The organism is Delftia sp. WSY_22 (assembly GCF_043104185.1).
Classification (GTDB): Bacteria; Pseudomonadota; Gammaproteobacteria; order Burkholderiales; family Burkholderiaceae_C; genus Comamonas; species Comamonas tsuruhatensis.
Genome location: NZ_JBICKN010000056.1, coordinates 55092 through 112762, shown reverse-complemented (window position 1 = coordinate 112762; position 57671 = coordinate 55092). Strand labels below are relative to the sequence as shown.

Here is a 57671-nt window from a genome sequence, read left to right as displayed (position 1 = left end):
TCCTGGCGATCAGGCATGATCGAAAGCGTTTCCGGCCTTCCACACGACACGACACCGCCCTATGCCGCCATCCCTTGCCAGCGCTGCCCCGGACCCCACCCCTGCACGGCAGGACGAAGCGAACTCGGTCTCCGATCGCTCCCTGGCCGTGCTCGATTTCGTCACCCAGGCCGAGGCCCCGCCGGGCCTCATGGACATCGCAGCCGCGCTCAACCTGCCCAAGGCCACGGCCTCGCGCCTGTGCTCCCACCTGGAGGCGCGGCAATGGCTGCTGCGCCACGAGGGTGACCGCAGCTTCTCGCCAGGCCCCAAGCTGCTGAGCCTGGCCGTGCGCGCCCTGCAAGCCGACCCGCGCCAGGCCCTGCGCCATGAGCTGCTGTCCCAACTGGTGGCCCGTCTGGGCGAGACCTGCAACCTCACCGTGCTGGACGGCACGCGCGTGCGCTACCTGGACCGTGTCGAGACCCACTGGCCGCTGCGCATCCAGCTGGAGGCCGGATCGATGGTGCCCATCCACGCAACGGCCAGCGGCAAGCTGTTCCTGGCCCATATGCCTGCGGCCCGGCGCGCCGCCATCCTGGACAGCGTGGAACTCACCGCCTGCACGGCCAACACGCTGACCACGCCCGAGGCGCTGTCACATGAGTGCGCGCGCATCGTGCGCGAAGGCCACTCCTGCGACCGCGAGGAATTCATGCGCGGCATGATCGCCGTGGCCGTGCCCGTGCGTGATGCCAAGGGCCAGTGCCGCGCCACGCTGGCCGTGCATGCGCCGGAGGTGCGCATGCCGCTGGCGCAGGCGCTGGAGGGCCTGCCGCACCTGAAGGAAACGGCCCAGCGCATGGCCGGCCTGCTCTTCTGAGGCGCTGGGCACCCCGGAAAAAAGGCCCCCACGCTGCCCTTGCTGCGCAAGGTCCGCTGCCCACCAGGGGGGCGCTTTATGCCTTGGGGCGGCCAGGCGGCAAAAAAAGGGCCTCACTCGGAGGCCCTTGTCGTCACTGGAAGCCCAGCGTATGCGGCAACCAGGTGGACAGCGCGGGGATGAAGGTCAGCAGGCACAGCACCACGAAGTGGGCCAGCAGGAACAGCGGCATCTCACGCGTGAGATCGGTGATGGACACGCGCGTGGCCACCGAGGTCACGAACAGCAGCCCGCCCACGGGCGGCGTGATCATGCCCAGCGTCAGGTTCACGATCACCACCATGGCGAAGTGCGTGGGATCGATACCCAGGCTGAACGCAATGGGCGCCAGGATGGGCACCAGGATCATCACGCCGGGCAGCGGCTCCATGAAGATGCCGAACACCAGCAGCAGGATGTTCACCGCGATCAGGAACAGGGTGGGCGACAGCTGCCAGCTCACGATCAGCTCGGACAGGTACTGCGGAATGCCCTCCACCGTCAGCACCCAGGCAAAGGCCGCCGAAGTCGCCATCACCAGCAGCACCGAGGCCGTCAGCATGGCCGAGCGCGCCGCAATGCCCGGCAGCGCCGACCACTGCAGCGTGCGGTACACCCACTTGCCGCAGACCAGGGCGTAGAACACGGCCACCACCGAAGCCTCGGTGGGCGTGAAGATGCCGAAGCGGATGCCCACCACGATGAGCACGATCAGCATCAGCGCGGGAATCGCCTTGAAGCTGTTGATCCACATCGTGCGGCCGTCAGGGCGCGGCTCGGTGGAGCGGTAGTCGCGCTTCTTGCACACCCACCAGTTCACGGCGGCCATGGCCAGCGCGATCAGGATGCCGGGGATGAAGCCGGCCATGAACAGCCCCCCCACCGACACGTTCTCATCCTGCAGCGCGTAGATGATCATGCTCACCGACGGCGGAATGATGGGCCCCACGATGGCCGTGCTGGCCGTCAGCGCCGCCGCGTAGGAGCGCGCGTAGCCGGCCTTGTCCATCATCTTGACCATCATCGAGCCGGGGCCGGCCGCATCGGCCAGGGCCGAGCCCGAAATGCCCGAGAACAGCGTCAGCGACAGCACATTGGCATAGCCCAGGCCGCCGCGCAGATGGCCCACGAACTGCGCTGCAAAGCGCAGCAGCACATGCGTGAGCGCGCCGCCCGACATCAGCTCGGCCGCCAGGATGAAGAAGGGCACGGCCATCAGCGGAAAGCTGTCTATGCCCGTGAACATCTCCTTGAACACGATGAGCTGCGGATAGCGGCCGCCCACGAAGACGGCCAGTGCGGCGGAGATCGCCAGCGCGAAAGCCACCGGAAAGCCCAGCGTGAGCAGGACGATGATGGCGATGAAAAGCGTGATACCCATGATGTGCGTTCGAATCAGTTATTCATGGCAGAGCGATGGAACTGACACGCTCCAAAGCAGGAGACACCAAGCAAGGGCCTGGGCCGGCCGCGCCGCCCCGCAGCGAGGGTGTCGTCCCCTGGGGGAAGGCGCGCAGCGACTCAGGGGGGTCATATGGATGCGGCCGCGTCGGCATCCATCTCGTCCGACTCCGCGAACGAGCCGTCTGCGATATACCCGCGCGCAATGAACAGCAGATGCACCAGCATCAGCACGAAGCCCACGGGCATGGCCGCGTAGACGAAGGAGATGGGAATGTCCGTGGCCGCCGTGGTCTGGAAGCGCGTGGCCCAGACATACTGCGACGAGGCCACCGCCATCACCGCGCAGAACAGGCCCACGCCCAGCACCACGAGGCGGCGTAGCCACTGCGCCTTGCGCGTGCCCACCGAGCGGTGCAGGTTGTCGATGGCCACATGGCCACCGAAGCGCAGCACCAGGCCCGCGCCCAGGAAGGTGACCCAGATCATCATGTGCCGGGCCACTTCCTCGGCCCAGACAATGGAGTCGCCCGTGGTGTAGCGCAGCACCACATTGGCAAACACGATGCAGGCCATGGCCAGCAGCAGCACGATCAGCAGCCAGCGGTTGCAGGCCACAAGGGCGCGTTCGATTCGGTTGAGCATAGGAGTGGGCGAGGGCAGGAGGGGAGTGGCGCAAGGGCCGGGCTGCCGCCGGAGGTCAGATCATCGGCGCGGGCGCCGTGCGGGGCCACAGGTGTTGCCCGCAGCGGGTCGCCCTGCATTGCGGGCCGCAGCCCGCAATGCCTCAGGGGATTACTTGGCGTTGGCGATGGTGTCCAGCGTCTTCTGGCCGAACTTCTTCGCGTATTCCTTATAGGCCGGCTCCAGCGCGGTGCGGAAGGCGGCCTGGTCCACCTTCTCCACCACCTGCATGCCGTGGCTCTTGGCTTCTTCCACGCCCTTCTTCTCCACCGTGTCCACGAACACGCGCGAAGCGATGGCGCCCGACTTGGCGCCCTGCGTGAAGGCCGCCTTCTGGCTGTCGTTCAGCGTGCCCCAGAACGAGGGCGACACCAGCAGGGCCATGGGCGCGTACACGTGGGCCGTCAGCGTCAGGTGCTTTTGCACCTGCCACAGCTTGGCCGAGGCCAGCACCGAGATCGGGTTCTCCTGGCCGTCGATCGTGCCCTGCTGCAGCGCACCGATCACTTCGGGCCAGGACATGGGCGTGGGCGATGCGCCCAGCGTGCGGAAGGCCGTGATGTGCACGGGGTTCTCGGTCACGCGGATCTTCAGGCCCTTGAGATCGGCCACGCCGTTGACGGCGTGCTTGTTGTTGGACAGGTGGCGAAAGCCCTGCTCGCCCCAGGCCAGCGCGACCAGGCCGCGCTTGCTGAACTTGGCCAGCAGCTCCTGGCCGAAGGCGCCGTCCAGCACGGCGCGCGCATGCTGCGTGTCGCGGAACAGGAAGGGAATGTCCACCACGCCCACATCGGGCACGAAGTTGCTGATGGCGCCCGTGGAGACGATGGCCGCCTCCACCGTGCCCAGCTGCAGGCCCTCGATCAGCTCGCGTTCGCCGCCCAGGGCGGACGCGGGGAACTGCTTGAACTTGTAGGCGCCGTTCGTGCCCTTTTCCACCGCATCGGCCCAGGCCTGGGCAGCCGCGCCGTAGTGCGAATTCACGGCCAGGGCGTAGCCCACCTTGACCTCCTTGGTCTGGGCCAGTACGGCGCCAGCCGAGGCAGCCGCCATGGCGGCCACGCAGGTCGAAAGAAGGGTGCGGCGGATCATTTGCATAGCGGCAGTCTCACTTGTTGTGTGTTGAAAAATGGCCCCCACGCTCCCCTTGCAGGGCAAGGTCAGTGGCTGTCCCGCAGGGAGCCGTTTTTCATCCTGGGGCGGCCCGGCGATGAAAAAAAGAGCCCATGGATTGTAGTGACCACTCCCCTTGTGGCGACCACGTACAAAGCGCTCGTCATGTGCGTTGAGGTACATCTGATTTGGCGATGTCGTGGGCAGCGACCGGCATATCAACCAATGGACAGACGCACCGGCTTTCCCACGCGGCTCAACATTTCAACCAGGGCGTCAATGGTGAACTTTGCAGTCTTTCTGTTCACCACATCCGAGATGCGCGGGCGGGACACCATCAGGATCTCTGCCGCGTCTGACTGCTTCAGGTGATGCTGTGCAATCCATTGCGCCAGCTCCGCCATCAGCTGCTCCTTGAGAAGATGGGTGTCGTTGATCTGCTGGCGCGATGCAGCTTGCAGCTTCAATGCCTCGTCTTCAGGAAAGCCCAGCTCCAGAAAGAGGTTTGCCTTCGCCTTGGTCACATGGCGGATTTCTGTATCGATCTTCATTTGTTGGCCTTTCTCATGTGGACCACGGCACGGTAGCGCGCCGATGCGATGTCCTTGTCGTGCCGGCTTGTCACCTGTGATTTCTTCTGGAAGCAGTGCAATACATAGACCGCTTCCTCGAACTTGGCCACATACATCACCCGGAACGCTCCGCTGGCGTCCCTCACGCGGATCTCCCGTGTCCCGGCGCCCACGTCGTCGAAGGGTTTCCAGTCCTCCGGTTCCTGGCCTGCCTGAACCTTGCTCAACTGAAAGCCCGCATCTCGCCTGGGGCCTGCGGGAAAGTCCCGCAGATCGTCGTATGAGGATCCGACCCAGCGGATGTCTTTGTCCTGCTCCATGGAAGATCCTTGTATAAAATTTTATACAGGCATGCCGAAGGCGTAAAGCGGCTGTATGGCCTTTCGAGTGCGTGCATCAAAGCAAAAACGCCCGAGGCGCAGGCATCGGGCGTTTTGCGTCATGGCAGGGGTGCCGTCTTCGTGCGCACGGCTCAGCGTGCCCCGATCCGCTCGAACTCGCTCTCCACCGCCGCATGCGCCTTCAGGATGCTTTGCGAAGGCGCAGGGCCCATGCGGCTGACGACCACCGTGGCCAGCCAGGCCAGGATGAAGCCGGGGATGATCTCGTACAGGCCCAGCCAGCCGAACTGCTTCCACACCAGCACCGTCACGGCGCCGGTGATGATGCCGGCCAGCGCGCCGCCGCGCGTCATGCGGCTCCAGAACAGCGACAGGATGATCACCGGGCCGAAGGCGGCGCCGAAGCCGGCCCAGGCGTAGCTGACCATGCCCAGCACCTTGGAGTCGGGGTTGCTGGCGATGGCGATGGCGATCAAGGCCACCAGCAGCACCATGGCGCGGCCGACCCAGACCAGTTCGATCTGGCTGGCGTTCTTGCGCAGGAAGGTGCGGTAGATGTCTTCGGTCAGCGCGCTGGAGCACACCAGCAGCTGGCACGACAGCGTGCTCATCACGGCTGCCAGGATGGCCGCCAGCAGTGCGCCCGAGATCCAGGGGTTGAACAGCTGCTTGGTGATTTCCATGAACACCGTCTCGGCATTGGCGTTCACGGCGGCAGCGCCAGCGGGGTTGGCCGCGAAGTAGGGAATGCCGATGAAGCCCACGGCCACGGCGCCGGCCAGGCACAGGATCATCCAGGTCATGCTGATGCGGCGGGCCGAGGGAATGGTCTGCACCGACGATGCCGCCATGAAGCGCACCAGGATGTGCGGCTGGCCGAAGTAGCCCAGGCCCCAGGCCAGCAGCGAGACCACGCCCACGAAGCTGGCGCCACGGAACAGGTCGAACTTCTCTGCCGCCACGATGGCGTGCAGGTCCTGGCCCGGCTGCAGATGGCCCTGCACGGCCAGCCAGGCGATCACGGGCGCCAGGATCAGCGCCGTGATCATCATCGAGGCCTGGATGGTGTCCGTCCAGCTCACGGCCAGGAAGCCGCCGATGAACACATAGGCGATGGTGCACAGCGCGCCCACCCACAGGGCCGTGCTGTAGGGCATGCCGAACATGTTCTCGAACAGGCGCGCGCCCGCCACCACGCCCGAGGCGCAGTACAGCGTGAAGAACACCAGAATCACCACGGCCGTCACGATGCGCAGCACGTTGGAGTGGTCCTCGAAACGGTTGGCCAGGTAGTCGGGCAGCGTCAGCGCATTGCCGGCACGCTCGGTGTACAGGCGCAGCCGCGCCGCCACCAGGCGCCAGTTCAGGTAGGCGCCCAGGATCAGGCCGATGGCGATCCAGGCTTCCGACAGGCCGGACAGGTAGATGGCGCCGGGCAGGCCCATCAGCAGCCAGCCGCTCATGTCCGAGGCACCGGCCGACAGCGCTGTCACGAAGCTGCCCAGGCTGCGGCCGCCCAGGATGTAGTCGGAAAGATTCTTGGTGCTGAAGTAGCCGATGGCGCCGATGCCGAGCATGGCGACCAGGTAGATGGCGAACATGATCGCCGTCGGGTCGTTCCAGTTGAATTGCATTGAAGTGTCCTGCGTTGGTCGTGTTTTTTCGGGTGGTGCGGGGCGCTTGCCAGGGGCCGGTTGTGCCGGCCCCGGCGGTTCAAGCCATGGTCATCAGTTGAGCGTTTCCGCCTGCGGCAGCGGTATTGGTGCTGATGGATTGCTCGTGGAACAGCGCGGCCAGGTCATAGCCGCGGCCCGCGTGCAGCTCGTCGCTGTTGCGGCTTTCCACGCGCACCAGGGCGCCGTCGCGCGCGGCGACCTGGGCGCAGACCTGCAGCAGGGCGTCGCCATCGCCCTCGAACAGCAAGGCCGCCATGGGCGCTGCCGAATCGCCCAGGGAGTCGGCGCTGGCGCTGTGCAGCCATGGCACACCGGCATCGCCCGCAGCGGCGCGCAGCGCCTGCCAGGTGGCGGCGCAGCCGCTGTCGGCGCCTGTTCCGTTGTCGGGCAGCACCGCATGGCAGGCATTGCCGCTGGCCAGGGCCGCTGCCACCTGGGCCACCAGGCCCAGCGGCGTGCGCGGCAGTGCCCAGACGGGTCCGCGCGGCAGCAGGCGGTAGCGGTTGGATTCGCCCGTGGGGCCGGGCAGCGGCATGGCCGCGTCCAGGCGCGATGCGGAGGCTGCCGCGTCGCAAGCGGCCAGGGCCTGCACCTGCTCGTCGGCGGACATGGCATCCGGCGGCGCCTTGGACAGCGTCTCGCGCAGCAGGCCCAGCAGCTGCAGCGGCGCCTGGACGGGCGACTCCGCCCGTGCGAAGACCGACAGCGCCGCGCTGGCAGGCCCCTGCACCAAGCGGTGCAGATACAGCGGGCCGCCGGCCTTGGGGCCCGTGCCCGACAGGCCCATGCCGCCAAAGGGCTGCACGCCCACCATGGCGCCGATCACATTGCGGTTCACATAGATGTTGCCCGCATGCACGCGCTGGGTGAGGTGGGCAATGGTCTCGTCGATGCGGCTGTGCACGCCGAAGGTCAGGCCGTAGCCGGTGGCGTTGATGCCATCGACCAGCGCGTCCAGCTGCTCACGCCTGAAGCGGATCACGTGCAGCACGGGGCCGAAGACCTCGCGCTGCAGGCGCTCCGTGCTGTCGATCTCGATGAGGGCGGGTGCCACATAGTGGCCGTTGAGCACGCCGTCCTTGCGCTCCACGCGGGTGACCTTCTGGCCCGCTGCGGTCATCTGCTCTATGTGCTCCTCGATCTGGCGGCGTGCCGCGTCGTCGATCACGGGGCCCACATCGGTGCTCAGGCGGTCGGGGTTGCCCAGCGTCCACTCCTGCAGCGCATCGCGCAGCATGGTCAGCGTGCGGTCGGCCACCTCTTCCTGCAGGCACAGCAGACGCAGGGCAGAGCAGCGCTGGCCGGCCGAATCGAAGGCCGAGGCCAGCACATCGGCCACCACCTGCTCGGCCAGGGCCGAGGAGTCCACCACCATGGCGTTCTGGCCGCCGGTCTCGGCAACCAGCGCAATGGGGCGGCCTGCGGGCGACAGGCGGCGCGACAGCTGGCGCGCAATCAGGCGTGACACCTCGGTGGAGCCCGTGAACATCACGCCGGCCACCAGCGGATGCGCCACCAGGGCGGCGCCCACGGTCTCGCCCGCACCGGGCACCAGCTGCAGCGCATCGCGCGGCACGCCGGCCTCGTGCAGCAGGGCCACCATGGCGGCGGCCGTCAGCGGGGTCTGCTCGGCGGGCTTGGCCAGCACGGTATTGCCGGCAGCCAGGGCTGCGGCCACCTGTCCGCAGAAGATGGCCAGCGGAAAATTCCAGGGGCTGATGGCCAGCACCACGCCCAGCGGGCGCTGCGTGGCGTTGTCGAAATGCGCAGCCACCTGGGCGCCGTAATAGCGCAGGAAGTCCACCGCCTCGCGGATCTCGGCCACCGCGTTGGGCAGGGTCTTGCCGGCCTCTCGCATGATCAGGCCCATCAGCGGCTGGCTGCGCTGCTCCAGCAGATCGGCGGCGCGGGCCAGCGCATCGGCGCGGGCGGCAGCAGGCGTGCCGGCCCAGATCGGCGCGGCCTGGGCGGCGCGGGTGGCGCAGGCCTCGGCCTCCGCAGCGGTGGCCTCGCGCACCCAGCCCACGATGTCGGACAGCTCGGCCGGATTGCGCATGGCCTGCCAGCCCTCGGCACGCGCCGGGTCGGCAGGCAGGTCGGCCTCTGCGGGCGCGGCCAGATAAGTCTGGCGCGTGCTGTGTAGCAGTGCGGCGGCCAATGAGGCCAGCTGCTGCTCGTGCGCCAGATTCAGGCCCTGGGAATTGGCGCGGGCCTGCGCGTCTTTCTCGCCCTGCCGTGCAAACAGGTCGGCCGGCAGTGCAATGCGCGGGTGCGGCGCACCCAGCCGGCCTTCAACACGGGCGATCTTCATCACCTCGTCCACCGGGTCGGCCACCAGCTCGGAGACCGGCACGGAGGCGTCGCCGATGCGGTTCACGAACGAGGTGTTGGCACCGTTTTCCAGCAGGCGGCGCACCAGATAGGCCAGCAGCGTCTCATGGCTGCCCACGGGCGCATAGATGCGGCAGGGGCGGGCCAGCTTGCCTTCGGAGGCCGGGCCCGTCACCTGTGCGTACAGCGGCTCGCCCATGCCGTGCAGGCACTGGAACTCGTACTGGCCGCTGTAGTAGCTGCCGCCCACAGCCTGGGCCATGTGGTAGATGCTGGCCAGCGTCTGCGCGTTGTGCGTGGCGAACTGGGGGTAGACGGCGTCGGGCGCATCCAGCAGCTTGCGCGCGCAGGCCAGGTAGCTCACGTCCGTATAGACCTTGCGCGTATAGACGGGGTAACCGGCCTGGCCGCCTTCCTGGGCGCGCTTGATCTCGCTGTCCCAATAGGCGCCCTTGACCAGCCGCACCATCAGGCGGCGGCGGCTGCGGCGGGCCAGGTCCACCAGGTGGTCCAGCACCTGCGGGCAGCGCTTTTGATAGGCCTGCACCACGAAGCCTATGCCGTTCCAGCCCTTGAGCGAGGGCGCCGCGCACAGCGACTCCAGCAGGTCCAGCGACAGCTCCAGCCGGTCGGCCTCTTCGGCGTCGATGTTCATGCCAATGTCGTACTGCTTGGCCATCTCGGCCAGCCGCAGCACGCGCGGCAGCAACTCGGCCATCACACGCTCGTACTGCGCTCGGCTGTAGCGCGGGTGCAGGGCCGACAGCTTGATAGAGATGCCCGGCCCCTCGAAGATGCCGCGCCCGTTGGACGCCGCGCCGATCGCGTGGATGGCCTGCTCGTAGGCCTGCAGGTAGCGCTGCGCATCCGCCTCGGTGGCGGCCGCCTCGCCCAGCATGTCGTAGCTGTAGCGAAAGCCCTGCTTTTCATAGGCGCGGCTGTTGGCCAGCGCCTCGGCGATGTCCTGGCCCGTCACGAACTGCTCGCCCATCAGCTTCATGGCGCGGTGCACGCCCTGGCGGATCAGGGGCTCGCCGCCCTTGCCGATCACGCGCGTCAGCGCCGAAGACAGGTTCTTCTCGCTGCTGGTGGATGTGAGCTTGCCCGTCAGCACCAGGCCCCAGGCCGCCGCGTTCACGAACAGCGAGGGCGAGCGGCCCACATGGGCGCGCCAGTCGCCCTTGCTGATCTTGTCGCGGATCAGCGCATCGCGCGTGGCACGGTCGGGAATGCGCAGCAGCGCCTCGGCCAGGCACATCAGCGCCACGCCTTCCTGGCTGGACAGGGAAAACTCCTGCACCAGCGCCGCCACGCCGCTGCCGGCCGGCGCATCGCGCAGGCCCTGTACCAGCCGGGTCGCCAGCTCGCGCACCCTGTCGGCCTGCTGGGCATCCTGGGCGCGTGCCAGCGGCAGCAGCACGGGCAGGCACTCGGGCTCGGGCCGGTGCCAGGCGGCCGTGATCGCGGCGCGCAGCGGCGTCTGCGGCAGGATGGATTGGGCGAATTCCAGAAAGGGTTGCACCTCTTGGCTGGCGTTGGGTTGCGCCTCTTCGATCGCGACATCGCCAGGGCTGTCGCCTGCGCCTGCAAGCCGGATGGTGGTTGCGCCGCGCTCCAGCGCATCGACGTACTGGACGACGGCCTGTTTGATCAGCCAGTGCGGTGTGCGACCCATCTGCTGGGCTGCGACGCGGATGCGCTCGCGCAAGGCGTCGTCGACTTTGATGCCTACGGTGGTGGACATAATGGATTGGAAAGGGAAAGTGGTTTTTCGATGACTGGGGTGCAACCGGATTCGGCGTGATTTCACATGGGTTGCACCTTTTTTGATAGGGGGTAAACCCTTTGTGTTTGCCCAGGTAAGCTGGGTCCCATGGAGCCCATCCAGGCGGGCCGCTCTCACGGCCTCTCGGGTCTTCCCCCGGATGGCTCCAGCGCCTGCGCTTACTGATAGTGGATGGTGAACTCTGCGGAAGCATTGGCGCTGCCGGGTACAACCCGTTCTTCCGTTTGAACGTAGCGCCCCTGCAGCGGAATCGAGAATGCCGTCTGCCCTTGCGGAACGTCGCCAGCCAACCATCGGCTGGTGTCGTCCGCCTCTGAGCCGAACCGCACCGGCTTGCCGTTGCTGAGGATTTGCGCGGCAATGCCGCGTGCCGTGGAGGCCCTGTTCAGCGTGAGATTGGAGGACATGTTGTTGCGGTCGGTCACATCGGTCAGTGTCACGTACACCTGCGTTGCGGTTCCTGTATCGCCACCCGAGCAGTCCAGCTGAATGCTCTGTTCTTCGCTGCTGGCGCTGGTGGCTCCCACGCCACCGGACGACCTCATGAGCACGGCGCCCATGTCGAACCTTATTTCTTTCATCCTGACCTTGCAGGTAGGAACGCGGGGACGAATGACGACCGGGCCCGCGAAACGAAAATCGACCAGCAATTGTCCGGTCGCATCATTGGCACGGGATTGAGCGAATGAGCCAGATAATGTGCCCCCACTGGAGATGGGGCCCGTTTTGATTAATTCGATGTCATAATAAAAACTCGCTTCATTCCAATTGCCGCTTGTCTTTGGAACTGTTGAGTAGACCAAAAAAGGGAACGGAATTGTGAAGGCGCTTAATTTTAACTTGATGTTCTTGATGGTTCCAGGGGCTGCATAGAGACCATTTTCATGAGGGCCGATGCCTGTGAGGTAGTCTTCTATTCCAGGAGCACATTCAAACTGTGGTTTCTTGGATTCTGGGATTTTATTGGTAAGTTTCAACGGACCGCTGTATTTGTAGATGGTGCTTCCAATGTTGTAGTCACCAGGCGCGAATTCGGGAACTGTCATGCCGGAGAGTTCGGCCGTAAAGTACGGCAAGCCGTCGCTGGTGTTCAATTTGCACAAGGCCCATGTTGAAGGGGTAGTCAAGGCCCAAGTCAATGGAATAAATGAACTTTTGAGGATGCGAAGTGCATTTTTCACGGAGTTTCCTTTCGAGCATCAGGTAAGGGCTGCCCAATGCACGCATGAACGTTGGTTCCCCAAAAGCTCAGAAGTACCAGACCGTGCTACTGATAGCTCATCGTGAATGTGGCAGCACCATTGGCCTTGCCCGGCGTCACCTGGGCGGCGGTCTTCAGATAGCGGGCCTTCAAGGGAATATCCAGTTTGCCTTGCCCAAATACGGCGCTGCCTGCAAACCACTGGTTGGTATTGCCCGCGGCTGCGGAGTTCTGGCCGAATTTCAATGGAGTATCGAGCCTGGTGATCTGGATGGCTACGCCTGTTGCGTTGGATGCCTGGGTCGCCGTTGCGCTGTTGCCTCCAGCGCGATTCAGCGAAATGTTGAAGACTTGTTCGTTGGCTGTGGTGCCCATGGGCGTGGAAAACGGAAAGAACACATTCCCCAAAGGAAGATTTATGGTGGAGGCGGATACGCGGCAGGTGGGCACCTGAGGGATGATTTGTACTGGTGTGATTGTTTGAAAATCGACCAAGAGTTGGCCAGAATTGCTGCCGGCACGGTATTGCAATATTGAACCGTTCAATTTTTCAATCTGCTGCGTGCCGCTGGCGCGTAAATGGGCGCTATCGAAAAGCTTGTCGGTTGCCGCACCATGTGGTGTTTCCTGGGCGAGCGCGAACCCTCTTTGGGGAAGAGGGCTCACCTCAGGTTCAGGTCTTGTCCGCCGCCTTCAAGGCGCTGATCTTCAAGCTGGGCTGCAGGATGGCCAGCGGACGGTCAGCCCGCAGGGTTTGCTGCGGCGGCTTGTGCTTGCCGGTGCCTGCGTCGTGCCCTGCCGCTACGGGAGTTCTGCCCGCGTTGCCGATGACTGGTGCAGTGGTGGGCAAGGCGCTGATCTTGACGCTCATGCGCAGGCCGTCCAGGTCGCGCTCCAGCTTCAGTGCCTGCTGGCTGCCGCTCGGCTGTGTGGCACGAGCGGGCAGCACTGCCGCCGCAGTGACTGCCGGGGCGCTGGCGACTGCCGTGGCCGGTGCCGTTGCTGCCATGCGTTCCTGGGTGATGCCGGCCAGAGCCACAGCGGACGCAGCGTTGGAGGCCGGGGCGCCTGCCACGGCTGTCTTGGCATTGGTGGTTGCGGTTGAGGTTGCCGCGGTCTTGCCCGGCTTGGCAGATGCCACGTCGGTGGCCGCAGGCAGCAGCTTGTTGCTGGCCACGCAGGGAAGTTCCAGGCTTTGCGGCGGCTGGTGGGTGGTGCTGCGCTTTCTTTCAGGCAGGGTATAGGAGAGGTTGCAGCCCACCATGCCGGTGTCGGTCTTCCACTGCACCTGCAGTTCGCCCTGGTCTGATAGCCCGCGCGCCAGCAGCTTGCCGGCCTGGCCGATCACGCCCAACTCCTTGCCGTCCATGTCCAGCACGCTGGCGCCAAAGGGCACAGGCATGTTGCCGGCCTGCCGCGCGCGGATCACGGCCGAGCGGCCGTAGGCCGTCTTGAAGACCAACAGCGGCACGGCACCGGCCAGCGGCGCGACGTGCTGGCTGGTTTCCTTGAGCTCAACGTCGGTGGAAAGGCCCTTGGGATCAATGGAGACCTCGTTCATCGAGAACGGTGTGAGGTAGGGCACGACGGCATAGCCCCGGCTGTCCACCTTCACTCCGGGCGCGTTGTTGATGCGCGCGCCTTCCGCGTTCTTGGCCTCCACGATGGCAAAGGTGTCAGACACCGATTGCGACAGCGTCACCCCGCCCGGGTGGGCCACGATGGCGCCACGCGCGCCTACCGAGAACTGCTGGTAGCCGCTGCTGGCGCTGACGCTGCCGCTGAGTTCGGTCTGCGATGCGCGGTAGGTGGCGTTGGCGCTGGCACTGGTGCTGCTGCCATTCATGCCACCGGTGTTGTGGTTGGCGCTGAGGCCGTAGGAGATGGCGTTGTCGTCGCCCAGCAGACCGGACAGGTTGGCCTGGGCCTGCACGCGGCCGCGCGAGTCGCGGTTGGTATTGGTGGAGAGCATCATGCCGCGCTCCATGCTGAGCGGAATCGACAGGCCCACGTGCAGGAATGTGTTGGACTGTCCCCAGGCATCACGCTGGCGCGCCGCAGAGAGGTTGTAGGAGATGTTGCGGAACGAGTTGCTGTAGCCAATGGCGTAGTCGACGTTGGAGCCCTGTCGGTTCCAGTACTTGGCAGTGGACGCCGTGAGGCTGAGGTTGCCTCCCCCAGGCCCGAACTGCTGGCCCATGACCAGGGAGGCACGGTTGCGCGGCCGGTACAGGTCCGTGGAGGGCCGTAGCAGATTGGCCTGATCCCGTGCGCGCATGGCGTCGTTGAGGCCGAAGAATCCGTTGGTGGAGTAGCGATAGGCGGCAATGGCCACGTGGGTGCCGGTCTGGGCAAAGGATTTTGCGTAGCTGGCCCGCAGGCTCTGCCCGGAAAAGGAACCGTCGTGGGGGATGCTGGTGGAGGCGTGCGTGATGTCTGCACCGAAGGCGCCCCAGGGCGTGGTGAGCGCTGCGCCAATCATGGGCGAGATATGGCCCTTGGCCAGGGACACGCCGCCGTAGCCTGTCAGCATATTGGTGAAGCCGTGCTGCCACGTGGCCTGGGAGAACATGGGCGAGGTGTTGGGCAGGTGGCGCACCACGCCCGCAGTGAGGCTGTATCGGTTCTGCCCTTCACGCAACGACAGCGGCACGGCCGCGTAGGGAACGGAGAAGCTGCGCACGGCACCATTGGCCTCGGTGATGCTGACTTGCAGGTCGCCACCGTAGCCCGTGGGGTAGAGGTCGTTGATGACGAAGGCGCCGGGCGCCACCGTGGTTTCGTAGAGCTTGATGCCGTTCTGCGTGATGGTGACTCGGGCATTGGTGTTGGCCACGCCGCGCACCACGGGCGCGTAGCCGCGCTGGGAGTCGGGCAGCATGCGGTCATCACTGTTCAAGCGTATGCCGCGAAACGAGGTGGAGTCCATCAGGTCGCCACCCGTGTAGGTGTCGCCCAGTATGAGCTGGGAAGACCAGTCGGCAATGTCGCGCTGTGCGTAGGTGGAGATGTTCTGGTAGTTGCCCCGTCCAGTGTCCGCCCAGCTGAAGGAGCCGTTGTGCCGGAAATGCCAGCGGTCGATGTTGACGCCGCCGTTCAGGCCCAGGTAGCTCTGCGTGGTGTTTTCTGCGTTGCTGGAGCGCCCGTGGTAGGTGTTGAACTGGTAGCCGAGCAGGCCGACAGGCACGCCGGCGCTCCATTGGTCGGGACTGACATAGCCGCGCACCGAACGGCGTAGCGAGGCCTGGGGCACGCTCAGGTCCAGTCGCTGCTTGCCGAAGTCGAAACTGGTCAAGGCGCCCGCAACGATCTGGTCCAGACGGTTGCAGCCACCGTCGGCCGCCAGCTTCAAGGCGGCCTCGGGCGGCAGGCGTGAGAGGTCGATGCCCACCTTCTCCAGCAGGGCCTTGTCCAGGCAGGGCAGCGCGTCCTGTGAGCCGGACTGGGCCTTGAACTGCACTTCGCGGCGGCCAACCCAGTTGCCGTTGATGTAGATGTCGGGGCTGTAGTTGCCGGGCGTGACCACGTTGGCGCGCGAGTAGCGCGAGACGTCAATGGTCTGCTTGCCGGTGTTCAGAAAGCTGGGGTCGAAGTCGACGGCAGCCGGCGTGGGCTGCCACTGGCCGGTGGACGTGGAGGTCGTGACTTCCTTGACCTGCTGCCCCTGCTGGGCCTCGGACTGCCAGCACACCAGCACGGAGAGCAGCAGCGCATGGCCGGGCTTCAGTTGGAAATATCCGGCAGGGCCTTGGCCTGGCCCCGGCATTGTTCCTTTTCCTTGCCTTGTATGCCGGCTTTTGATTCCCTTTTCTGAATCTGGAAAGACTGGCCTGATCATTTGCTTATCTCCTAATGCTGTGCGCCCGATGCAAAGCGAACGGCCAAGGCCGATGTGCCAGTCCCGGTAAAGAGACCGATGCCGTTTCGCCGGGTATTAACGCTGGGTATCGGTGTGCTGGCCGGGCTGAAAATGCAGTGGCATTAGATAATCAGGCCGGAAAGGACGGGGGATTCGCGTGGCTGTGCTCGCATTGCCCTGTTTATTGGGCGGAATTTCCGATTCTGGCTTCGTGGTTGAGACTGGCGCCCCAATCATTGATGCTGCTGAACATCACCGTGGCACCTGCCGCGCCAGCCATGTTGACACCCGCAGGTTCCTTGATTGGGAAGGTGGCCACCTGGCCGGGAAGAACGGGCCCGACGCCTGCCTCGAAGGATTTGCCGCCGAGTTGCACTTCAACGCCAGCCACATTGACCACAAAGGCGCTGGAATTGCGTGCTTTCAATACAGGCTGGTTTTTGGCGTCAACGTCTACCGACCATTGAAGCTGGGCAGGAGCTTCCTGGGCATTGCCGGGCAGGTTGCTGGGTCGGTACATGAGCTTGACACGGGTGCGAAAGGCGAACTGGAGATTGTTGGAGTCGCCTTCCATTTCCGCCTTGGGCGGGACGTCCAGCACGTTGAGCCAGAACAGGGATTCCTTGTCGGCAGGCAGTGCTTCGCCCGAATAGATGATGCGCAACGTCTGGCTCTTGCCCGCCTCGATGCGCATGATGGTGGGCGTGATGACGAAGGGAACGTCGATGTTCTCAGGCGATTCCTGGTTGTTGCCCTTGTCCAGCCAGGTCTGCACCAGGGCAGGTTTGCTGCCTTCGTTGGTGAGCTGGATGGTGGCTTCCTTCTCGCCACTGGGGAAGATGATGCGCGTGCCCGTCAATGTCACGCTGGCCTGTGCCGCCGTTCCAAGAAGAAGGGACAACAGGATGGCAGCAAGCCCATATGAACGTTTGATCGTCAGCATCGGAGAACTCTCTGGGTTTTGAGCGAAAGAATGGGGCCAGGCCCATGTCGGGAAAGCAGAAGACACGGCATATCGACCACCGCAAGGCGGCCGATATGCCTGAAAGTCAGTGATTACTGATAGACCAGCGAGTAGGTCACCGAGGTGTCGGTACGGCCTGCGGTCACGGGGCCGGTGGCCACGTATTCGGAGGCGAAACGCATGATGGCCCGGCCATTGCCACCGACCTTGTTGTCGATGTCCACAAAGCGCGATTGGGCGGAACCGATCTTCAGGCGCTCGTTGTTGCTGGGATCCACGATGGCGATCTGGACACCGGAGGCCACGGCGGGCGCACCAGTACCGCTGGCCGCTGCGGGCTTGAGCATGCCGGTGACCAGGTCCACGTTGGGGCCGGCTTCGAAGAACACGGCGACCTTGGAGACGGGCGCTGTGGAGGTGGCGGTGGCCAGCTCACAGCCGCTGAGTTCCAGCGAGAACGCCTGGCGGCCGACCGTGGCACCCACGGTGGCCAGCTGGTTGTTCGCCACGTTGGGCAGCTTCACGCCGTCCTTGGCGGCGCCGGCGACCGTGGTGTCCACCTTGCAGGTGGTGGTGACCACCTCGCCCGTGAAGTTGATGGTGCCGTCTGCTGCTTGAGCGGTGTTCATGGCCATCATGACCAGGCCGGCAACCGATGTCAGCAATGCGATCTTTTTCATGGGTATTCCCTCGAGTTGAAGAGATAAATGAAATTCCAGCAGCGATGAATGCGCTGATGGAATATGAGAGTGTGTGAATGGTTGAGTGGTTAATAAATCATCAGTGTTCCATGTTCACCTCATCAATCCAATGGTTGGTAGCTGTCAGCATGGTCAATGATTTGCAGGGGTTGCGATCATGCTGGAATAGGTGGTGGCGCTGACATGGAGAAATTGTTCGGGCGAGGGAGCGTTGGCGAGGTTTGTTTCTCTGGCATGTTTGAAATTGAATTGCTCAAAGACACCAGTGCCCAATGGCGCGGACGGGGTTCAGGAGAGAATATGTCAAAGAAAAAGGCGAAAAAGCCTGTTCTTTGGGTATGTGATGGATTCTAGGTGTGCGCCGCCGTTATATGAAATAGGGCGCATTCTGATTATTTGAGCCTGAATCTAGGAATAGTCCTAGATTTGCTCTGTCGAATGGGGGAAAGAGGGTGCGCAGCCCGCCTGCGCCGGGCGGTTGCCTGTGCTGAGGGTGATGGTGTCTGCGGAGGGGGCGCGGGTCCCGCAGATCAGGAGGGGTGGTCGAGGGCGAAGGCCTGCAAGGGCAGCACCGGCTCTCGGTCCTGTGGATCAGGGGCGCGGGGACAGCAAATACTGCGCCATTTCGGCAAAGCCGTCGCCGCGCTCGGCCTGCGTGACATGGCGAGGCAGGTGCTTTAGCTGGGGCACGAAGCGCGCGATGTTGGCCACGCCCAGGCTGTGGGGCATGTGCTCGAACATCAGCTGGTCGTTGGTGGAGTCGCCGATGTAGATCCAGCGGTCCAGCGTGGCGTCGAGGTCGATGTCGAACAGGGTGCGCAGGATCCATCGCGCGCCTTCGAGCTTGTTGTGCGCGCCAAACCAGCCGTTGATGTGGATGGAGCTGACGGTGGCGTTCATGCCCGCCCCCTTCATGATGGCCACGCAGCGGTCAATGTCCTGCTGGGGCATCTGGGTGAATTCGCTGTGGTCCACGGCAATATCGCATTCGCGGCCCGCCGAGTCGGTGGCGCGCAGCGCCCCGGGCACGGTGGCCTCGATCTCGGCCAGCACCTGCTGCATGCGCGCGTAGTTGGCGGTGCGCGTGGCCTCGTCCTGCTGGTAGAGCTTGTCCAGCCCGCCCTGCGCATTGCGCCGCAGTGCCACGGCGCCGTTCTCGGCCACGATGGCATCCACAGGCCAGGCCTGGGCAAACGGCTCGCTCCAGCCCACGGGCCTGCCCGTGATCGGCACCACGCGCAGGCCGGACTGCTTGAGCCGGGCGATGGCATCGACGACATGGTCCGGCACCACGCCCTCGGTGGTCAGGGTGTCGTCGATGTCGGTGAGGATGCCGAGCGGCGATGCGGGAGGTGTCCAGAGGGACAGCGGCTGGAGGGTTGTAGGCACGGTCGTCAAAATGCAAAAAGCCGCCCGGGGCGGCTTGTAAAAGGGCAGCGTTTGCGCGCACGGACCGTGCGCGCAAGGGCTCCATCCTACTGCCTGGCGAACTCGACGATGGCCTTGTAGAACTTGTCGGAGCCGTCCTTGGGGTTGTCGGGGGACAGTTCCATGCGGTTGACGCCGTGTTCGGCCGCGCTCAGGCGGGCGGGAATCAGCGAGAAGTAGTAGGGACTGATGAAGGTTGCGCCGTTGTCATAGTGCGACTGCATGGCTTTCAGGTGCGCTCCTTCGCGCTTCCACTGCTGCGGGTTGAACTCTGGGACGCCGTAACTGGTGATGCCAATTTGCCTCATGTAGTTGCGCATCCACTCGCTGTTGGTGGTGCCGCCATACATGTTCACGCCGGTTCGCCAGGGTGTATCGCCACCGATCGTCTTGTCGGAGGCAAGCAATTGCGGGTTCCAGGACGAGTTCACATTCGCCACGATCTGATGCGAGTAGATTTTTTCGGCCGGCAGCCCTGCATCTACGGCCTTTTGGTGGAAGGCTTTCAGAAGACCGTACACCTGCGATTCACGGTAGGTGTTCCAGTCCTGCGCCAACGGGTTGTAGTAGAGGTCTTGCGGTCCGGCCGGCATGTCCAGCCAGGTGCGCACTCCGCGCAGCGTTGAGATCCGCTGCATCCATCCCAGTCGCTTGGGCGGCTGTGCCGATACCTTGCTCTGGTCGCGCGGAACGACCATGAACTCCACATTGGCCAGCAGGTACCGTCGTTCATGGGTTGCGGCAACGACCTGTGCTATGTGCTTTCCTGGCGGCAGGTCTCGGTAGTCCAAGTCATGCCGAAAGCCTGTGTTGGGGTCGGTGATCGCATCCACGGCACGGTAGACATCCAGCCTGCCCAGCCCGCGGGCAACAGGTGCGACGAATTTGCCATCCACGTACAGATCCAGCTTTTTCACGGCCTGCTCAGGGTCCCACAGCCAGCCTGCAATCGGCAGCGTGCCACCTGCGAAGGCGTCATAGTGCTCGCCAAAGGAGCTCAGGCGCTCCTTGCGAATGTCCTTGGATGGGGCTGGGACGGCATCAAACGAAGGATAGTCCAGTCCGGTCTGCTTTTTCAGCTGTCCCACATCCTTGTACTTGGACTGCAACCAGCGCCGAAAGCCTGCAACGGAATCCGGACTGTAGTCTGTGACCTGGATGGATTGGTAGGCGCCCATGCCGTTCTCGAAGTCAGGGAACATGTGGTGCAGTTCGCCCGGCAGCGTATAGGCCACGATGCGCTTTTGCACCGCCTCGGGCAGTTCCAGGATTTTCCTGGCAACGTACTCCAATGCCTTGAACCGGTACTGGTTGACGGGAATGGCGGGATCGGCCGACAGCGTGTACGGCATGATCCGATAGCCGAAATAGCCAAGCTCCAATCGTTTGCCATCACGCAACTGCATCAGGTTGCGAGGATCTTGGGCAAGGTCGACGACGATGGGGCCCGTGGAGTCGAAGTGATCTGCCATGAGATAGACCACAACCGGTCGCTCCACCTTGCGGATGACATTCAAAAAGCTTTCCACACGGGATGCGTCGATCTCCCAGCCTTGAGCGGTGTGCCGATACAGCGGCAGCAGGGGCAGGGTGATGGTATAGCCCACTTGGACGGAGCCTTGGGGCCCGCCCGGCTCCAGCTTGTCCAGCAATTGCTCGATGGCTGAAGCGCCATCAAGGCCTCTCGTGCGGCAGAAATTGAACAATTCCTCGAGCGTTCTCAACTTCGCATTGCCAGCAGCCTCATCGCAGATGAGCCATCCTTCGATGCTGGGGGCCAGGATGAGCGGTGGACGAGAAACAGGAGCCGCATCTGACCCGCTGGCAAGGGTCAGGTATCCAAATGACAGCGCCGCAGCGGAAAGGCGGAGAAGTTGATGCATATGGATATCCGACGAGTAGGTTTGCCAGATGCGTTCACCAGGCGCTGATCAATCGCCGGCCAGGTCTTCCAGAGACAGGCTGACTGGCTCGGTGGGAACACTGCTGACGTCGTAATGCAAAAATGCGATCAGGCACTGGATGCCAATGATGACGGGCAAGGCGGCAAGCATGACGGTGCCGCTGGTAGCGGGGTGATTGCTGCCGCCAATCCAATGCCAAAGGCCAAAGAGAGTGCCCAGCAGAACCAGCAGAGTGCCGCTCAGGCTGTACAGCGTGCCTATATTGAAGTCACGTACCAGATAGTTATAGACATAGCGTCGCCAGAGGCGAGAAGCATGTTTGCGCAGGAACTCAGGTAGCACCTTGCCGATCTTGAGATTGGACTCCTCATCCGCGTAGACGGAATCCATGGGCACATCCTTGACCACGGCGCGCACGGTGTTCAGCCGGAACAGCATGTCGGTTTCGAAGAAATAGCGGTTCTCCAGCTTGTCCAGAGGCAGTTCGGCCAACACGCAGGTGCGCACGGCGGTATAGCCGTTGGTGGGGTCCATTACGTTCCAGTAGCCGCAGCTGAGCTTGGTCATGAAGGACAGAACCGCATTGCCGAACAGGCGCACAGGTGGCATGTCCTGCACGGACTCCGGCCGGTAGAAACGGTTGCCCTTGGTGTAGTCGGCCTGGCGGCGCAGCAGGGGCCGCACGAACAGCGGCAGCAGCGAGGGGTCCATCTGGCCGTCACCGTCTATCTTGACAACGATGTCCATGCCGTCGGCAATGGCTGCCTTGTAGGCCGTGACGATGGCGCCACCCACGCCCCGGTTCTCGGGGTTGTAGAGCACGCGCACCCGTGGGTCCGTGTTGTTCTCCTCGATGAAGCGTCCACTGCCGGCGGGGCAGGCATCGTCCACGGCATAGATGGCCTCTACCTCGGGACCGATGGCATTGATGACACCGAGCACGTGCTGGGTGACTTTGTAACAGGGGATGGCGACGGAAATTTTCATGGTCGATGATCCCGGCTCGTTGTTTCCAGGGAGCGCTTTGTATGTAGAAAGCCTTTGTCCTCTTGCATAGTCCCATAAAACAGACTGGCTATACCTTTCTGGCTGCAGTGAAGTATATGCAATTTGGAGTTCTTTTTGATCCACAGATGTTTTACACGCTGACTCCGATGGATGCCCTCGATTTTTTGGAATGATCCTCGGCTGGAAAGACTGTTTTCATTATCGGATTTTCTACCCAGCGATACCATATTAGACTGATTAGGACAATAACGACTGGAAGCGCAAGCATGAAAACCAACATCCAGCGTGAAGAGTCTATTTGCATATTCATGCGAAGCCTCCCACTGGCATCCAGCAAAAAGGTATGCAACAGGTAAAGGCTATAGGAAGCGTCGCCCACCTTGACCAGCCAAGACGGTGGTGAAAAGCGCGTTTGCTCCAGTGACAATACCAAAACCAGTGCGGAGATACCAAGGATGCCGAAACTGGCAACGCGCATAATCTCAACACGGTCAAAATAAGGCGAACTCATGCCAAGGGTGAGTCCCGCGCTTGCCAGAACGATACAAACAGGAATTGCTATAAAATGTCGACGCAGGAAGGAGTAACCTTGTAAGTAAGCATGGGCAAGCAATGCGCCAGACAGAAATTCCAACCCCAGGCCGGTAAGCAAATAACGCAGAGGCTGCTGTCCGTTGAAAACGCTAGGTCTTTCCGTCACAAACCAGAAAATATTCCAGACCGCCAGAAATAGCATGGCGAAGATAATGGCTTTCACTTGGTGACGCTGTGGTAGAAGAGCGATCAGCGCAATCCATACATAAAAATATATTTCCATAGTTAGCGACCATGCTGGCGGCAGCCAATTATCCCAGATGTTGGGATAAAGCAATAGAGCACTGAACACCATTTTCTCCAGATGTGGCAGATCTTCCTGGTAAAGAAAAACGGTAGAAAAGGCGATGAGTAGTAAAACAGGCCAATAGCCCAAATAGATGCGCAGAAGCCTTTTTTTAATGAATGGCCAAAGGCCATGGGTAGATACCGTGTGGCAAGCGGAACGGTAGATGACAAATCCGCTGAGAACGAAGAATATGTCTACGCCTGAAAAAAACCATTTCATTAGACCTGTAAAGGATGCAAGTGTGGGTACGAGATCCCAGTGTGGATGCATATGGAAAAACAGCACCATCAGCGCAGCGATTCCGCGCAATGCTTGTATCCAGTTCAGGTTTTTTTTCATTCGTCGTGCTAGCCTTGCATAATTGATTATGGCTCGAATTGATGGCGTATTTTCTGCCAGTAGTACGCCCCCATGCTTGCAATGTATAGAGCGATTCCGTCGAAGTGTGCCTCTGCTCCTGCGGGGCAGGTAAATACGAGACGTAAATCACCAATCGGAGTTGTTCCTACTGGAATCAAGCTTGCCACTCCTTGGGTGATATCGTCTTCTGTATTTCTTCCTCGAAGATCTAAACGATAGTTTGAAATTGGAATATTCTCCCTTTCAAATGAAATGTCCAATGCTGTACATCGTTTGTCAAGCGATTTTACTTGTAGTCGTAGTATGGCCAGAGCATTCCATTCGAGATCGATGTCCTTCCAGATGATGCTGGGTGTAGTGCTTTTGGCGTAGGCCACTTCGCTCCAAGGGTTCCTGGACCAGTGATGATATTCCAGTTGATTTGTTTTTGCTGCCAGCAATAATGAATGAGGTCCCTGGCTGAGATCTGGCATCAGTGGTGAAGTATAACGTTGATGGTAAGAGCCTATTAATGTTCCAGCAGCGATGATAAAAATTGTCCAAATCAAATATTTGAATTGGCTGTTTCTGCATTTTTTTGCCAATGCTCCAATGCCTGAGGCTGCAAGTAGTGTTATTAATATTTCGAGCGCACTAATACTATAGCGATCGTTGTACAGTACAGGGATATGCACGGCTGTTTGATAGACCAATGCCCCTGTGAGAAAAATAACAATTGCCTGTTTTCGCATGAACCAGGCACCAACCACGCTGAGTGTCAATAAAAGAATTCGCCAGAATCTATGATTAATTAGAGTCCTTGAGATGTTGATTTTGCTGAAAAATAGAACTGCGCCTAGCTTCTGAAAATACATTCTTGCCAGAATAGGCAACGGCGTATCGCGCAGCATTTCCTTGGTAACCGCCATCAACCGTTCATCACCAGCAAGTGACAAGTGGCTTATATCGGTTCTTAGTACTGATGCATTATCGTGCATCAAGTTGAAATAAGGAGGTTCATAGCCATCGAGGACAGGATTGTTGCCGAAGTAGAGCGCGGCTCCGGCCCCGGTTGCAATCAAAGAACGGCCAAAGCTCACATTATTGTGAGCCATGAAGACGGCTACCAGTGCAAAGGCCAGGATGTGTGATGCCAATATTCTATTGGCAAGAATTTTCCATGCATAAGGACCTCTCCATGAAATAAATAACGCTACCAATATGACTGCAGGTATCCAGTAGATATAAGTGCCGCGAGTAAGTGTGGCTGCTGCTAACGCTACCCCTGCAACAAAAACTATGAGGATAAGCGTTATTTTTCTGTTGATTCCCACCGCCATTCTGGCCGTTGCCCAAAACCATAGGGTGCAAAGAAAGATAAATAGCGGTTCGCTCTGAGGAGAAATAGCATATGCAGTGAGTAGCGGAGAGCACGCATAAATCCAGGCGGCAGCTGCACCAGATATGCTTCCTCCAATTCTTCGCCCTGCATCAAATACTAAAAAAAGTATACTGATGGCCATCAGTAAATTGAAATACTCAAGCTTTGCTACATCTGCACCAAACAACGCCATGTATACATAGATACCTGGTGCTGAGCTTGTTGATAGTTCGCTGGAAAAGAATGAGCCGGGATCGGAAAGTAGTTGTTTGGCCAGAGGGAAATACGTAACCTGAGTGTCCATAGGTATACGCAGCGAGCCTAGTTGAGGTGATATTTTCCAGATTAAAATAATAAGTGGGAATATCCAGGAAAATAAGCTTTTGAGTATGCGGTAGAAGAAATCTTTACTGCACTTGAATTTTTCTAAAGCAATCATTTTCTTGGAGTTGATATTTTCAGTGGATTTTTAAAGATTGTTAGAGAGAGGTCAGAACGACGCCTGCGATAATCAGAAGGCCGCCGGCAAAAGTGCGCCAATGAATGGGTTCATTGAGCAGCAACCAAGCCAGGATGGGGACAATGAGAAATGCCAAACCCATGAATGGATATGCAAGATGTAGTGGCGCATTTCTCAATATCCATACCCATCCTAATGTTGTAATTCCATAGAGCGCCAAGGATGCAATGAGCCACCCATTGAATATCACTGACTGCCATGTTATTGCGTCGGGGAAAGAGGACGCTGCTTTTTTGAAAAGAATTTGTCCAAGACTTATGCATAGCACACAAAGCAGTGTAAGCAAAATGGTAATTTTAGACATTTTCTAAATTATTTGAATTGAGAATGGGTAGCAGCACCAGCGGTGCTGTGAAGAATGCTAATAAATAGCGATACTCTCCGGCTATTGAGAATATGAATACGGCCGCCAGTTGCAGGCTGTAAGTAACTGCGGCGATGCCGAGAGGAATATCGCGCTCATTAATAGAGCGTCGAAGCCCGATAAAGATGAGAATATAACCAAGCCATGGTGCCCAAAGTATAGCTCGATGGCGCATTGAGAATTCGTGCCAGCTTACCAGGTAGGGGCTTGTAGACCATTGGAAGATATTCGTGCTCGAGATGGACTTGGTTCTGGGAAGGATTTGGTCATTCGCCTTTATGTCCGGTATTCCTCCGTTTGCCAATGACGAATAGAGAAATATGTTGACTCGACTGGACAAGAAGGCGGGGAGATTGTGCCATAAATTATATTTGAAAAATTCGCGCACAATAATCCGCTTGTTTTCTTTGGTGATTGACAAAAGGTTGGGTCCCGGAATAACAAAAATAAGGGGGTCCCAGTAATAATGATCGTGAAACTTCTGTATATATTCAACGGATTTCCCCGTTGAGGTGAGTGCTTCAATGGTTTTTGGACTAACCCGTGGCTCATTTCTCTCCCATAGTCCCATGGGGCGATGCTCCAAAAATCCCACAGTCTCGTACAGAGCCATTGGGAATATACTTCCAATCGTTTGGTTGTATTTGAAGGTTGCGTGCCCATAAATGGCCACTATACACCATGGTATTATTATGGTGGCAAGCTTGATGCGTTCATGGCTGCTTAAGATACATGCTAGAGCCACGAGTGGAAACAGGTTGATGATTCCGTTGGGTCTTGCGAACAATGCAAAAGGAATGGTTGTCAGCAATATCAGGGTTGAAGATTTGTCTATTTTCCGCCGCTTGCTGCATCTCCATATCTCAAAGAGCATGCCGCTTAGACATATTGCATATATTCCGTCTGAATAAAGGCTGCCCATATAGTAAATGACGCTGGGGCCGAGCGCGACGAAGAAAAAGCTGTAGAAGAAAATTTTCCACATCTTGTTTTCTATCGTCCAGGATAGAATCCGCGAGCAGATAATTGCGCACAGCAAAAGTTGAATTCCAATCGGAACTTCGGTTCTTCCTGTGGTGCCATAGGTGAGCTGGTTGTACATATACCAGAACACCGGTTTGCCTGCCTGGAAATCACGGTTGGTATCTACCTCGAGCATGATGGCCAGACTATCTTGGCCAAGAATACCAGGCCAGCACGCCACCAGCCAAGCCGTATAAATAAGAATAATTGTTGGCAGTAATATAGAAAAACTCAGTAGTGAGTGATTCTTGTGGCTGGAAATCTTCATGAGCTTCGAGGTTTGAGCTTGAGAGCCTGCTTTTCTATCAAATGCCAGCTGGCATACGCCATTGCGACTGTCATCACCAAGGATAAAGCCATTGTGCCCAGGAAGCCTGCGGCAGGCCAGGTGCAAAGAATTACTGTCTGCTGTATGGGGAATGCGAAAAGGTATATACCGTAGGATGGATCACCCCAGCGACCGGCTTGAGAGATGACGGGGGTGGCAATATTACCAAAGAAGATGACGAGAAAAGGCAGCCCCAGCAACATTGCCGTGTGCTTCCAACCCATATGCCAAAATGCGATGAATACAATTCCAATCAGGGTGAACCAGGTTAGGGGATGTCGTTGCCAGTGCGGTTGAAGCACGCACAATGCCACGCCGGCGAGAAAGAAAGCGCTGAGCTCTCTTCCATAGTTCACGGCACCAGTGATATCGGCATTGTTTTTTTTGAAATACCAAGCCATGAAAATGGCAATGATTGCCAAGAGAATGGTTTTTCTCTTGAGCAAGCCTAGAGCACCAGCGGTGCCCAGGACGATGTAGCAGCGCACTTCATAAGGAATTGTCCATAGAGACCCGTTCACGCCAAAAGCGTAGGGATTGTGCTCGAAGACCCCCGGCAGCACGTAGTGAATTTTCATCCACAGGGTAGCAAGGTAGGCTGACGTGGCACCATGCTGCAGATACTCCCGGGCGGGAAGCGTCGTCACCCATGTACCAAGCCCATAGGCCACGAAAATTACCACGAAAGTCAGTGCTGGCCATATACGCAAGAAACGCCGCAGTCCAAAGCGGAACACATTGGGGTCTCTTTGCCAACTGGTCATGACCAGATAGCCGCTGATGATGAAAAAGATGGTGACCGCCAACCCGCCAAGGCTGTACAGGCCAAAAAACGACGGCTCCATCTGCCCGGTCAGCGCATAGTGATGGCTGACCAGGACCATGGAGGCTGCAACGATACGGATGAAGTCGAAGTTGTTGCCCGGGTGCGTGGCGGATGTGGATGCCATGGTGTTGTCGTTATGTGTTGGCCTGCAAAGCCAACCCCGCATGCTCGCGCAGCGGATGGAAATGGATCTTCGGAAACCGCTCCTGCGCCAATCGCACGTCATAGGGTGACGTGCACAGATAGGCCAGCGTGTCGGCCGCATCGCGCGCCATGCGCAGCGGGTAGGCGTTCTCGAATTCGCGCAGTTCGCCCGGCGTGTCGGCCGTGATCCAGCGGGCGGCCGTGTACTGGCAGCCTTCCAGACGGATGTCGCAGTCGTATTCGGTGTTCAGGCGGTGCTGCACCACTTCGAACTGCAGCTGGCCCACGGCGCCCAGCAGCATGTTGCCGCCGGCTTCGGGTTTGAAGACCTGGATGGCGCCTTCCTCGCCCAGCTGCATCAGGCCCTGCTGCAGCTGTTTGGTGCGCAGCGGGTTCTTGAGCACCACGGTCATGAACATTTCAGGGGCGAAGAAGGGCAGGCCCGTGAATTGCAGGCTCGCGCCGTCGGTGATGGTGTCGCCCAACTGCACGCCACCATGCGTGGTGAAGCCGATGATGTCGCCCGCATAGGCTTCTTCGACGGCTTCGCGGCGCTGGCTCATGAAGGTCACGACCGAGGTGGGGCGCAGTTCCTTGGCGGTGCGCTGCACCTTCATCTTCATGCCGGGCGTGTACTTGCCCGAGGCTACGCGCACGAAGGCGATGCGGTCGCGGTGGTTGGCATCCATGTTGGCCTGGACCTTGAAGACCACGCCGGAGAAGCCTTCGTCCTCGGGGTGGATGATCTTTTCCACAGGCTGCTTGTTGACCAGCAGCGAGCTTTTTCGGGGGCCGGGCGGGGGCGACATGTCGACCACGGCATCCAGCACTTCCATGACACCGAAGTTGTTCACGCCGGAGCCGAAGAAGACCGGCGTGAGCTTGCCTGCCAGGAAGGCCTCGTGGTCCCAGGGGGCCGAGGCGCCCTGGGCCAGTTCCATGCTGTCGAGCGCGTCGTCAAAGGCCTGCCCGAAGCGCGCACGCAGCTTGTCGGCCTCGGCCAGGGGAATGGCCTCGAAGTCCTGGGGGCGGCGTTCGCTGCCAGGCTGGAACACCGTCATGGTCTGGGTGAGCAGGTTGATGATGCCGCCGAACTGCTTGCCCTGGCCCACGGGCCAGGTGACGGGGCAGCAGGGCATGCCCAGCTCGCGCTCCACTTCGTCAAGAATGTCCAGCGGATCGCGCACTTCGCGGTCCATCTTGTTGACGAAAGTGATGATGGGGGTGTCGCGCTGGCGGCAGACCTCGATCAGGCGGCGGGTCTGCGATTCCACGCCGTTGGCGGCGTCGATGACCATCAGCGCCGAGTCCACGGCCGTGAGCACGCGGTAGGTGTCTTCCGAGAAGTCCTTGTGTCCAGGGGTGTCGAGCAGATTGACCACATGGTCGCGGTAGCTCATCTGCATGACCGAGCTGGCCACCGAGATGCCGCGCTGCTTTTCGATTTCCATCCAGTCGGAGGTGGCATGGCGGCTGGCCTTGCGGCCCTTGACGGCGCCCGCGATCTGGATCGCGCCCGAGAACAGCAGCAGCTTCTCGGTCAGCGTGGTCTTGCCCGCGTCGGGGTGGGAAATGATGGCAAAAGTCCGGCGGCGCCGGGTTTCCAGGGCGTAAGTCAAGGGGGAGTCCAGGAGATGGGTAAATAGCAGGGCGCGCGTACCGGCTGGCGGCCGCGGCGAACCGGCGCATTTTACAGAGCGTGTGTCGCAAGCGGGTTGTCGGAGGAATCCGCCAATGCCTTCGGCGAAACGGTCGTTACAGCATTTGCTCCGGAGATGCTGGGACGAGATATGAGTACAGCCAAAAGAGCTGGCGTGAGAGCGAAGAATGGCAGCAGGTATCTATATTCGCCTGCAGTAGCGAAGACCGCAATGGCGATCAGGTGAATGGCTGCTGGCACGCTGATCAGCAAGGCTGGCAGGTTCTTTTGGCGCACGCCATGCCACAGGACCATGGCCAGCAGCGCGAAGCCCAGCCAGGGCGTCCACAGCAGCCAGCGCCAGGCATGACTTTGGCGAAGCACGCCGCGCAGCGCGGTTTCTGCGGAATCCAGCCTGAAAATCCGCATTTGCGATTGCGCCTGGGTGCGCTTGATCACATAGCGGGCATAGTCGAGCGCCGGAAACCCGCCCTGGGCCAGCGCGGCCGACAGAAGCACATTGACGCGGCTGGCCGTCACATCGGGCAGGTTGTGCCAAAGGTTGTAGCGCAGGAACTCCTGCGCCAGCTCCTTGCGCTGTTCTTCGGTCAGGCTGAAGAGCTGAGGGCCCTGCGGATGGAACACCAACATATCCCAGTAGGCCGGGTCCGAGTAGGCGAGCATGAGCTGGCGCGGAGCATGGCCTTCCAGGATTTCCAAAGTGCGTGCCGACAGCTTGGGCGACTGCAGTACCCAGGGGTCGTTCATGAGGGGTTGCTTTTGCCAGAGGTCGTTCATGGCCCTGGGCTGCAGCAGCTTGACTGTTTCGAAGAGCACAAGTGAATCCGTGGCGCTTTGCGCAGCGGGCCTGTGCATCTGCGTGCCCGCATAGGCCAGAGCACACCACAGGCCGATGATGGCGCACAGCGGCAAGCGGCTTTTGCGGTGGACCAGAAAGATCGCAACCACGGCCGGTGCCAGAAAGAGGATGCCGTTGGCACGCACAAAAACCGAAAACGGCAGTGCCAGCGCGATGAGGGCCAGGCTGGCCCGGCTGTGCCGTTTCTGGCTGCAAATCCACCAAAGCTCAAACAGCAGGGCGCAGGAGGCCACGGCGAAGATGGCGTCTGGATACAGCGTGGCCATGAAATAGACCATGTGAGGGGCCGCGCAGACGAAGACCAGCAGCACGGCGTACAGCAGGCGGTGCCCGCGTGCCCAGTACCAGGCCAACATGCGCGCAAAGAAGAGGGCGCACAGCAATAGGAGGATGGCCACTGGCACTTCCACCCGGTGGGTGACGCCATATGTCCAGCGCACGAAGTAGTACCAGCCCACGCTCTTGCCCGAGCGAAAGTGTTCGGGCCTGTCCACTTCCTGAAGGATGGCCGAACTGTCCTCGCCCAGTACGCCGGGCCAGAAGACCAGCAGCCATACCAGATAGATCAGCACGAGCAGGCCGGCGCTGGCCAGGAAGGCGCGGCGCTCGGTGGAGCCTTCAAGACGGGCCTGCGCTGGCACGGATGCGGAAGTCGGTGGGCCGGTGGCGGGGGTGTATCTGCTGTTCATGGGCCGTTGACGATGCGCTCAGGTCATTGGGTAGTGGCAGTGCGGTCAGCGGTGAGCCGCTCATCTTCTTGATGCCGTCTTGATACGGCCCCTGCCAATCTCAACCCATCCTTGACAGCCCCGGCCCTAGAGTTTTCCCCATCGCAACAACAGGTGCCGCCATGCGGCGCCGATGCGGGAGAAATCCCTATGACCCTGACCGAAATCACCGGATGGCTGGGCGCCCTGGGCGCCCTGGCTGTGTTTGTCTACCTCGGATACGCATTGCTGCGGCCCGAACAGTTCTGAGGTGGCGCAGATGCAAGACCTGATCTTTATCGCCCTGAGCCTGGGCTGCTTCGGGGGCCTGCTGGCCTTCGTGGCGGCGCTGGGCCGGATTTGACTGCCTGAAAGGAGACCGCCATGTGGTTGACCTGGATGGAATATGCACTGGTGCTGCTGCTGATGACGGCGCTGGCCGTGCCCATGGGGCAGTGGCTGGCACGCTGCTTCACGAGTGAGCACCATGCCTGGATCGAGCGGCTGAGCTTTCGCGCCCTGGGCGTGAACCCGGCCGAGCGCATGGGCTGGCAGCGCTACGGGCTGGCGCTGCTGCTGTCCAACGGCGCCATGCTGCTGCTGGGCTATGCGCTGCTGCGCCTGCAGGGCTGGATGCCGCTCAATGCGCTGAGCAATGCGGCGCAGACACCGGACCTGGCCTTCAACACGGCCGTGTCCTTTGTGACCAATACCAACTGGCAGGCGTATTCGGGCGAGAGCAGCCTGTCCAACGCCACGCAGATGGTGGCCATCACCTTCATGATGTTCGCTGGCGCGACCACGGGCGTGGTCGCCGCGGCGGGTGTCATCCGCGGCCTGGCGCGCTCCAGTGCCTCGGACCTGGGCAACTACTGGGTGGACTATGTGCGCATGCTCTGGCGCGTGATGCTGCCGCTGAGCTTTGTGGTGGCCCTGGTCTATGTGTGGCAGGGTGTGCCTCAGACGCTGGATGGCCAGGTCTGGGCGACGACGCTGGAGGGCGCTCGCCAGCAGATTCTTCTCGGCCCCGTGGCCAGCCTGGAGAGCATCAAGCACATCGGCACCAACGGTGGCGGCTTCTTCGGCATGAATGCTGCCCATCCGTTCGAGAACCCCACGCCGCTGACCAACGCATTCCACATCCTGGGCATGCTGCTGATCCCGTCGGCGCTGACCTATGCGCTTGGCTCCATGCTGCTGCGCCGTCGCCAGGGCTGGGTGCTGTTCGGCGCCTGCCTGGTGATGTTCGTTGGCTTTCTGGCGCTGGTGTTCACGGCCGAGCAGGCCGGCAATCCGCTGCTCACGGCCGCAGGTGCCGACCAGCAGATCAGCGCCACCCAGCCGGGCGGCAACATGGAGGGCAAGGAGCTGCGCTTCGGCATCGCCGATACGGCGCTGTTCGTGACCACGACCACGGCCGCGACCACGGGCTCGGTCAATGCCATGCATGACTCGCTGACGCCCCTGGGCGGGCTGGTGCCGCTGGCGCAGATGATGCTCAACTGTGTGTTCGGCGGCGACGGCGTGGGCCTGATCAACCTGCTGCAGTACGCCATCCTCACGGTTTTCCTGGCCGGCATGATGATCGGCCGCACGCCCGAGTTCCTGGGCAAGAAGATCGAGGCGCGAGAGATCAAGCTGGTGATGCTGGCCGTGATGGCGCACCCGATCTCCATCCTGGGCTTCACGGCGTTGGCTGCGGTCTGGCCCGACACCATGGCCAGTCTGACCAACCGGGGGCCGCACGGCTTCTCGGAGGTGCTCTATGCCTATGCCTCGGGCACGGCCAACAACGGTTCGGCCTTTGCGGGCCTGAATGCGAACACGCCGTTCTTCAACACCACCATCGGCCTGGCCATGCTGGCTGGCCGCTATCTGACACTGCTGCCCATGCTGGCCCTGGCCGGCAGCCTGGCGGCCAAGCCCACCGTGCCTGCGGGGCCGGGCACCTTCCCGACGGCCACGCCGCTGTTCATGGGCTTGCTGGTCTTCGTGGTGGTAGTGGTCGGTGGACTGACCTTCCTGCCTTCGCTGGCCCTGGGTCCTGTGGTCGAGCAACTGCAGATGCTGTCAGGACAGGTCTATCCCTGAGCACCCCTGAGCCCGTTTTTTTCCTGGCCGCCTGCTGTGCCTGACACAGCAGCGCGGCGGAGGTTTCCGAAATGCAAGTTCAAACACACACTTCCGGCCCGTTGCCGGTGCTGCGCACCGATGCGCAGGTTCCATCCCAGACCGATGCCGGCGGGCTGCGCTCGCTGTTCGGCCCCAGCCTGCGGTCGGCGCTGTTCGTCGCCGTGGTCACGGGCTTGGCGTATCCGCTGGTCACCACGCTCGTGGCCCAGGCCGCGTTTCCCAAGGCCGCCAATGGCAGCCTGATCACGCGCCAGGGCTCGGTCGTGGGCTCGGCCCTGATCGGGCAGGAGTTCGCTTCGCCCCGTTATTTCCAGGGTCGGCCCAGCGCCACCACGGCGCCGGATCCCGACAAGGCCGATGCCACGGTGGCCGCGCCCTACAACGCCGCGCTGTCGGCTGCCACCAACCAGGGGTCGACCCACGCGGCGCTCAAGGAGTCCGTGGCGGCGCGCGTGGCGGCCTACCGCGAACTCAATGGTCTTGCGGCAGATGCCGCTGTGCCTGTGGATGCCGTGACGGCCTCGGCCTCCGGCCTGGATCCGCACATCTCTGTGGCCAATGCCGAGCTGCAGCTGTCGCGCGTGGCACGCGAGCGCCAGCTGCCTGTGGCCAAGGTCCAGGAACTGCTGCGCCAGCAGATGCAGCCGCGCGTTCTGGGCCTGCTGGGTGAGCCGCGCGTGAACGTGCTGCAGTTGAATCTGGCGCTGGACGATCTCTCGGCCGCGACGCTGCAGCCTGCGGCAGCCAATGCCGCCAAGGAGTAAGCCATGTCGCGCAAAACTGCTTTGTCCCTGTTCGATCCTTCGCTGGTGCGCCAGGCGCTGGGTGACTCCATCCGCAAGCTGGCACCGAGCGCGCAATGGCGCAACCCGGTGATGTTCGTGGTCTATCTGGGCGCCATCTTCACCAGCCTGCTCTGGGCCCAGGCCCTGGCGGGCGAGGGCGAGGCGCCTGCGGGCTTCATCCTGGCCATTGCGCTGTGGCTGTGGTTCACCGTGCTGTTCGCCAATTTTGCGGAGGCGCTGGCCGAGGGGCGCAGCCGCGCCCAGGCCGCGAGCCTGCGCAGCATGAAGCGCAGCACGGTCGCCAAGAAGCTGGAGCAGGCCAGCTACCAAAGCCGCTGGCATCCCGTGGGTGCGGAAGAACTGCGCTCGGGCATGTGGGTGCTGGTCGAGGCCGGCGACACCATACCGCTGGACGGCACGGTGATCGAGGGCGTGGCCTCGGTGGACGAGAGCGCCATCACCGGCGAATCGGCCCCCGTGATCCGCGAGGCCGGCGGCGACTTCTCTTCGGTCACCGGCGGCACGCGCGTGCTGTCGGACTGGCTGGTGGTGCAGATCACCGTGAACCCCGGCGAGTCCTTCCTGGACCGCATGATCTCCATGGTGGAGTCGGCCCGCCGCCACAAGACGCCCAACGAACTGGCGCTGACCATCTTGCTGGTCGGACTGACGCTGCTTTTCCTGCTGGTCATCGTCACGCTGCGGCCCTATTCGGCCTTTGCGGTGGAGCTGACGGGCAGCGGGCAGGTCGTGGGACTGACGGTGCTGGTCGCCCTGCTGGTGTGCCTGATCCCGACCACCATCGGCGGCCTGCTGTCGGCCATTGGCGTGGCAGGCATGAGCCGCATGATGCAGGCCAACGTGATCGCCACTTCGGGCCGCGCCGTGGAGGCGGCCGGCGACGTGGACGTGCTGCTGCTGGACAAGACCGGCACCATCACGCTGGGCAACCGCCAGGCCAGCGAATTCCTGCCCGCTCCCGGCGTGACGGCCGCGCAGCTGGTCGATGCGGCGCAGCTGGCATCACTGGCCGACGAGACACCCGAGGGCCGCAGCGTGGTCGTGCTGGCCAAGGAAATGCATGGCCTGCGCGAGCGTGACCTGGCAACCCTGCATGCCGTCTTCGTGCCCTTCACGGCCCAGACGCGCATGAGCGGCGTGGACATGCCGCAGCCCGACGGCGGCACGCGCAGCCTGCGCAAGGGCGCGGCCGACGCCGTGCGTCGCCACGTCGAAGCCATGGGCGGCAAGTTCCCGCCCGCCATGCTCAAGGTGGTGGAGGATGTGTCGCGGCGCGGCAGCACGCCGCTGGTGGTGGCCGATGGCGCCCGCGTGCTGGGCGTGATCGAGCTCAAGGACGTGGTCAAGCACGGCATACGCGAACGCTTTGCCGAGCTGCGCCGCATGGGCATCAAGACCGTGATGATCACGGGCGACAATCCGCTCACGGCCGCCGCCATTGCGGCCGAGGCCGGCGTGGACGACTACCTTGCCGAAGCCACGCCCGAGGACAAGCTGCGCCTGATCCGCGAACACCAGGCCGCAGGCCGGCTGGTGGCCATGACCGGCGACGGCACCAATGACGCACCCGCCCTGGCCCAGGCCGACGTGGCCGTGGCCATGAACAGCGGCACCCAGGCGGCCAAGGAAGCCGGCAACATGGTGGACCTGGACAGCAACCCGACCAAGCTCATCGAGGTCGTGGAGACCGGCAAGCAGATGCTGATGACGCGCGGCGCGCTGACCACCTTCAGCGTGGCCAACGACGTGGCCAAGTACTTCGCCATCATCCCGGCCGCCTTCGTGGGCACGTATCCGCAGCTGTCGGCGCTCAATGTCATGGGACTGGCCAGCCCGGGCTCGGCCATCCTGAGCGCCGTGATCTTCAACGCGCTGATCATCATCGTCCTGATACCGCTGGCCTTGCGTGGCGTGCCCTACCACGCCATCGGCGCCTCGGCCCTGCTGCGGCGCAACCTGCTGGTCTACGGGCTGGGGGGCCTGGTCGTCCCCTTCATCGGCATCAAGCTGATCGACATGCTGCTGGTGGCTTTCGGCCTGGCCTGATCTTTGGCGGCAAGCCTGCCCGCCCGGGCAGGCACCGCCTTGCTTTCTCTGTACAAAAACCAAGATGAAATCCGCTTCTTCCATGACGGCCGCTTGTGCCGTCCCCCGCTTCTTCCCCCGTGCCTCACTGGCTGCACTGCTGTCGCTGGCGGCTGCGTCCTGCCATGCCCAGGCCGAAACCTCTCCCGTCAACGCTGCCAGTGCCGATGCCCAGCAATCGCCCGCACCCGCCTACGCGCTCACCGGCAGCGTGGCGCTGCTCAGCGACTACCGTTTCCGTGGCATCTCGCAAAGCTGGATGGGGCCGGCGCTGCAGGGCGGGCTGGAGCTGTCGCTGCCGCGCGGCGCCTACCTGGGCGTGTCCGGCTCCAGCGTGTCGCGCCACAGCTATCTGGACGGCCGCGCGCTGGAGCTGGACCTGTACGGCGGCTGGCGCACCGAGCTGCTGCCGGGCTGGACGGGCGACATCGGCCTGCTGCACTACAACTACCCCGGCGCGCGCGTGCCCCGCGGGGATGGCAGCGGCGGCGTGCGCTACGACACCACCGAGGCCTATCTGGGCGTCACCCACGGCGGCTTCAGCGCCAAATGGTCGCTGGCGCTGACGCCTTACTTCGGCCTGCGCGACAGCACGGCGGCCACGGCCTTTGCCGAGGCACTTCCCGGCAGCGGCAGCTCACGCGGCAGCAGCTATCTGGACCTGAACTACCAGCATCCGTTGGGCGACTGGGCGGTGCTGGGCCTGCATGCCGGCCACACGCAGGTGCGCAACTACAGCGAACTGTCGTACGCCGACTGGCGCGTCTCGCTGGCCCGCAGCTGGGGGCCATGGACGGCCACGCTGGCCTGGGCCGGCACCTCGGCCGACACGCGCTACTACCGCGCGGCCAATGCGGCAGGCCAGATGCAAAGCCTGGGCCGCAGCGGCTGGGTGCTGTCGCTGTCGGCGGCGTTCTAGTGTGGGAGCACGCTCTGGTGCTAGGCTGAGAACCATGCCCATTTCGTCCTCTGCCGAGCCGGCGCCGCCTGGTCTGCCGCGCCCCGATCCCGACGCCCTGGTCGCGCGCCTGCGCCATGAGCGGGCGCAGGAGGGGCGGGGCAAGCTGCGCATCTACTTCGGATCGAATGCAGGCGTGGGCAAGACCTACGCCATGCTGGCCGCCGCCCAGCGCGAACGCCAGGGGGGCCGCGAGGTTCTGGTGGGACTCGTGGAAACCCATGGCCGCAAGGAAACGGCGCAGCAGCTGCATGGCCTGGAGCAACTGCCGCTGCGCGAGCTGCCGCACCAGGGACGGACGCTGCGCGAGTTCGACCTGGATGCGGCGCTCGCGCGGCGTCCGCGCGTGCTGCTGCTCGATGAACTGGCGCACAGCAATGCGCCAGGCTCACGCCATCCCAAGCGCTGGCAGGACGTGCAGGAACTGCTGGACGCAGGCATCGATGTCTGGACCACGATCAACGTGCAGCACCTGGAAAGCCTGAACGACGTGGTGGGCGGCATCGTCGGCATCACGGTGCGCGAGACCGTGCCCGACCAGATCTTCGACGATGCCGACGAGGTCATCGTCGTCGACATCTCGCCCGACGAGCTGCTGCGCCGCTTGAAGGACGGCAAGGTCTACATGATGGAGCAGGCCGAGCGGGCCTCGCGCAACTTCTTCAGGCGCGGCAACCTGCTAGCGCTGCGCGAGCTGGCACTGCGCCGCACGGCCGACCGCGTGGACGAGGACATGCGCGACTACCGGCGCGAGCGCTCCATAGGCACGGTCTGGCCTGCGCGTGAGCGCCTGCTGGTGGCCGTGGCAGGGCACGCGGGCGACGACGCCCTGGTGCGCCAGGTGGCGCGCATGGCACGCCGGCTGGATGCTGGCTGGATGGTGGTGTACGTGGACGCGCCCCAGCGCCAGCACCGCCCACGCAGCGTGCAGGCCGCCGTGCTCAAGACCCTGGCCCTGGCCGCGCGCCTGGGGGCCGAGACGGCCACGCTGCCGGGCGCCGATGTGGCCGAGGCCCTGGTTGCCTTCGCGCGCGAGCGCAACGCCAGCCGCCTGGTGCTGGCCCAGCCGCCGCGCCCGGCATGGTCGCCCTGGCGCTGGTGGGGCCGCAGCCTGCCCGACCGCATCGTCCAGCTGCATCCCGACATCGACGTGCTGGTGCTCTCCGGGGGCTCCAGCGCGGCCCGGACCGAGGCCGCGCCTGCCGCACCGCTGCGGCGCAGGCCGCTGCCCTGGAAGGGCTATGCCGGCGTGACCCTGGCCTGCTTGACCGCCACGGTGCTGGCCGAGCAGCTGCTGCGCATCTTCGACCCGGCCAACGTGGTGATGCTGTTCCTGCTCATCGTCGTGCTGTCTTCGTTGCGCTGGGGGCGTGGCCCGGGCGCCTGGGCGGCGCTGCTGTCGGTACTGTGCTTCGACTTTTTCTTCGTGCCCCCGCGCGGATCCTTCCATGTCAACGACACGCAGTACCTGTTCACCTTCGTGCTGATGCTGGGCGTGGCCCTGGTCTGCGGCCAGCTCATGGCGCGGCTGCGCCACGAGGCGCGCGTGGCGGCCGAGCGCGAGCGGCGCGCGGGCGCCCTGGCGCGGCTGGCGCGCGACCTTTCGGGCGCGCTCACGCAGGAGCAGGTGGTGGAGATTGCGCTGAGCACGGTCTCGGGCGTGTTCGACGCCCAGGCCGGGCTGCTGTTGCCCGATGCCGACGAGCGCCTGCGCCCCGCCGGCGGCGGCTCCTGCCCCATGGACGACAGCATTGCGCGCTGGGCCATGGACCACGGCCAGCAGGCCGGCCAGGGCACGGACACGTTGCCGGCCGCGCCGGCCCGCTACGTGCCGCTGGCGGCGCCCGTGCGCATGCGGGGCGTGCTGGTGCTGCAACTGCGTGCGCCCCAGCGCCTGGAGGTGCCCGAGGAGCAGCGCCTGCTGGAGGCCTGTGCCAGCCAGGTGGCGCTGGCACTGGAGCGTCAGCACTTCGTGGCCGTGGCCCAGCAGACCCAGATCGCCATGGAGGGCGAGCGCATGCGCAACACCTTGCTGTCGGCCGTCTCGCACGACCTGCGCACGCCGCTGACCACCATCCTGGGCGCGGCCGAGGCCGCGCAGCGCCATGTGCCGCCGGGCGGCGCAGCCGACATGCTGGAGCAGGTCCGCATCCAGGCCCAGGCCATGCAGCGACTGGTGGAGAACCTGCTGGACATGGCGCGCCTGCAGCAAGGCGGCGTGCACCTGCAGCGCGAATGGCTGCCGCTGGATGAAGTGGTCGGCAGCGCGCTGCGCCAGATGCGCGCGCGCCTGCACGAGCATCCCGTGAGCACCGACGTGCCCGCCAGCCTGCCGCTGCTGCAGCTCGATGCCGTGCTCATGGAGCGCGTGCTGGTCAACCTGCTGGACAACGCCGCCAAGTACACGCCGGCCGGCACGCCGCTGACCATCCACGCACGCGAACAGGACGGCGAGGTGCTTGTGGCCGTGCAGGATGGCGGGCCCGGCCTGCCGCCACACCTGCCCGTGGAGACGCTGTTCGAGCCCTTCACGCGCGGCACGGCCGAGTCCACCGTCTCGGGCATAGGCCTGGGGCTGGCGCTGGTGCGCAGCATTGTCGAGGCCCATGGCGGGCGCATCGAGGCCGCTGCCGCGCGCCCAGGCCCCGGCACCGTGTTCACGCTGCGCTTTCCGGTGCCGGAGCAGCCATTGCTCGATTAGAGTCTTGCGCCATGAGCACGCCCACCAACCGCATCCTGATGATCGAGGACGACCCCGGCATCCGCCGCTTCGTGCGCCTGGTGCTGGAGGACGAGGGCTGGCAGGTCTTCGAGGCCGACAGCGCGCGCCGGGGCCTGATCGAGGCGGCGAGCCGCCAGCCCGATCTGGTCATCCTCGACCTGGGCCTGCCGGATGCCGACGGCAAGCAGGTTCTCACCGAGCTGCGCGGATGGTCCTCCGTTCCCGTGCTCGTGCTCTCCGCGCGCGAGCGCGAGGACGAGAAGGTGGCCGCCCTGGACGCCGGCGCAGACGATTACCTGGTCAAGCCTTTCGGTGTGCCCGAGCTGCTGGCCCGGCTGCGCGTGATGCTGCGCCGCCGCCAGCAACTGGGGCCCGCAGGCGGCGCAGTTGCATCCAGCCAGGTGCACTTCGGCCAGGTGCAGGTGGACCTGGCCACGCACGAGGTGCGGCGTGCGGGCCAGCCGGTGCACCTCACGCCCATCGAATTCCGCCTGCTGGCGGCGCTGATCGCCGCCCAGGGCCGTGTGATGACCCACCGCCAGCTGCTGCTGCAGGTCTGGGGACCCGAATACCTGGGCCGTGCCCATTACCTGCGCGTGCACATGGCCAATCTGCGCCAGAAGATCGAGGACGAGCCGGCCCAGCCGCGCCACCTGGTGACCGAGCTGCAGGTGGGCTACCGGCTTGTGGGGCTGGGCGGTGAGGCATCCCCGGGATCGGTATAATCAGCGCCTCTCCGAGGAGCGTTGCAGCAGGCCCATTCACCAGATGCGGTCTGCGAGGCTCGGAGTCATACCTGCAACGACGCTCGCCCACGCTTTCTGTGCGGTGAGCTTTTTTTCGTCTCCCGCAGAACGTGGTTTTTCATTCATCTTTTGGAGAAAACCATGAACGCTGCTGTTCGTCCCGTTTCCGCCGACACGGCCATCGCTGACATTTCCCTCGCCGCCTGGGGCCGCAAGGAAATCCTGATCGCCGAAACCGAAATGCCCGGCCTGATGGCCACGCGCGAGGAATTCGCCGCGGCGCAGCCGCTCAAGGGCGCGCGCATCGCCGGCTCGCTGCACATGACCATCCAGACGGCCGTGCTGATCGAGACGCTCAAGGCCCTGGGCGCCGACGTGCGCTGGGCCTCGTGCAACATTTTCTCGACGCAGGACCATGCCGCCGCCGCCATCGCCGCCACGGGCACGCCCGTGTTCGCCATCAAGGGTGAATCGCTGGCCGACTACTGGGACTACACCCACCGCATCTTTGAATTCGGCGCCGCCGGTACCGAAGGCGAAGGCCCCAACATGATCCTGGACGACGGCGGCGATGCCACCATGCTGCTGCACCTGGGCATGCGCGCCGAAAAGGACCTGTCCGTGCTGGACAACCCCGCCTCCGAGGAAGAGAAGATCGCCTTCGCCGCCATCCGCGCCAAGCTGGCCCAGGACCCCACCTGGTATACGCGCAAGAGCGCCCACATCATCGGCGTGACCGAAGAGACCACCACCGGCGTGCACCGCCTCAACGAGATGTCGGCCAAGGGCACGCTGAAGTTCCGCGCCATCAACGTCAACGACTCCGTCACCAAGAGCAAGTTCGACAACCTCTACGGCTGCCGCGAATCGCTGGTGGACGGCATCAAGCGCGCCACCGACGTGATGATCGCCGGCAAGGTCGCCGTGGTGGCCGGCTACGGCGACGTGGGCAAGGGCTGCGCCCAGGCGCTGCGCGCGCTGTCGGCCCAGGTCTGGGTCACCGAGATCGATCCCATCAACGCCCTGCAGGCCGCCATGGAAGGCTACAAGGTCGTGACCATGGAGTGGGCGGCAGACAAGGCCGACATCTTCGTGACCACCACCGGCAACCGCGACATCATCCGCCACGAGCACATGGTGGCCATGAAGAACGAAGCCATCGTCTGCAACATCGGCCACTTCGACAACGAGATCGACGTCGCCTCCATCGAGCAGTACCAGTGGGAAGAGATCAAGCCCCAGGTGGACCACATCACCTTCCCTGACGGCAAGAAGATCATCCTGCTGGCCAAGGGCCGCCTGGTGAACCTGGGCTGCGCCACCGGCCACCCCAGCTTCGTGATGAGCGCCTCGTTCGCCAACCAGACCATCGCCCAGATCGAGCTGTTCACCAAGCCCGATGCCTACGAGGTCGGCAAGGTCTACGTGCTGCCCAAGATCCTGGACGAGAAGGTTGCCCGCCTGCACCTGAAGAAGGTCGGCGCCATGCTGACCGAGCTGACGGACGGCCAGGCTGCCTATATCGGCGTGAGCAAGCAGGGTCCCTACAAGCCCGAAACTTATAGGTATTAAGCACCCCCTGAGGCGCTGACGCGCCTTCCCCCTCTCTACCCGCTTCGCGGGGGAGGGGGACGACGCCCTCGCTGCGGGGCGGCCCTTGCTTGGCGTCCCTGAGTTGGGTCGCGCCGGTTTCGGGCATTAGTCAACTGAGATTTCCTGGAGCGACGCTATGCGCGCAGATGTATTTTTGGTGGAAGCCGGCCATGCGGCCACGCGCTCGCAGGCGCAGCGGCTGATTGCGGGTGGCGTGCAGTGGCGCATGACGCCGTTGACGCCGTGGAAGAAGGTCGCCAAGAACGGTGACGAGATTCCCGCAGGTGCCGAGCTGCAGTTGCTGGACGGGGCCGAGGCCCGGTTCATCTCGCGCGGCGGGCTGAAGCTGGAAGGCGCGCTGGCGGCCACCAAGCTGTCGGTGGACGGCCTGCGCTGCCTGGACGTGGGCCAGAGCACGGGCGGTTTCACCGACTGCCTGCTGCAGGCAGGCGCCGCCCAGGTCATCGGCGTGGACGTGGGCCATGGCCAGCTGCATGACCGGCTGCGCTCGGATGCGCGCGTGATCTGCGTCGAAGGCGTCAATGCCCGCGCGGTGACGGCCGAGGGCCTGCAGGAGGCCTGCGAGGAAGTGCTGTCCGAACGCTGGGAAGAAGATCCCGACGACAACGACACCCAGCCCGTGGCGCCCTATGCCTGGATGCGCAACGGCGGCGTGGTCGACGAGGACTACGACGACAGCGACGACGCCAAGGAAAACGAGATCGAGGCCTTCAAGGCCGAGCGCGCGGCCAAGGGCAAGGCGCGCGATGAGGGCACGGTGGCCACGCAGCGCCGCCGCCGCGCCGAGTTTGCCGACGTGGACATCACGCCGCAGTTCGACTTCGTCACGGGCGATCTGTCCTTCATCTCTCTGACCCTGGTGCTGCCGGCCGTCACGCGCCTGCTCAAGCCGCATGGCCAGCTGCTGATGCTGGTCAAGCCGCAGTTCGAGCTGCAGCCGGGCCAGGTCGGCAAGGGCGGCATCGTGCGCGATGCGGCCCTGTTCACCGAGGTGGAGCAGCGCATCCGCACCTGCCTGGGCGAGCTGGGCCTGGAGGTCAAGGGCTGGATGGAGTCGGCCATCGAAGGTGGCGACGGCAACCGCGAATTCTTCGTGCATGCCCAGCAGGCGGCCGTGGTGAAGGAGCCAGAGCAGCCTGAAACGCAGGACGACGACGAGCCCCGCTCGGCCGTGAAGGCAGCTCCTAAGCCGGCCGCGCCTAAGCGCGTGTCCCGCACCGTGCTGCGCGAGCAGCGCAACGAGCGTGTGATCGACACCAGCACCGAGTTCGGCGTGCCCGGTCCGGGCCGCGCCAAGCTGCGCAAACGCAACGAATGAAACACTGAGCAGCGAGTCTTACATGAGCTTTCCGATCAGCTTCGAGTTCTTCCCGACCAAGACGCCCGAGGGCGCGACCAAGCATGTTCAGGTGCGCAAGAACCTCTATGCGCGCAAGCCCCAGTTCTGCTCCGTCACCTATGGCGCGGGCGGCTCCACGCAGACGGGCACCTTCGCCATGGTGCGTGACATCCAGAACGAAGGCGTCAGCGCGGCATCGCATTTCTCCTGCGTGGGCGCCACGCACGACAAGGTGCGCGCCGAACTGCAGGAGCTGAAGGCCATGGGCGTGCGCCGCATCGTCGCGCTGCGCGGCGACCTGCCCAGCGGCTATGGCCTGGGTGGCGAATTCCAGTACGCCAGCGATCTCGTGGAATTCATCCGCCGCGAGTTCGGCGACTGGTTCCACATCGAGGTGGCGGCCTACCCGGAGGTCCATCCGCAGGCGAAATCCCCACAGTCCGATCTGGATGCGTTTGCGGCTAAAGTGCGCGCTGGCGCGGATTCCGCGATCACCCAATATTTCTACAATGCCGACGCCTACTGCCGTTTCGTTGATGCGGCGCGCGGCATGGGGCTTGATGCACCGGTTGTTCCCGGCATCATGCCCATCACCAGCTCTACGCAGCTGATGCGCTTCTCGGACGCCTGCGGCGCCGAGATCCCGCGCTGGATCCGCCTGCGTCTGCAGGCTTACGGAGATGACACGGCGTCCATTCGCGCCTTCGGCCTTGATGTCGTGTCCCGTCTATGCGAGCAGTTGCGCAGCCAGGGCGCTCCCGGGCTGCACTTCTATACGATGAACCAGAGCGTCGCCACGCTGGAAATCTGCGATCGATTGGGCCTTTGAGCGCGTAGCCACTGCGCCGGCCCCGGGCGACCCTCTAGAACTTGGGAACGGTCAGGCGTTCCCTGGAGGTTTTGCCCATGGATCGTGGTTTTCGACGCCTGCACTGGCGCTGGCTGGCCATGTGCGCCATCACCGCCACCCTGGCCGGCTGCGCGCCGGCTCCCGTGGCACAAAGCGATGCCGAGTCCGGCGCCCTGACCGCAGGTGCGGCGGCAATGGATGAAGGCCAGACGCCAGCGGCCGTGCCCTCGGCCGGCAAGCGCGGTGGCCGCACATCGCGGGCCGCGCAGCCGGCCAGCAAATCCCCGGATGCCAAGCCCTCCGAGTCGGCCTCGCCCGAAGACAGTGCCGAGGCTCCCTCCAATCCCGACTTCGCCCTCGTGCCCTCGCGCGACAGCGACCAGCAAGGCCTGGCCTCCTGGTATGGCCCGGGCCTGCATGGCCGGCTGACCGCCAGCGGCGAGCGTTTCGACAAGGAAGAATTGACGGCCGCGCACCGCAGCTTTGCCTTCGGCAGCCGCGTCTGCGTGCGCAGCGCCGCCACGGGCAAGACAGTGGTGGTGCGCATCAACGACCGCGGGCCGTTTGCGCCTGGCCGCGTGATCGATCTGAGCCAGGCCGCAGCGCAGGAGCTGGGCATGGTCGGCCTGGGCATCAAGCCCGTGGAGCTGTGGCAGCTCGACGATGGTGAGCAGGAATGCCCCGAAACCCTGGTCACGGCCAGGAAGGCCAAGTCCATCGAGAAGACGCAGCAGGCCAAGGCACAGGCACAGACAACACAGGCACGGACCCGGGTTCATGCCAAGGCGCCGGTGCGTCCGCGTGTCCAGGCCAAGGCGCCTGCCCCCAGGCCCAATGCACGCACGGCCGTGGCCAGCCGTGCCGTCCCTGCCGACAAGCCGGTGGCGAAGGCTGCGGCGCCCGCCGCTGCCTCGTCCACCGCAGTGGCCTCTGCGGCCTCGAACGCGCGCTGAACGGGTTCAGCCGCCGGATTCGAGCGTGAAGGCCGCGTTCTCGTCCTGACCGAGCAGCTTGACCAGCTGCGGCATGGCCGGCTTGAGCTGTTCCTTGAGATTGAACGGCGGATTGATCAGGAACATGCCGCTGGCCGGCAGGCCGCCGCGCTCCGAGGTCTTGTTGCTCTTGACCGTGAGCTCCACATGCAGCCAGCTCCTGCCGGCCTTGGTGGTCATGGTCTTCAGGCGGCGCGGCAGATCGTGCGCCTCGGGGCGCGGGATGATCGGATACCAGAACGCATACGTGCCTGTGGCAAAGCGCTTGAGGCTGTCAGCCGCCATGTCCAGCACCTTGGCGTAGTCGCTCTTGAGCTCGTAGCTGGGGTCGCACAGCACCAGGGCTCGGCGCGACGGCGGCGGCAGGAATTTCTTGATGCCCTCGAAGCCGTCCTCGTGCAGCACGGCCACCTGGCGGCCCGCTTCGAGCTGGGCAATGTTGCCGGCCAGCGAGCGCATGTCGGTGGGATGCAGCTCGAAGACCTTGAGCTTGTCGCGCTCCTGCACGCGCAGCAGGGACTGGATGATGAACGGCGAGCCCGGATAGTTGCGCAGCTGCGCTCCCTGGTTGAAGGAACGCACCGAGGCGATGTAGGCCTGCAGCACCGGGGCCAGCTCGGACTCCTTGGCCTGGGCCAGGCGCAGGATGCCGTCTGCGGCCTCGCCGCTCTTGTTGGCATAGTCGCCATCCAGACGGTACAGGCCGGCGCCGGCGTGCGTGTCCAGCACCGTGAGGGCGGCCTCCTTCTGGAGGAGGTATTGCAGGGTGGCGATCAGCACGGTGTGCTTGAGCACATCGGCATGGTTGCCTGCATGGAAGGCGTGGCGGTAACTGAACATAGGCGTGATGGTAACCAGCCGCGCTGGCGGGTGGACACCCATGGCGGCTGCAAGGTTGCCCGGCGCTGGCGCCTCGCGGCGAGGGCTGCCGGGGACTTGCGGATCGGGGGGATGGTGCGGTTGCGCCAGTTTTGTATAATGGCGGGCTTCGCAGCGATTTTATGGGTCCCGCGGCGAAGTTTACATCCCCGCCTAAGAGGCTTCCTTTTTGAAGAAGCACCGACCGCGGAAAAGGGCCCGCCAAACCTTTCTTGAAAGAGAAAACTCATGTCTACATTCAGCGCAAAGCCCGCTGAGGTGCAACACGAGTGGTTTGTGATTGACGCCACCGATAAGGTGCTCGGACGTGTCGCCAGCGAAGTGGCACTCCGTCTGCGCGGCAAGCACAAGGCCATTTACACACCTCACGTTGACACCGGCGACTTCATTGTCATCATCAACGCCTCCAAGCTCAAGGTCACCGGCACCAAGAACCTGGACAAGGTGTACTACCGCCACTCTGGTTTCCCCGGCGGCATCACTGCCACCAACTTCCGCGACATGCAGGCCAAGTTCCCCGGCCGCGCTCTGGAAAAGGCCGTCAAGGGCATGCTGCCCAAGGGTCCCCTGGGCTACGCAATGATCAAGAAGCTCAAGGTGTACGGCGGTGCTGAGCATCCCCACACCGCCCAGCAGCCCAAGGCTCTGGAAATCTAAGGAGACCTAGATGATTGGTGATTGGAACAATGGCACCGGCCGTCGCAAATCCAGCGTCGCACGCGTGTTCCTGAAGAAGGGCTCCGGCAAGATTACCGTGAATGGCAAGGACATTCAGGAATACTTCGGCCGCGAAACCTCGATCATGATCGCAAAGCAGCCCCTGGCTCTGACGAGCAACCTGGAAGCTTTCGACATTCAAGTGAACGTCCACGGTGGTGGTGAATCCGGCCAGGCCGGCGCTACCCGCCACGGCATCACCCGCGCCCTGATCGACTATGACGCAGCGCTCAAGCCCGTCCTGAGCCAAGCCGGCTTCGTGACGCGTGACGCTCGTGAAGTCGAACGTAAGAAGGTCGGCCTGCGCTCCGCACGCCGCGCCAAGCAGTTCTCCAAGCGTTAATCCGCTGGCACTGCAGGAAAGTCCCCCGGGGCTTTCCCCAGAAAAAAACCGCCTTTGCCGGCGGTTTTTTTCTGGGCGATGCAAACCTTTCTCATTCAGTGGGCAATTCCCCCACTTGCACTGTCGTCAAGCCGGCAGCCCCGGGAATTCCCGAGCCCTTTGCTGTACCATTCGGGCCAATTGAGAACTTCGGAGTATCCCCATGAGCGCCGTCGCAGAAATCACCGAAACCACCACCGCCGAAATGCCCACCCCGATCGTCTTCACCGACAGCGCAGCTGCCAAGGTGGCCGATCTGATCGCCGAGGAAGGCAACCCTGACCTGAAGCTGCGCGTGTTCGTGCAAGGTGGCGGCTGCTCGGGCTTCCAGTACGGCTTTACCTTCGACGAGATCACCAACGAAGACGACACGACCATGACCAAGAATGGCGTGTCGCTGCTGATCGACGCCATGAGCTACCAGTACCTGGTGGGTGCCGAGATCGACTACAAGGAAGACCTGCAGGGCGCGCAGTTCGTGATCAAGAACCCCAACGCCTCCACCACCTGCGGCTGCGGATCGAGCTTCTCGGTGTAAGCCGTGTCGGCCGCGCTGCAGTGAAGCCCGCAGCAGCCCGCCGCACAACACGCCACCAACCGCCGCGCAGCAATGCGCAGGCGGTTTTTTAACGCCTGCGCCCTCCCTGCCTTGCCATGATTCCTGAAGACAAAAGCGCTTCCGCCTCCACCACATCCTCCTCGCGTTCGGTGCTCCTATGGCTCGTGGCCATCGGCTTTTTCATGCAGACGCTGGACGGCACCATCGTCAATACCGCGCTGCCCACCATGGCCGAGGCCCTGGGCGAGAGCCCGCTGCGCATGCAGTCCGTCATCGTCGCCTATTCGCTGACCATGGCCATGCTGATCCCGGCATCGGGCTGGATGGCCGACCGCTTCGGCACGCGGCGCGTCTACCTGTGGGCGATTGCGCTGTTCGTGCTGGGATCGGTGCTGTGCGCGATTGCTCCCAACCTGCAGCTGATGGTGGCCGCACGCGTGCTGCAGGGCATGGGCGGTGCGCTGCTCATGCCCGTGGGCCGGCTGGCCGTGCTGCGCGCCTTTCCGCGCGAGCAGTTCCTCAAGGCCATGAGCTTCGTGGCCATTCCCGGCCTGGTCGGGCCGCTGATTGGCCCCACGCTGGGCGGCTGGATGGTGGAGTACGTGAGCTGGCACTGGATCTTCCTGGTCAACGTGCCCGTGGGCCTGATCGGCCTGGCCGCCACGCTGCGCTTCATGCCCGTGGGCGACCGCTTCGCCGTCAAGCGCTTCGACGGCGTGGGCTATGCGCTGCTGGCCTTCGGCATGGTGGCCGTGTCGCTGGCGCTGGACAGCATGTCGGGCAAGGGCATCCACGGCGCCATGGTCTTCGTGCTGCTGATCTTCGGCCTGGCCAGCCTGGCCGCCTACTGGCTGCATGCGCTGCGCCGGCCCGACCCGCTGTTCGCCCCCGAGCTGTTCGCCGTGCGCAGCCTGCGCGTGGGCCTGCTGGGCAATCTGTTCTCGCGCCTGGGCAGCTCCTGCATGCCCTTCCTGATCCCGCTGGTGCTGCAGGTCTGCCTGGGCTTTTCGCCGCTGCAGGCCGGCATGATGATGCTGCCCACGGTGCTGGCCAGCATGGCCATGAAACGCCAGACCACCACGCTGATCCAGCGCATCGGCTACCGCCGCGTGCTCATGGGCAACACCCTGGTGCTGTCGCTGATGATCGCCAGCTTCGGCACGGTCTCCACGGCGCTGCCGCTGTGGGTGGTCATCGTCCAGCTGCTGATCTTCGGCGCCACCAACTCCATGCAGTTCACGGCCATGAACACCGTCACGCTCAAGGACCTGGATGCCGGCAACGCCAGCAGCGGCAACAGCCTGCTGTCCATGGTGCAGATGCTGGCCATGGGCATGGGCGTGGCCGCCGCAGGTGCGGTGCTGGCCGGTTTCAGCGAATGGTTCGGCGGCGATACGCCGCAGCACACCCTCAATGCCTTCCGCGCCACCTTCGTCTGCATGGGCGCGGTGACGCTGGCCTCGACCATGATCTTCTCGCAGCTGGGCGACGATGAGGATGTGCGGCCCAAGCCTTTGGAGCCGGCCGAGCACGAGTGAGGGCTGTGCATAGCTTTTGAACCCTGAACCGCTGCAATCCACACTTTTGTTGCGGGTTTACCCTTGTTTTTGGTAAGGATATATGGCAGCCCGCATAGGAAATATCGAGGCCGTCTTATGCGTTTGGGCGGGGCTGGACTTAATCTCGCGTACATCCGCAGGACTTACGCAAGCAAGAACGCAAACACGCCATCGCCACAGGGCCAGCGGCTTTCTTCCTCGGAATTTGCGTAAGTCGTGATCCGAACAGTCCACGCACCAGCAGTTGCCCCCACGAGCATGAGCCAGAGCCCCAGTTCCCAACCCATCCGCTTCTATCACCGCGGCCAGATCGTCGAGGTACAGGGGCCGCATCCCACGCGCTCGGTGCTCGACTGGCTGCGCGGCGACGCGCGCTGCACCGGCACCAAGGAGGGCTGCAACGAAGGTGACTGCGGCGCCTGCACCGTGGTCATCGCCGAGCTGGCCGAAGACGGCGCGCCCGACGCCGTGGGCGGCCTGCAGCTGCAGACGGTCAATGCCTGCATCCAGTTCCTGCCCACGCTGCACGGCAAGGCGCTGTTCACGGTGGAGGACGTCAAGGGCCAGTGCGCCGGCAAGCAGGGCTGTGCCACGGGCGAGCCCGCAGGCGGTGCCGAGCTGCACCCCGTGCAGCAGGCGCTGGTGGACTGTCACGGCTCCCAATGCGGCTTTTGCACGCCGGGCTTCGTGATGTCGCTGTGGTCGGCCTACGAGCACCACCAGCAGGCCGGCACGCGTCCCTCGCGCCAGCAGCTGGCCGACGAGCTGTCGGGCAATCTGTGCCGCTGCACGGGCTACCGTCCCATCCTGGACGCAGGCCAGCGCATGTTCGACCTGCCCGCCACGCGCATGGCCACCGACCCCGTGGTGCAGGCACTGCAGGGCCTGCGCGCGCAGGATGCCGGCCTGGACTATGCCGCGCCCAACGCCGCGCAGGGCGGCCGTGTGGACAGCTTCCACGCTCCGCGCACGCTGGACGAGCTGGCCGCCGTGTGCGAGGCCAAGCCCCGCGCTCGCCTGCTGGCAGGCTCCACCGATGTGGGGCTGTGGGTGACCAAGCAGTTCCGCGACCTGGGCGACATCGTCTATGTGGGCGACGTGGCCGAGATGAAGCGCGTCGAGGAGCGCCGCGGCGCGGGCAGCCTGGACGGCGGCGAGCTGTACATCGGCGCCGGTGCCTCGCTGGAATCGGCCTGGTCGGCGCTGTCGCAGCGCTTCGAGGGGCTGACCGATGTGTGGCTGCGCTTTGCCTCCGTGCCCATCCGCCATGCGGGCACCATGGGCGGCAACGTGGCCAATGGCTCGCCCATTGGCGACTCCCCGCCCGTGCTGATGGCGCTGGACGCGCAGATCGAGCTGCGCAAGGGCGCGCGCGTGCGCCGCATGCCGCTGCATGACTTCTATCTGGACTACATGAAGAACCAGCTGGAACCGGGCGAGTTCGTGCAGGCACTGGCCGTGCCGCTGGACGCTGCACGGCGCCAGACCCGTGCCTACAAGATCAGCAAGCGCTTTGACTGCGACATCTCGGCGCTGTGCGCAGGGCTGGCCATCGAGCTCGATGGCGAGGTGGTGAAGTCCGCCCGCCTGGCCTTTGGCGGCATGGCCGCCGTGGTCAAGCGTGCGGCCCTGGCGGAGGCGGCCATCGTGGGCCAGCCCTGGGACCAGGCCGCAGTGAAGGCCGCCCAGGCCGCGCTGGCCCAGGACTTCAAGCCCATGTCCGACATGCGCGCCAGCGCCGACTACCGGCTCAAGGTGGCGCAGAACCTGCTGCAGCGCCTGTGGCTGGAGACACGTCCGCAGCAGCCGCTGCCGCTGCAGGCCACCAGCGTCTGGAGCGTGATGCCCCACGCAGTGCACCAAGGAGCCTGAAATGAACCGCCCCATCGACCCTTCCCTGCTGCACTCGTCCGAGGCCTTTGCGCATTACCTGAAGAACGCCGCCTTCCGCGTGGACGAGCGTGCCGAGGCCGGCGCCCACACCCAGGGCCAGCGCGTGGGCATCAGCCGCCCGCATGAATCGGCCCATCTGCATGTAGCCGGCGAGGCCGCCTACATCGACGACCTGCCCGAGCTGGACGGCACGCTGCACTGCGCGCTGGGCCTGTCTCCCGTGGCCAATGGCCGGCTCAATGCGCTCAGGCTGGATGCCATCCGCGCCATGCCCGGCGTGGTGGCCGTGCTCACGGGCGAGGACATTCCCGGCGTCAACGACTGCGGCTCCATCATCCACGACGACCCCATCCTGTGCAGCGGCGAGATCCGCTACCTGGGCCAGCCGCTGTTCGCCGTGATCGCCGAAAGCCGCGAGGCGGCGCGCCTGGCTGCGGCCCAGGCCAAGGCGGCGGCCGACATCACGGCCGAGCCGCCCGTGCTCACGCCCCAGCAGGCGCATGAGCTGGGCCAGTACGTGCTGCCGCCCATGCACCTGGCGCGCAGCACGAATGAAGGCGGCGCGCGCCGCGCCATGGACGAGGCGCCGCACCGCCTGAAGTCCTCGTTCTACGTGGGCGGCCAGGAGCAGTTCTACCTGGAAGGCCAGATCAGCTACGCCATTCCCAAGGAGGACGGCGCCGTCCACCTGTACTGCTCCACCCAGCACCCCAGCGAGATGCAGCACCTGGTGGCCCATGCGCTGGGCGTGGCCTCGCACGCCGTGCATGTGGAGTGCCGCCGCATGGGCGGCGGCTTCGGCGGCAAGGAGTCGCAGTCGGCCCTGTTCGCCTGCGTGGCCTCGGTGGCCGCGACGCGGCTGCGCCGCCCCGTCAAGCTGCGCCTGGACCGCGATGACGACTTCATGATCACGGGCCGCCGCCACTGCTTCTGGTACGAGTACGAGGTGGGCTACGACGACGAGGGCCGCATCCTCGGCGCCGAGATCTCCATGGTCTCGCGCGCCGGCCACTCGGCCGACCTGTCCGGCCCCGTGATGACGCGCGCGCTGTGCCACTTCGACAACACGTACTGGCTGCCCGATGTGTCCATGCACGGCTACTCCGGCAAGACCAATACGCAGAGCAATACGGCGTTCCGCGGCTTCGGCGGCCCGCAGGGCGCGATCGCCATCGAGAACATCATGGAGACGGTGGCGCGCGAGCTGGGGCGCGACGCGCTCGATGTGCGCCGCGTCAACTTCTACGGCAAGACCGAGCGCAACGTCACGCCCTATAGCCAGGTCGTGACCGACAACATCATCCACGAGCTGGTGGCCGAGCTGGAAACCTGCAGCGACTACCGCGCGCGCCGCGATGCCATCGCCGCGTTCAACGCGGCCAGCCCCGTGCTCAAGCGCGGCCTGTCGCTGACGCCGCTCAAATTCGGCATCTCCTTCAACGTCAAGCACTTCAACCAGGCCGGCGCCCTGGTCCATGTCTACAACGACGGCTCCATCCTCGTGAACCACGGCGGCACCGAGATGGGCCAGGGCCTGAACACCAAGGTGGCCCAGGTCGTGGCGCATGAGCTGGGCGTGGGCTTCGGGCGCGTGCGCGTCACGGCCACCGACACCACCAAGGTGGCCAATACCTCGGCCACGGCGGCATCGACGGGGGCCGACCTCAACGGCAAGGCCGCGCAGGACGCGGCGCGCCAGATCCGCGAGCGCCTGGCCGCCTGCGCCGCCGAGCGCCATGGCGGCCGCGCCGAGGACGTGCGCTTCGCCAACGACCAGGTCCACGTCAACGGCAAGGTGCTGGACTTCAAGGCCGTGGTGGGCGAGGCCTATATCGAGCGCGTGCAGCTGTGGTCCGACGGCTTCTATGCCACGCCCGGCCTGTCGTGGAACAAGGACACCATGCAGGGCCGGCCCTTCTTCTACTACGCCTACGGCGCCGCCGTGAGCGAGGTGGTGGTGGACACGCTGACCGGCGAGTTCAAGCTGCTGCGCGCCGACGTGCTGCACGACGTGGGCCGCTCGCTGAACCCCGCCGTGGACGTGGGCCAGGTCGAAGGCGCCTTCATCCAGGGCATGGGCTGGCTGACCACGGAGGAGCTGGTCTGGCATCCGCAAAGCGGCAAGCTCACCACGCACGCCCCGAGCACCTACAAGATCCCGACGGCCAACGACTGCCCGCCCGTGTTCAACGTGCGGCTGTTCGAGGGCGACAACTTCGAGGACTCCATCCACCGCAGCAAGGCCGTGGGCGAGCCGCCGCTGCTGCTGCCGTTCTCGGTGTTCTTCGCCATCCGCGATGCCGTCTCGGCCGCGGGCGGGCACCGCAGCAACCCGCCGCTGCAATCGCCGGCCACGCCGGAATCCATCCTGCGCGCCATCGAGGCCGTGCAGGCCGCCGGGAGCTGAGCGGACCGGCGCCGCCCCCTCATTCCTTGAATCCGCGCGCAGCGATGCGCGCAATCAGGTCCATGGCCGCCCGGCAGGGTGCCATGCCTTGTGCCGGCCTGGACAGCCGGTGCTCAACCCTGGGCGCTTTCACAACCGTTGCGCCCCGCATGCGAAAACAACACGGAGACAATGCGATGAACTGGATGGAACGGGTGTTCAAGCTCAGTGAGCACGGCACCAATGTAAGAACCGAGCTGGTCGCGGGCCTGACGACCTTTCTGACGATGGCCTACATCATCTTCGTCAATCCCTCGATCCTGGGGGATGCGGGGATGCCCAAGGGGGCCGTCTTCGTGGCCACCTGCCTGATCGCGGCGCTGGGCACGACCATCATGGCGCTGTACGCCAACTATCCCATCGCGCTGGCGCCGGGCATGGGCCTGAACGCCTATTTCGCCTACGTGGTGGTGCTGCACATGGGCTTCACCTGGCAGGCCGCGCTGGGCGCGGTCTTCGTCTCGGGCTGCCTGTTCCTGCTGGTGACGCTGTTCGGCCTGCGGGAGCTGATCATCAAGGGCATACCGCAGTCCATACGCATAGCGATCACCGTGGGCATCGGCCTGTTCCTGGCGCTGATCGCGCTCAAGAGCGCGGGCATCGTCGCCGCATCGCCGGCCACCTTCGTGACCCTGGGCGACCTGCACAAGCCCGAAGTCATCCTGGCCTCGCTGGGCTTTCTGATCATCGTGGTGCTGGACCGCCTGAAGGTGCCGGGCGCCATCCTGATCGGCATCGTCGTGGTCACCGTGGCCTCGTTCTTCTTCGCGGGCAACGAGTTCCACGGCGTGTTCTCGGCGCCGCCCTCCATCGCGCCCACCTTCCTGCAGCTGGACATCAAGTCCGCGCTGACCGGCGGCATCCTCAACGTGGTGCTGGTGTTCTTCCTGGTCGAGCTGTTCGATGCCACGGGCACGCTGATGGGTGTGGCCAAGCGCGCGGGCCTGCTGGTGCCCAGCCGCATGGGCCGCTTCAACCGCTCGCTGCTGGCCGACAGCGGCGCCATCTTCGCGGGCTCGCTGCTGGGCACCTCCAGCACCACGGCCTACGTGGAAAGCGCGGCCGGTGTGCAAGCGGGTGGCCGCACGGGCCTGACGGCGCTGACCGTGGCCGCGCTCTTCCTGTGCTGCCTGTTCCTGTCGCCCCTGGCCGGCGTGGTGCCCGGCTACGCCACGGCGCCCGCGCTGTTCTTCGTGGCCTGCCTGATGCTCAAGGAGCTGACCGAGATCGAATGGGGCGAGACCACCGAGGCCATCCCCGCTGCCGTCACGGCCCTGCTCATGCCCTTCACCTACTCGGTGGCCAATGGCCTGGCCTTCGGCTTCATCACCTATGCCGTGCTCAAGCTGTTCACGGGCCGTTCCAAGGAAGTGCACTGGATGGTGTGGCTGATCGGCGGCGTCTTCCTCTTCAAGTTCGTCTATATAGGCGGATAGCACCCCCTGAGGCGCTTACGCGCCTTCCCCCGTATGCACGGCGCCCTCTCTCGCTTCGCGGGAGGGGGACGACGCCCTCGCCGCGAGGCGGCTCTTGCTCGGCGTCCCTGCTTTTGGGCCGCGCCAGTTTCATAGGCTTTGGGCTCAGGCAAGATGTTTGGTGGGCCCATGCTTGGCGGATGCCTTGCATGGTTTTTTTTATGCGGGGTAGATGGCGCCCAGGATGCGCGGGCCGCGTGCGCCTGTGACGGCCGGCAGGTTGCCGGGCAGGCCCAGCAGGGCCTGGCGCGCCAGCCAGGCGAAGGCGGCGGCCTCCACCTGCTGCGGCGGCAGGCCGCGCGCGGCCGTGGTGTCCACGGCCACGCCGGGCAGCAGGGCGGCGATGCGCTGCATCAGTTGCGTGTTGAAGGCGCCTCCGCCGCAGACCAGCAGCTCGCCGCCGCCACGCCCGAAGCGCTGCACGGCACTGGCGCAGGCCCGGGCCGTGAATTCGGTGAGCGTGACCTGCACGTCGGCGGGGCGGGCATCGGCGGCGCTGGTTGCACTGGCGGACAGATGGCCGGCCAGCCAGTCCGCGTGGAACAGGTCGCGCCCCGTGCTCTTGGGTGGCGGCTGCTGCAGGAAAGGCTCGGCCAGCAGGCGGTCGAGCAGGGCGGGCAGCACCTGGCCCGTGGCCGCCCACTGGCCGCCGTCGTCATAGGGCTGGCCCGTGTGCGTCTGGCACCAGCCGTCCATCAGCGCATTGCCGGGGCCGCAGTCGAAGCCCAGCACCGTGCCATCGCCGGCCAGCACGCTGAGATTGGCGATGCCGCCGATGTTGAGCACCAGCACCGTCTCGCCGGGCCGGCCGAACACGCCCTGGTGGAAGGCGGGCACCAGTGGCGCACCCTGGCCGCCAGCGGCCACATCGCGGCTGCGCAGGTCGGCCACCACGGCAACGCCGCTGAGCTCGGCCAGCAGGGCCGGGCTGTTGAGCTGCAGCGTGTAGCCCATGCCGTCGAACATCTGCGGCCGGTGGCGCACGGTCTGGCCGTGGGCGCCGATGGCTGCGATCTGGCCGGGCGCCAGGGCTGTGGCCTGCAGCAGCTCCCGCACCACCTCGGCATAGCTGCGCGCCAGCGCATTGGCCGCCAGCGCCGCGCGGTGCAGCTCGTCGCGGCCCTCGGGGGTGTTCAGGGCCAGCAGCTCGGCGCGCAGCGCGGCATCAAAGCCCCGGCTGGCATGCCACAGCACCTGCGTGCCTTCGGCAAAGTCCACGAGAACGCCGTCCACCCCGTCGAGCGAGGTGCCGGACATCAGGCCGATGCAGTAGCGGTGGGCGATGGGGGAGGGGGCTGGCTGGTTCATGCCGGCAATGGTAGCCCTGCGGGACCCCGGGGCTGGCGATCACAAAAGGATGCGTCTGAAACAACAAAGGCTGCCAGGGCAGCCTTTGGAGGGGGGGCAGTGCTCAGCGCTCGGTGGCCAAGGCCAGCGCCTCGTTCGATGCCTGCAGCTCGATGCGCATCTGCGCGGCCATCTTGTCGAAGGCGGCGCGGCCGGCCTTGGAGACGGGGCGGGCGGCATCGGTGGCCTGGACGATGGTCATGGGGTCGCGGTGCTCGCCATTGACGCGGAACTCGAAGTGCAGGTGCGGGCCCGTGGCCCAGCCCGTGGAGCCCACGTTGCCGATGATGTCGCCCTGTTCCACGCGCTGGCCGCGCGTGACGCCGATGTGGCTCAGGTGGGCATAGACCGTGGTGTGGTTGTTGGCGTGGTCCACGAAGATCACGTTGCCGTAGCCGTTCTGCACTCCCGCGAAGGAGACGGTGCCGTCGCCCACGGTGCGTACCTTGGTGCCCGTGGGCGCCGCGAAGTCCGTTCCCAGGTGGGCTCGCCAGGTCTTGTGGATGGGGTGCATGCGCATGGCAAAGCCGCTGCTGATGCGCGAGAACTCCACGGGCGAGGTCAGGTAGGCCTGGCGGCGGCTCTTGCCGTCCATGGTGTAGTAGTCGCCCTTGGCCTTGCCTTCGTCCTGGAACCACAGGGCCTGCACGACCTTGCCGTTGTTGTGGAACTCGGCGCTGAGCACGCGGCCCGCGCGCAGCGGCTCGCCATCGGCTTCCAGCGATTCGTAGACCACCGAGAAGCGGTCGCCCTTGCGCAGGCCGCGGCGGAAGTCCACGTCGCCCTGGAAGATGTCGGCCATCTGCATGGCCACGGCGTCGGGAATGGAGGCCGCATCGGTGGCGGCGAACAGCGAGCTGCGGATGATGCCGCCGGCCAGGCGCGGCGAGGCGGTCAGCTTGCCCGTCTCGATGCGTGTGCTCAGTTCATTGTTCTTGCGCTCGACCACGAGGCGGCGGAAGCTGCCGTCCTCGTCGGGTGCCCAGCGCACGGTCAGCAGGGACAACTGGTGGTCGGGCGTGGTCTCGGCCGTCACCAGGCGGCCGGCGCGGCCCAGCACATGCTGGCGCACCTGGTCGTTGCCGCGCATGAAGGCGGCGGCGGCCGGATCGGCCACGCCCAGGCGCTGCAGCAGGGTTTCGGCCGTGTCGCTGCCACGCGTGTATTCGGAACGGTACAGGGACATGCCCTGCACACTGTCGGTCAGCTCGGCCAGGGTCTGGCCTTCTGCCAGCGATTCCACGGGCGTGGAGAGCATGCGCACC

The 57671-nt window shown here is 64.0% G+C and carries 44 protein-coding genes and 1 riboswitch (1 of these 45 only partly in view); of the genes, 19 read left to right on the top strand and 25 right to left on the bottom strand.

What is annotated here, in order from left to right; all coding sequences use genetic code 11:
* The first annotated feature begins 61 nt into the window (after nt 1-61).
* On the top strand, nt 62-862 hold the full coding sequence (locus tag ACF8NF_RS23750) for an IclR family transcriptional regulator (RefSeq protein ID WP_047327930.1): 801 nt from the start codon (nt 62-64) through the stop codon (nt 860-862).
* Between the two features lie 133 nt (nt 863-995).
* On the opposite strand, the gene ACF8NF_RS23745 is transcribed toward ACF8NF_RS23750, so the two are convergent.
* The 22 genes from ACF8NF_RS23745 to ACF8NF_RS23640 all read right to left on the bottom strand — a co-directional run bounded on the left by ACF8NF_RS23745 (nt 996) and on the right by ACF8NF_RS23640 (nt 30886).
* On the bottom strand, nt 996-2282 hold the full coding sequence (locus tag ACF8NF_RS23745) for a TRAP transporter large permease (RefSeq protein WP_016452769.1): 1287 nt from the start codon (nt 2280-2282) through the stop codon (nt 996-998).
* Between the two features lie 149 nt (nt 2283-2431).
* Entirely contained in the window at nt 2432-2947 is a 516-nt protein-coding gene (locus tag ACF8NF_RS23740) for a TRAP transporter small permease (RefSeq protein ID WP_013800419.1), read from the bottom strand.
* Between the two features lie 150 nt (nt 2948-3097).
* Entirely contained in the window at nt 3098-4084 is a 987-nt protein-coding gene (locus ACF8NF_RS23735) for a TRAP transporter substrate-binding protein (protein WP_016450058.1), read from the bottom strand.
* Nucleotides 4085-4317: 233 nt separating this feature from the next.
* Entirely contained in the window at nt 4318-4650 is a 333-nt protein-coding gene (locus ACF8NF_RS23730; protein WP_013800421.1) for a helix-turn-helix domain-containing protein, read from the bottom strand.
* Nucleotides 4647-4991: a type II toxin-antitoxin system RelE/ParE family toxin gene (locus tag ACF8NF_RS23725; protein ID WP_013800422.1), complete on the bottom strand. Its 345-nt coding sequence runs from the start codon at nt 4989-4991 to the stop codon at nt 4647-4649. Before ACF8NF_RS23725 ends, ACF8NF_RS23730 begins: the two co-directional genes overlap by 4 nt.
* Before the next feature lie 152 nt (nt 4992-5143).
* Nucleotides 5144-6646, bottom strand: coding sequence for a sodium/proline symporter PutP (putP, locus tag ACF8NF_RS23720; protein ID WP_016450059.1), 1503 nt, complete (start codon nt 6644-6646; stop codon nt 5144-5146).
* Between the two features lie 79 nt (nt 6647-6725).
* Nucleotides 6726-10763, bottom strand: coding sequence for a trifunctional transcriptional regulator/proline dehydrogenase/L-glutamate gamma-semialdehyde dehydrogenase (gene putA / locus ACF8NF_RS23715; RefSeq protein WP_392451374.1), 4038 nt, complete (start codon nt 10761-10763; stop codon nt 6726-6728).
* A 200-nt stretch (nt 10764-10963) separates the two neighbouring features.
* Nucleotides 10964-11986, bottom strand: a complete 1023-nt coding sequence (locus tag ACF8NF_RS23710) for a fimbrial protein (protein WP_392451373.1) — start codon at nt 11984-11986, stop codon at nt 10964-10966.
* Between the two features lie 86 nt (nt 11987-12072).
* A complete protein-coding gene (locus ACF8NF_RS23705) occupies nt 12073-12672 on the bottom strand; it encodes a fimbrial protein (protein WP_392451372.1) in 600 nt (199 codons plus the stop codon).
* A gap of 7 nt (nt 12673-12679) precedes the next feature.
* Nucleotides 12680-15772 carry a fimbria/pilus outer membrane usher protein gene (locus tag ACF8NF_RS23700; protein ID WP_074922499.1) on the bottom strand — a complete coding sequence of 1031 codons (3093 nt, stop codon included), beginning with the start codon at nt 15770-15772 and terminating at the stop codon, nt 12680-12682.
* 274 nt (nt 15773-16046) lie between these two features.
* Nucleotides 16047-16808, bottom strand: coding sequence for a molecular chaperone (locus ACF8NF_RS23695; protein WP_392451371.1), 762 nt, complete (start codon nt 16806-16808; stop codon nt 16047-16049).
* 113 nt (nt 16809-16921) lie between these two features.
* A complete protein-coding gene (locus tag ACF8NF_RS23690) occupies nt 16922-17509 on the bottom strand; it encodes a fimbrial protein (protein WP_034363243.1) in 588 nt (195 codons plus the stop codon).
* A gap of 612 nt (nt 17510-18121) precedes the next feature.
* The gene (locus ACF8NF_RS23685; RefSeq protein WP_043790466.1) at nt 18122-18919 is read right to left on the bottom strand and encodes an HAD-IIB family hydrolase; all 798 of its coding nucleotides are present in this window, start codon (nt 18917-18919) and stop codon (nt 18122-18124) included.
* Nucleotides 18920-19005: 86 nt separating this feature from the next.
* Entirely contained in the window at nt 19006-20841 is a 1836-nt protein-coding gene (locus tag ACF8NF_RS23680; RefSeq protein WP_392451370.1) for a hypothetical protein, read from the bottom strand.
* A 48-nt stretch (nt 20842-20889) separates the two neighbouring features.
* On the bottom strand, nt 20890-21849 hold the full coding sequence (locus ACF8NF_RS23675; protein ID WP_392451369.1) for a glycosyltransferase family 2 protein: 960 nt from the start codon (nt 21847-21849) through the stop codon (nt 20890-20892).
* Nucleotides 21850-22000: 151 nt separating this feature from the next.
* On the bottom strand, nt 22001-23092 hold the full coding sequence (locus tag ACF8NF_RS23670; protein WP_392451368.1) for an acyltransferase family protein: 1092 nt from the start codon (nt 23090-23092) through the stop codon (nt 22001-22003).
* A 26-nt stretch (nt 23093-23118) separates the two neighbouring features.
* Nucleotides 23119-24912, bottom strand: coding sequence for an ArnT family glycosyltransferase (locus tag ACF8NF_RS23665; RefSeq protein ID WP_392451366.1), 1794 nt, complete (start codon nt 24910-24912; stop codon nt 23119-23121).
* A 40-nt stretch (nt 24913-24952) separates the two neighbouring features.
* Nucleotides 24953-25297, bottom strand: coding sequence for an EamA family transporter (locus ACF8NF_RS23660; protein ID WP_392451365.1), 345 nt, complete (start codon nt 25295-25297; stop codon nt 24953-24955).
* Nucleotides 25290-26648: a hypothetical protein gene (locus ACF8NF_RS23655; RefSeq protein WP_392451364.1), complete on the bottom strand. Its 1359-nt coding sequence runs from the start codon at nt 26646-26648 to the stop codon at nt 25290-25292. Before ACF8NF_RS23655 ends, ACF8NF_RS23660 begins: the two co-directional genes overlap by 8 nt.
* Nucleotides 26645-27658, bottom strand: a complete 1014-nt coding sequence (locus ACF8NF_RS23650) for an acyltransferase family protein (RefSeq protein ID WP_392451363.1) — start codon at nt 27656-27658, stop codon at nt 26645-26647. Before ACF8NF_RS23650 ends, ACF8NF_RS23655 begins: the two co-directional genes overlap by 4 nt.
* A 10-nt stretch (nt 27659-27668) precedes the next feature.
* Nucleotides 27669-29297 carry a peptide chain release factor 3 gene (locus ACF8NF_RS23645; RefSeq protein ID WP_392451362.1) on the bottom strand — a complete coding sequence of 543 codons (1629 nt, stop codon included), beginning with the start codon at nt 29295-29297 and terminating at the stop codon, nt 27669-27671.
* A gap of 71 nt (nt 29298-29368) precedes the next feature.
* Nucleotides 29369-30886 carry a hypothetical protein gene (locus ACF8NF_RS23640; RefSeq protein WP_392451361.1) on the bottom strand — a complete coding sequence of 506 codons (1518 nt, stop codon included), beginning with the start codon at nt 30884-30886 and terminating at the stop codon, nt 29369-29371.
* Between the two features lie 189 nt (nt 30887-31075).
* Here ACF8NF_RS23640 and ACF8NF_RS23635 point away from each other — a divergent pair, with 189 nt between their 5' ends.
* The 11 genes from ACF8NF_RS23635 (at nt 31076) to ACF8NF_RS23585 (ending at nt 45110) form a co-directional block, all read left to right on the top strand.
* Nucleotides 31076-31174, top strand: a complete 99-nt coding sequence (locus ACF8NF_RS23635) for a potassium-transporting ATPase subunit F (protein WP_013800438.1) — start codon at nt 31076-31078, stop codon at nt 31172-31174.
* A 114-nt stretch (nt 31175-31288) separates the two neighbouring features.
* On the top strand, nt 31289-32995 hold the full coding sequence (gene kdpA / locus ACF8NF_RS23630; protein WP_016448469.1) for a potassium-transporting ATPase subunit KdpA: 1707 nt from the start codon (nt 31289-31291) through the stop codon (nt 32993-32995).
* A gap of 71 nt (nt 32996-33066) precedes the next feature.
* The gene (gene kdpC, locus ACF8NF_RS23625; protein WP_154833388.1) at nt 33067-33801 is read left to right on the top strand and encodes a potassium-transporting ATPase subunit KdpC; all 735 of its coding nucleotides are present in this window, start codon (nt 33067-33069) and stop codon (nt 33799-33801) included.
* A gap of 3 nt (nt 33802-33804) precedes the next feature.
* Nucleotides 33805-35889 (top strand): potassium-transporting ATPase subunit KdpB, encoded by a 2085-nt coding sequence (gene kdpB / locus ACF8NF_RS23620; RefSeq protein WP_016452759.1) that lies wholly within the window; start codon nt 33805-33807, stop codon nt 35887-35889.
* A gap of 82 nt (nt 35890-35971) precedes the next feature.
* Nucleotides 35972-36847: a TorF family putative porin gene (locus ACF8NF_RS23615; RefSeq protein WP_016448466.1), complete on the top strand. Its 876-nt coding sequence runs from the start codon at nt 35972-35974 to the stop codon at nt 36845-36847.
* A 34-nt stretch (nt 36848-36881) separates the two neighbouring features.
* Nucleotides 36882-39587 carry a sensor histidine kinase KdpD gene (locus tag ACF8NF_RS23610; RefSeq protein WP_016448465.1) on the top strand — a complete coding sequence of 902 codons (2706 nt, stop codon included), beginning with the start codon at nt 36882-36884 and terminating at the stop codon, nt 39585-39587.
* A gap of 11 nt (nt 39588-39598) precedes the next feature.
* On the top strand, nt 39599-40333 hold the full coding sequence (locus ACF8NF_RS23605) for a response regulator (RefSeq protein ID WP_392451360.1): 735 nt from the start codon (nt 39599-39601) through the stop codon (nt 40331-40333).
* Nucleotides 40334-40340: 7 nt separating this feature from the next.
* Nucleotides 40341-40425, top strand: a riboswitch (S-adenosyl-L-homocysteine riboswitch).
* A 70-nt stretch (nt 40426-40495) separates the two neighbouring features.
* Nucleotides 40496-41926, top strand: coding sequence for an adenosylhomocysteinase (gene ahcY / locus ACF8NF_RS23600; protein ID WP_016448463.1), 1431 nt, complete (start codon nt 40496-40498; stop codon nt 41924-41926).
* A gap of 157 nt (nt 41927-42083) precedes the next feature.
* The gene (locus ACF8NF_RS23595) at nt 42084-43286 is read left to right on the top strand and encodes a TlyA family RNA methyltransferase (protein WP_016452756.1); all 1203 of its coding nucleotides are present in this window, start codon (nt 42084-42086) and stop codon (nt 43284-43286) included.
* A 22-nt stretch (nt 43287-43308) separates the two neighbouring features.
* On the top strand, nt 43309-44136 hold the full coding sequence (metF, locus tag ACF8NF_RS23590; RefSeq protein ID WP_016448461.1) for a methylenetetrahydrofolate reductase [NAD(P)H]: 828 nt from the start codon (nt 43309-43311) through the stop codon (nt 44134-44136).
* A gap of 77 nt (nt 44137-44213) precedes the next feature.
* The gene (locus ACF8NF_RS23585) at nt 44214-45110 is read left to right on the top strand and encodes a septal ring lytic transglycosylase RlpA family protein (RefSeq protein WP_392451359.1); all 897 of its coding nucleotides are present in this window, start codon (nt 44214-44216) and stop codon (nt 45108-45110) included.
* A gap of 6 nt (nt 45111-45116) precedes the next feature.
* Here ACF8NF_RS23585 and ACF8NF_RS23580 read toward each other — a convergent pair whose 3' ends face one another.
* Nucleotides 45117-45989, bottom strand: coding sequence for a 23S rRNA (adenine(2030)-N(6))-methyltransferase RlmJ (locus tag ACF8NF_RS23580; protein ID WP_017406717.1), 873 nt, complete (start codon nt 45987-45989; stop codon nt 45117-45119).
* Between the two features lie 267 nt (nt 45990-46256).
* Here ACF8NF_RS23580 and rplM point away from each other — a divergent pair, with 267 nt between their 5' ends.
* The 7 genes from rplM to ACF8NF_RS23545 all read left to right on the top strand — a co-directional run bounded on the left by rplM (nt 46257) and on the right by ACF8NF_RS23545 (nt 55020).
* On the top strand, nt 46257-46685 hold the full coding sequence (gene rplM / locus ACF8NF_RS23575) for a 50S ribosomal protein L13 (protein WP_012207711.1): 429 nt from the start codon (nt 46257-46259) through the stop codon (nt 46683-46685).
* A gap of 10 nt (nt 46686-46695) precedes the next feature.
* Entirely contained in the window at nt 46696-47088 is a 393-nt protein-coding gene (rpsI, locus tag ACF8NF_RS23570) for a 30S ribosomal protein S9 (protein ID WP_012207710.1), read from the top strand.
* A gap of 202 nt (nt 47089-47290) precedes the next feature.
* Nucleotides 47291-47665: an iron-sulfur cluster insertion protein ErpA gene (gene erpA / locus ACF8NF_RS23565; protein WP_016448458.1), complete on the top strand. Its 375-nt coding sequence runs from the start codon at nt 47291-47293 to the stop codon at nt 47663-47665.
* A 116-nt stretch (nt 47666-47781) separates the two neighbouring features.
* The gene (mdtD, locus tag ACF8NF_RS23560) at nt 47782-49224 is read left to right on the top strand and encodes a multidrug transporter subunit MdtD (RefSeq protein WP_016448457.1); all 1443 of its coding nucleotides are present in this window, start codon (nt 47782-47784) and stop codon (nt 49222-49224) included.
* A 279-nt stretch (nt 49225-49503) separates the two neighbouring features.
* Nucleotides 49504-51117, top strand: a complete 1614-nt coding sequence (gene xdhA, locus ACF8NF_RS23555) for a xanthine dehydrogenase small subunit (protein ID WP_392451358.1) — start codon at nt 49504-49506, stop codon at nt 51115-51117.
* 1 nt (nt 51118) lies between these two features.
* Nucleotides 51119-53545 (top strand): xanthine dehydrogenase molybdopterin binding subunit, encoded by a 2427-nt coding sequence (gene xdhB / locus ACF8NF_RS23550; RefSeq protein WP_392451357.1) that lies wholly within the window; start codon nt 51119-51121, stop codon nt 53543-53545.
* A gap of 176 nt (nt 53546-53721) precedes the next feature.
* Nucleotides 53722-55020 (top strand): NCS2 family permease, encoded by a 1299-nt coding sequence (locus ACF8NF_RS23545; protein ID WP_016448452.1) that lies wholly within the window; start codon nt 53722-53724, stop codon nt 55018-55020.
* A gap of 198 nt (nt 55021-55218) precedes the next feature.
* Here the strand turns inward: ACF8NF_RS23545 and ACF8NF_RS23540 are convergent, their stop codons facing one another.
* Nucleotides 55219-56367, bottom strand: a complete 1149-nt coding sequence (locus ACF8NF_RS23540; RefSeq protein WP_392451355.1) for an anhydro-N-acetylmuramic acid kinase — start codon at nt 56365-56367, stop codon at nt 55219-55221.
* 103 nt (nt 56368-56470) lie between these two features.
* Nucleotides 56471-57671, bottom strand: partial view of a peptidoglycan DD-metalloendopeptidase family protein gene (locus ACF8NF_RS23535; protein WP_052151611.1) — the 3' portion only. It continues 194 nt past the right edge of the window; 1201 of the gene's 1395 nt are visible here — the last part of the coding sequence; its start codon lies off the right edge, out of view; the stop codon is at nt 56471-56473.

What these genes read in the sequence shown, in the direction of transcription:
- xdhB (WP_392451357.1), top strand. Translation starts at nt 51,119, where the DNA reads ATGAACCGCCCCATCGACCCTTCCCTGCTGCACTCGTCCGAGGCCTTT.
- ACF8NF_RS23605 (WP_392451360.1), top strand. Translation starts at nt 39,599, where the DNA reads ATGAGCACGCCCACCAACCGCATCCTGATGATCGAGGACGACCCCGGC.
- ACF8NF_RS23585 (WP_392451359.1), top strand. Translation starts at nt 44,214, where the DNA reads ATGGATCGTGGTTTTCGACGCCTGCACTGGCGCTGGCTGGCCATGTGC.
- ACF8NF_RS23740 (WP_013800419.1), bottom strand. Translation starts at nt 2,947, where the DNA reads ATGCTCAACCGAATCGAACGCGCCCTTGTGGCCTGCAACCGCTGGCTG.
- ACF8NF_RS23725 (WP_013800422.1), bottom strand. Translation starts at nt 4,991, where the DNA reads ATGGAGCAGGACAAAGACATCCGCTGGGTCGGATCCTCATACGACGAT.
- ACF8NF_RS23665 (WP_392451366.1), bottom strand. Translation starts at nt 24,912, where the DNA reads ATGATTGCTTTAGAAAAATTCAAGTGCAGTAAAGATTTCTTCTACCGC.
- ACF8NF_RS23580 (WP_017406717.1), bottom strand. Translation starts at nt 45,989, where the DNA reads ATGTTCAGTTACCGCCACGCCTTCCATGCAGGCAACCATGCCGATGTG.
- ACF8NF_RS23700 (WP_074922499.1), bottom strand. Translation starts at nt 15,772, where the DNA reads ATGCCGGGGCCAGGCCAAGGCCCTGCCGGATATTTCCAACTGAAGCCC.
- ACF8NF_RS23610 (WP_016448465.1), top strand. Translation starts at nt 36,882, where the DNA reads ATGCCCATTTCGTCCTCTGCCGAGCCGGCGCCGCCTGGTCTGCCGCGC.
- ACF8NF_RS23545 (WP_016448452.1), top strand. Translation starts at nt 53,722, where the DNA reads ATGAACTGGATGGAACGGGTGTTCAAGCTCAGTGAGCACGGCACCAAT.
- rplM (WP_012207711.1), top strand. Translation starts at nt 46,257, where the DNA reads ATGTCTACATTCAGCGCAAAGCCCGCTGAGGTGCAACACGAGTGGTTT.
- erpA (WP_016448458.1), top strand. Translation starts at nt 47,291, where the DNA reads ATGAGCGCCGTCGCAGAAATCACCGAAACCACCACCGCCGAAATGCCC.
- putP (WP_016450059.1), bottom strand. Translation starts at nt 6,646, where the DNA reads ATGCAATTCAACTGGAACGACCCGACGGCGATCATGTTCGCCATCTAC.
- mdtD (WP_016448457.1), top strand. Translation starts at nt 47,782, where the DNA reads ATGATTCCTGAAGACAAAAGCGCTTCCGCCTCCACCACATCCTCCTCG.
- ACF8NF_RS23750 (WP_047327930.1), top strand. Translation starts at nt 62, where the DNA reads ATGCCGCCATCCCTTGCCAGCGCTGCCCCGGACCCCACCCCTGCACGG.
- ACF8NF_RS23650 (WP_392451363.1), bottom strand. Translation starts at nt 27,658, where the DNA reads ATGGCATCCACATCCGCCACGCACCCGGGCAACAACTTCGACTTCATC.
- putA (WP_392451374.1), bottom strand. Translation starts at nt 10,763, where the DNA reads ATGTCCACCACCGTAGGCATCAAAGTCGACGACGCCTTGCGCGAGCGC.
- kdpB (WP_016452759.1), top strand. Translation starts at nt 33,805, where the DNA reads ATGTCGCGCAAAACTGCTTTGTCCCTGTTCGATCCTTCGCTGGTGCGC.
- ACF8NF_RS23540 (WP_392451355.1), bottom strand. Translation starts at nt 56,367, where the DNA reads ATGAACCAGCCAGCCCCCTCCCCCATCGCCCACCGCTACTGCATCGGC.
- ahcY (WP_016448463.1), top strand. Translation starts at nt 40,496, where the DNA reads ATGAACGCTGCTGTTCGTCCCGTTTCCGCCGACACGGCCATCGCTGAC.
- ACF8NF_RS23655 (WP_392451364.1), bottom strand. Translation starts at nt 26,648, where the DNA reads ATGAAGATTTCCAGCCACAAGAATCACTCACTACTGAGTTTTTCTATA.
- xdhA (WP_392451358.1), top strand. Translation starts at nt 49,504, where the DNA reads ATGAGCCAGAGCCCCAGTTCCCAACCCATCCGCTTCTATCACCGCGGC.
- ACF8NF_RS23730 (WP_013800421.1), bottom strand. Translation starts at nt 4,650, where the DNA reads ATGAAGATCGATACAGAAATCCGCCATGTGACCAAGGCGAAGGCAAAC.
- ACF8NF_RS23615 (WP_016448466.1), top strand. Translation starts at nt 35,972, where the DNA reads ATGACGGCCGCTTGTGCCGTCCCCCGCTTCTTCCCCCGTGCCTCACTG.
- ACF8NF_RS23735 (WP_016450058.1), bottom strand. Translation starts at nt 4,084, where the DNA reads ATGCAAATGATCCGCCGCACCCTTCTTTCGACCTGCGTGGCCGCCATG.
- rpsI (WP_012207710.1), top strand. Translation starts at nt 46,696, where the DNA reads ATGATTGGTGATTGGAACAATGGCACCGGCCGTCGCAAATCCAGCGTC.
- kdpC (WP_154833388.1), top strand. Translation starts at nt 33,067, where the DNA reads ATGCAAGTTCAAACACACACTTCCGGCCCGTTGCCGGTGCTGCGCACC.
- ACF8NF_RS23595 (WP_016452756.1), top strand. Translation starts at nt 42,084, where the DNA reads ATGCGCGCAGATGTATTTTTGGTGGAAGCCGGCCATGCGGCCACGCGC.
- ACF8NF_RS23675 (WP_392451369.1), bottom strand. Translation starts at nt 21,849, where the DNA reads ATGAAAATTTCCGTCGCCATCCCCTGTTACAAAGTCACCCAGCACGTG.
- ACF8NF_RS23660 (WP_392451365.1), bottom strand. Translation starts at nt 25,297, where the DNA reads ATGTCTAAAATTACCATTTTGCTTACACTGCTTTGTGTGCTATGCATA.
- kdpA (WP_016448469.1), top strand. Translation starts at nt 31,289, where the DNA reads ATGTGGTTGACCTGGATGGAATATGCACTGGTGCTGCTGCTGATGACG.
- metF (WP_016448461.1), top strand. Translation starts at nt 43,309, where the DNA reads ATGAGCTTTCCGATCAGCTTCGAGTTCTTCCCGACCAAGACGCCCGAG.
- ACF8NF_RS23690 (WP_034363243.1), bottom strand. Translation starts at nt 17,509, where the DNA reads ATGAAAAAGATCGCATTGCTGACATCGGTTGCCGGCCTGGTCATGATG.
- ACF8NF_RS23640 (WP_392451361.1), bottom strand. Translation starts at nt 30,886, where the DNA reads ATGAACAGCAGATACACCCCCGCCACCGGCCCACCGACTTCCGCATCC.
- ACF8NF_RS23695 (WP_392451371.1), bottom strand. Translation starts at nt 16,808, where the DNA reads ATGCTGACGATCAAACGTTCATATGGGCTTGCTGCCATCCTGTTGTCC.
- ACF8NF_RS23680 (WP_392451370.1), bottom strand. Translation starts at nt 20,841, where the DNA reads ATGCATCAACTTCTCCGCCTTTCCGCTGCGGCGCTGTCATTTGGATAC.
- ACF8NF_RS23635 (WP_013800438.1), top strand. Translation starts at nt 31,076, where the DNA reads ATGACCCTGACCGAAATCACCGGATGGCTGGGCGCCCTGGGCGCCCTG.
- ACF8NF_RS23745 (WP_016452769.1), bottom strand. Translation starts at nt 2,282, where the DNA reads ATGGGTATCACGCTTTTCATCGCCATCATCGTCCTGCTCACGCTGGGC.
- ACF8NF_RS23670 (WP_392451368.1), bottom strand. Translation starts at nt 23,092, where the DNA reads ATGAAAAAAAACCTGAACTGGATACAAGCATTGCGCGGAATCGCTGCG.